Raw genomic sequence first — 57,671 nt, forward strand, 5'->3', positions numbered from 1 at the left:
TGGTCGGAAGGCGATCTCGCGGCGTTGATCGAGGGTCTGGACCGGCCGCCGTTCCTGCTGGTGCTGGACGGCGTGACCGACCCCCATAACCTGGGGGCCTGCCTGCGCACCGCCGATGCCGCCGGCGTTCACGCCGTGATTGTGCCGAAAGACAAATCGGCCTCGCTGACTCCGGTGGCCCGAAAAGTGGCCTGCGGGGCCGCGGAAACGGTGCCCCTGGTGCGAGTGACCAATCTGGCCCGCTGCCTGCGGGGGCTGCAGGAGCTGGGCGTCTGGCTGGTCGGTACGGCTGGCGAAGCGACCACGTCGCTGTATCAGGCCGACCTGAAAGGGCCACTGGCGCTGGTTATGGGGGCCGAGGGCAAGGGTATGCGGCGGCTGACCCGGGAGCATTGCGACCTGCTGGTGACCATTCCCATGCATGGCCACGTCGACAGTCTCAATGTGTCCGTGGCCACCGGCGTCTGCCTGTACGAGGCCGTCCGCCAGCGCCTTGGTTAGTACTTGCGCAACCGGCCCCGGCCGCCTAGAATACGTCACCCCTTTTTTAAGGGGTGGTTTTTTATTGCCTGAACCCGGGCGAAGAAACCGCGCTTTTGATCAAGCCTTTCTTTGTAAAGTCTTATTGAGAAAGCAGAACCGAAACCGGCAGCCCAGGCTGTCAACTCCTTGCTTCCATGCCTGCCCGTGCGGGAAGGAAGCTGCTTAAACCGTAGGGAGAACTCATGCGTCACTACGAAATCGTATTCATGGTCCACCCGGATCAGAGCGAGCAGGTGCCCGCGATGATCGAGCGTTATACCAGCCTCATCACCGAAGATGGCGGCAAGGTACATCGCCTGGAGGATTGGGGCCGTCGCCACCTGGCGTACCCGATCAACAAGATCCACAAGGCTCACTACGTCCTGATGAACATCGAGTGTTCCCAGGCCGTTCTCGACGAGCTGACCCACAACTTCCGGTTCAACGACGCCATCATTCGTGACCTGATCCTGCGTCGCGACGAGGCCGTGACCGAGATGTCTCCGATGAAGGCCGCCGAGTCCCGCGAGGAACGTCGTTCCGGTGGTGAGGATCGTCCGCGTCGTGCTGCTGAAACTGAGTCCGCTCAGAAGGCAGATGCCCAGGACGAAGAAGAGTAATTAACCGGAGTTGAGGAGTTACGCAATGGCTCGTTTTTTCAGACGTCGCAAGTTCTGCCGCTTCACGGCGGAAGGTGTCAAAGAGATCGATTACAAGGATCTGGATACCCTGAAAGGCTACATCACTGAAACCGGCAAAATCGTGCCCAGCCGCATCACCGGCACCAAAGCACGTTATCAGCGTCAGCTGGCTACCGCGATCAAGCGTGCCCGCTACCTGGCACTGCTGCCGTATACGGACAGCCACGACCACTAAGCACTAGACACAGGGTTTGGGACCATGCGTGCACTGGCACGGTACGTAATGCGCGGTCCCCTGCAGGCTGGCGGGGTTGCGGCAGTTACCACTGCGGTGCCTCTGCTGTTCTGGATAGGCGCGGCGGTTGTCGGCCTGGTGACACTCAGGCTTGGCATCCAGCAGGGGCTGAACATCGGCCTCTGGGCGTTGCTTCCAGCCTTGGGCTGGAGCTGGCTGGGGCAGGACCCCACCGCCTTGGCGGTGTTGCTCCAGACCATGCTGATGGCGGCTATCCTGAGAACCACGCTGTCCTGGGAGAGAGCCCTTCTCGGAGGGAGCTTTCTGGCAATCGTGACGGGCCTGATGCTGCCCGTGCTGTATCCCGGGTTGCTGGACGATCTGGTCCGGGCCGGGGTGAGCTTTTACGAACAATACAACGCCGATGTGGCCCGGGCGCTCGGGGATGACCTCGACACCATGATCCGGGACACCATGAACGCCAGCATGGCGGGCTCCTATCTGGCCACCGCGGTGGCCATGACCATGCTGGCCCGCGCCTGGCAGGCGGGGCTGTACAACCCGGGCGGTTTTCGTCGGGAGTTCCATGCCCTGCGGCTGTCGCCCACCGTGGCCGTGCTGTGCACGGTGACCATGGTGATCGGGCCGGTGCTGGGGCTGAACTCCATGCTGCTGGCCTGGGCGGCGGGCACGCCCCTGTTCCTGGCGAGCCTGGGATTGGTGCATGGCGTTGTTGGGCGTAAACAGCTGAGCAGCAACTGGCTGGTGATGTTCTATATCGCCCTGGTTGTGCTGGGTCCAACCCTGATGTTTTTGTTGGTGGTTCTGGCTTTTGTGGATAGCTGGCTGGATTTCCGGGGGCGAATCAAACCTGCCGGTCCGGCTGAATAAAGCACGAAGAGGTTAACGAGATGGAAGTTATTCTGCTCGAGAAAGTTGCAAACCTTGGCTCCCTGGGTGACAAGGTGAAGGTCAAGGCCGGCTATGGCCGGAACTATCTGCTTCCGTACGGCAAGGCTGTGCCGGCCACGGAAGAAAACCTGAAGGCGTTCGAAGAGCGTCGCGCCGAGCTGGAGAAAGCCGCTGCCGAGAAACTGGCCGCCGCTCAGGCTCGCGCCGAGGCCCTGGAGGGTGCGTCTTTCACCATCACCGCCAAGGCGGGTGAGGAAGGCAAGCTGTTCGGCTCCATCGGTGTTCGCGACATCGCCGAAGCCATTACCGCTGCCGGTACCGACGTCGAGAAAAGCGAAGTGCGTCTGCCGGAGGGTCCGATCCGCGCCATCGGCGAGTACGAGATCGACCTGCAGCTGCACTCCGACGTTGAAGTCGCCATCAAACTGGCGGTGGTCGCGGAGTAATCCGCCGCCGCCAGACTCAGGTGGCGCCGGCCCGTCCGGCGCCCCTGGCTTGAACGGGCCCGAGCCGTTGACGGTTTCGGGCCCGTTTCTTTCTGGTATTCTTAGCTCTTCATCCGCCTCTCTTCCATGAGCGAAACCTTGTCTATGGCCAAGCCGAATTTCAAATCCGCCAGTGCGGACCTCGAAACCAGCCGGATCAAGGTCCCTCCCCACTCGGTCGAGGCCGAGCAGGCCGTTCTCGGCGGTTTGATGCTGGATAACCGACGTTTTGACGAAATCTCGGAGATCATCTCCGCCGCCGATTTTTACCGCCAGGAGCATCGCCTGATCTTCGCCGCGGTGGAACGCCTGGCCAGCGAGAGTGAACCCCTGGATGTGGTGACGCTGGCCGAGTTTCTGGAGCGGACCGGAGACATCGAGGATGCGGGTGGTCTGTCCTATCTCGCTGAACTGGCCGAGAAGACGCCTGGCGCCGCCAACATCCGGGCCTATGCGGAAATCGTTCGTGAGCGCTCGATCCTGCGGCAGCTGGTGGAGGTGTCCGGCAAGATCGCCGATTCCGCCTTCAATCCCCAGGGGCGTACCAGCAACGAAATCCTGGACGAGGCCGAGCGCAGCGTTTTCCAGATCGCCGAGTCCCGTACCAAGGAGGGTTCCGGTCCCAAGAATATCAACCCGATCCTGGCCCAGACCCTGAGCCGGATCGAGGAACTGTTCGAGTCCGGCGAGCAGACCACGGGCCTGACCACCGGCTTCCGGGATCTGGACGAGAAAACCTCCGGGATGCAGCCGTCGGATCTGATCATTGTCGCCGGCCGTCCGTCCATGGGTAAGACCACCTTTGCCATGAACCTGGTGGAGAACGCGCTGATCAGCACCGGTACGCCGGTGCTGGTGTTCAGTATGGAAATGCCCGCCGACGCACTGGCAATGCGGATGATTTCCTCGCTCGGGCGTATCGACCAGACCAAGGTCCGTAGCGGCAAGCTGGAGGAAGATGACTGGCCCCGGCTGACCTCTGCGGTCAGTCTGCTCAAGGACAAGCCTCTGTATATCGACGACACCCCGGGGCTGAGCCCCACCGAAATGCGTTCCCGCGCCCGCCGGGTGGCTCGCGAGAACGGGGGCAAGCTGGGCCTGATTATGGTGGACTACCTGCAGTTGATGCGGGTGCCGGGCAACACCGAGGGCCGGACCGCGGAAATCTCCGAAATCTCCCGTTCCCTCAAGGGCATCGCCAAGGAGTTGAACTGCCCGGTGGTGGCGCTGTCCCAGCTCAACCGGAGCCTCGAGCAGCGTCCCAACAAACGGCCGGTGAACTCTGACCTGCGGGAATCCGGCGCGATCGAGCAGGACGCCGACGTGATCATGTTCGTGTACCGGGACGAGGTGTATAACGAGGATACCCCGGACAAGGGCATTGCCGAGATCATTATCGGCAAGCAGCGGAACGGTCCGATCGGCACGGTGCGCCTAGCGTTCATCGGCAAGTACACCAAGTTCGAGGACCTCGCCCACGGTGACTACAGCGACTACGGTGACGATTACTGATGCCTCGTACCACCATTGCCCGGGTTGACCTGGACGCCCTCCGCCACAACTACACACTGGCGTGCCAGCGTGCCGGCACTGCCCGGGCGATGGCGGTGGTGAAGGCGGACGGCTATGGCCATGGCATCCGAGAGGTGGCCCGGGCCCTGGCCGATCTGGCGCCCAAGTACGCCGTGGCCTGCCTGGAAGAAGCCCTGGCCATCCGGGATGCGGGCCTGAACCAGCCGGTGGTGTTGTTGCAGGGGGTGCATCAAGCCGGGGATCTGGCCGAATGCCAGGCGTTGACACTGGAGCCCGTGCTGCACAGCGACACGCAGCTGGCCTGGCTGACCGAGAGTCGTCACCGGCCCCGGTTCTGGCTGAAGGTGAACACCGGTATGAACCGACTGGGCTTTCGCCCCGGTGAGCTGGACGGCGTGATGGCCCGGCTGGCCGACGCCGGCGTTTTGCCTGGGCTGTTGGGGTTCGTCACCCATCTGGCCTGTGCCGACGATCCGGACAGCCCGATGACCGCCCGCCAGACGGACACCTTTGTGCGCGCGACCGCGCCTTGGCCTCGGCTGGCGCGCAGCCTTGGCAACTCCGCCGCGCATTTTCTTCCGGATCAGCCGTTGTTCGACTGGAGCCGCCCCGGCATCATGCTGTATGGGGGCTCGCCCCTGATCGACGCCACCGGCCCGGCGCTTGGTCTGAAACCGGTGATGACCCTGGAGGCGCCGCTGCTCAATACCCGGGTGGTCCGCGCGGGCGAGTCGGTTGGCTATGGGGCCGGCTGGGTGGCCAGTCAGGACGGCCGAATGGGGATGGTGGCGATCGGTTATGGTGACGGTTACCCCAGGCACGCCGGTACCGATACGCCAGCGGCCATTGGCGGGCGGCGGATTCGCCTGATCGGGCGGGTTTCCATGGACATGCTGGCGGTGGACCTGACCGGCGTGCCCGAGGCCAGGCCCGGTGACCGGGTGGAGCTCTGGGGGCCGACCGTCGGGGTTGATGAGGTTGCCGCCTGCGCCGGCACCATTGCCTACGAGCTGATGACCGGACTCACTGCGAGGGTCCCCCGGCAGTACCTGCGACGGGACGGCGGGGTGGATTAACCGGGCTCCGGCTCGTGGATGATTTCCTCGATGAAGTCCAGGATCGCGGCCAGGCTGCGGTCATCCAGTTTCTTCAGGACCTTGTGGACCACCATCTTGCTGCCCTTGAGCATGCTGCCGATGCCCATCCGGGCCATGCCCATGACCATGCTGCTGGCCCGCAGCCGGCGCAGGGGTTCCAGAAAGAAGAAATCCAGGCCCTGTTCGGTCAGCTCCACGATCAGGCCGTAGAGGGTATCGATGGCCTCCCGGTCGGCTTTCCCCCGTTCCCTGAGTTCGCCCACGGTATACAGGGCACGGGTGCGCAGTTCGTCCGGGATCGGTGCAACGATGTGGCTTTGTTGTTTCAGCATGTGATGTCCTGTTGTTGTATGCTCGGGGCGGGGTAGCAGGTATTTCTGACAGCAGCCTGCCGGGCCGGGTGATATTCTAGAAGCGCCGGCATGCAAACCATTGGCCTGACGGTATCCGGCCCGCCGTCATAAATGTAACAAGCTGGAGGCAGAGCTTTTTCGTGCACATACTGGTTGTCCATGACTACGGCCCCCTGGGGAAGGTGTTGCTGGAGCGCCTGCGGGAAACCCACCTGCTGGTCAGCGATCCCGCCAGCGCCGATCTCAGCGGCCTGGACCATTGGATTCCCGAGGATACGGACCTGATCGTCAACGCTCTCTGGCAGGCCGATCCGGAGCTGGCAGAAGGTGACCCGGACGGGACCAAAACGGCGGTGTTCTCTCTGCCGGTGGCCATGGCCGAGTATGCACGCGAGCACGGCATGGCGCTGTTCCAGCTGTCCTCCTGCTACGTTTTCGATGGCCGCAAGCAAAGCGGCTACATCACCTCCAACCCCGGCCAGCCGGTGAACGAACTGGGCAACTGGCAGTGGGAATGTGAACAGGCGCTGCGAGGCCTGCTGCCGCGGCACATCATTCTGCGGACCGGCTGGAGTCTGGGGCGCTTTATCCGCAAGGTGCACGAAAGCACCCGTGCCGGCGAGGTGCTGGCCCTGCCGGGGCGCTGGGTGGGACAGCCGGTGGCTGTTCGGGACCTGGCCCGGGTCATGACCGCGGTGATGCTGCAGCTGGACTGCGGCGCGGAGGTTTGGGGTACCTATCAATACGCCGGCGCGGAGGAGATCAGTTTGTACGAACTGGGGCTGGCGATTGCCGGCCTGCCCGGGATTCCGGAAGGAATGCGGGTGGTGGACCAAGTGCCGGCATGGGCCAATCTGGAGCCGATGAACACCACCATGATCTGCACCAAGATCCGGAACACCTTTGGCATCAAGCCGCTGCCATGGCGCTCCTGGCTGGTGGAGGAGCTGGATATGCTGAAGCAGGCGGAAGGGGAGGAGGCGGCGGTCCTGGTGCGCTGACCCGCCGGTCAGCAGCCCTGTCGGGAAAACTCCCGGGTCACGGCCTGCAGGGCTTCGACGTCCAGCAGTTCCACCTCGCGACCTCGGGCACGGATCAGGCCCTGGTTCTGGAAGCGGGTGAACACCCGGCTGACGGTTTCGACCGCCAGTCCGAGGAAGTTGGCGATGTCGTTGCGGGCCATTGGCAGGCTGAAATTGGTCGGTGACAGCCGGCGCCGTTGGAAGCGGCTGGACAGGGACAGCAGCAGGGCGGCGATGCGTTCCTCGGCGGTGTTCTTGCTCAGCAGCATGGCCAGCTGGTGGCTGTTCTGAATCTCCTGGCTCATCATGTGGTACATGTGGTGCTGGAGTTCCGGCAGCTTGCCGGTCAGCTCTTCCAGCTTGTCCACCGGAAACTCGCACACGCTGGTACGCTCCAGGGCCTTGGCGGTGCGGGCATAGGTCTTGCTGCCCATGCTATCCAGTCCCACCAGTTCGCCCGGCATGAAGAAGCCGGTCACCTGTTCCTCGCCGCCTTCGGTAATGATTGAGGTCTTGATGGAGCCGCTCTTGACTGCAAAGCAGGAACGGAAGGGCGTGCTCTGATCGAAGATGTGCTCGCCACGGTTGAAGATCCGCCCCTGCTGAACGATGTCCTCCAGACGGTCCAGGTCATTTTCCTCGATCGCCAGCGGCAGGCAGAGGTTGCTCAGGCTGCATTGGTGACAGGAGGCCTTCAGGGGGGAATGCTTGCGGAGGGGGATTGCTTGCGCCATGGCGATGAACCGTCCAACTTGATTCATATCAAAGCCGTATCTTAATACGTCTCGTCCTGTTTGCCAATGAGCAATTGCCGGCGGCCGCCCGAAAGGCAGGGCGCGGCGGCGGTCGCTCGCCGCGCCCATGGTTCAGAGTTTCTCGAACACCAGGGAGGCGTTGGTGCCGCCGAAGCCGAAGCTGTTGGACATGACGCAGTCCAGCTCGACCTCGCGGCTCTCGGGGCCGACCAGGGGCAGATCCTGCAGTGCCTCGTCGATGTTGACCAAGTTGGCCGTGCCCGCCACAAAACCGTGTTGCAGCATCAGCAACGAGTAGATGGCCTCGTGCACGCCGGCGGCACCGAGAGAGTGGCCGGACAGCGACTTGGTGGAGGAAATCAGGGGGATCTCGGCGCCAAAGGTGCTGCGAACCGCCTTCATCTCGGCCACGTCACCGACCGGTGTGCTGGTGCCATGGGCATTGATGTAGCCGACCGTGCCCCGGACGGTGGCCAGGGCCTGGCGCATGCAGCGCTGGGCACCCTCGCCGGAGGGCGCGACCATGTCGTAGCCGTCCGAAGTGGCGCCGTAGCCGGTGATCTCGGCGATGATGTTGGCGCCGCGCTTGCGGGCGTGCTCCAACTCCTCCAGCACCACCATGCCGCCGCCACCGGCGATCACGAAGCCGTCACGGTCGCTGTCGAAGGGCCGGGAGGCGGTTTCCGGGGCGTCGTTGTACTTGGTGGAGAGAGCGCCCATGGCATCGAACATCATGGTCAGGCTCCAGTCTTCCTCCTCGCCGCCGCCGGCGAATACGATGTCCTGCTTGCCGGACTGGATCTGCTCCATGGCGTGGCCGATGCAATGGGCGCTGGTGGCGCAGGCCGAGGACATGGAGTAGTTGACGCCGCGGATCTTGAATGCGGTGGCCAGGCAGGCGGACACGGTGCTGGTCATGATGCGCGGAACCATGTACGGACCGATGCGCTTGACGCCCCGTTCACGCATGGTGTCGGTGGCTTCGACCTGGCTGGAGCAGGAGGCGCCGCCGGAACCCGCGATCAAGCCGGTGCGGTCGTTGGAGACATCGGATTCGGTCAGCCCGGCCTGGGCGATGGCCTGCTCCATGGCCAGATAGGCGTACATCGCCGCCGGCCCCATGAAACGCCGGATCTTGCGATCGATCACGGAAGTGTCCACATCCGGGGTTCCGGACACTTGGCTGCGAAAGCCCTTGTCCCGATAGGTTTCGTTGAAGCGGATGCCGGACTTGCCCTGCTGCAGGCTGTCCAGGACTTCGTCGATGGAATTGCCGAGGCAGGACACGATGCCCATGCCCGTGACGACGACGCGTCTCATGTTGTCCTCCTTTGCTGGCCCGGGAAACCGGAGCCGGGTGTTGATACCAGGAGCGGACAGTGTAGGAGCTTTGCCGTCACGGTGGTATGTGACCTTGGTAAGGGGCCCGTGCCGCTAGGTGCCGGGGCGGGCCTGTTTACGGGCTGCCTGCTCGGCGGCCTTGCGGGCTTCCTCCTCCGCCGCTTCCCGTAGCTCCCGTTCCACCATCTCCGGGGTTTCCAGAGAGATGCGCCCCAGGGTGCCGGCCCGGAACTCGTTGAGCAGGACCTCGGACACCTTGTGCAGATCCGGCACCCCGCCCCGGCTGAAAAACCGGCGTTTTGCGGCGATGGCGTCCATCACGCCAAGGCCGGTGTCCGGTAGCGGATCCAGGCCGTAGCGGGCCCGCAGTCGGTCCGGGTAGGCCTGCAGCAGATACTCGGCCTCGAACAGGGCAACATCCTCGAAGTCCAGGACGGCGCTGCGGATGGCGCCGGTGACTGCGAGACGGTAGCCGCAGGCCTCCGGCGACAGTTTTGGCCAGAGAAATCCCGGGGTGTCGTACAGCAGGATGTTGTCCGGCAGTTTGATCGCCTGCTGGGCGCGGGTCACCGCCGGTTCGTTGCCGGTCTTGGCCACGGAGCGTCCGGCCAGGGTGTTGATCAGGGTGGACTTGCCGACGTTCGGGATGCCGAGAATCATCACCCTAAGGGCGCGTGTCCGTGGGTGCGGGCCGGCGGTCAATGTCTGGGCCAGTCTGAGGATGTCCAGCGCTTCCTGGCGCTGGTTGTGGCACAGTGTGATGGCGGTGACGCCCCGTTCCCGTTGCAGCCACGCCAGCCAGCGCTCGGTGATGGCGGGATCCGCCAGATCCCGTTTGTTCAGGACCTTGATCAGCGGTGTGTCGCCCCGCAGCCCCGGCACCAGGGGATTCTCGCTGCTGAACGGAATGCGGGCATCCAGGACCTCAATGATGAGATCCATCTGGGGCATGACGTTCTTGATCTCCTTGCGGGCCTTGTGCATGTGCCCCGGAAACCAGTTGATGGCCATTGTGCGTACTCCCGATGCGTCCAAATCCGCCATTATGCAGGGGAATGGATAAAGTTTCACATTTCCCGCAGGCCGCGCGCGGGGCGGTCTGGAGGCAAGCTGGGTGCGTTGCTGGCCGGCCATTGCGGATGTCCGGGATGAAATGCCGGCCCGGAATGTTTTAGGGTGTGGTCCGGAATCAAGCGTGAAACGACGGAGAGGTTCAATGAAGCGTACAAGTATTCTGGGCGCCGCGTTCGTGGCACTGGTGCTTTCGGTATCGGCTCTGGCCCAGCAGGCCACGCAACGGCAGCCGGACCAGGTGGACCAGTTGGCGGAAATGGTGGGACTGACGGAGGATCAGCAGAGCGAAATCCGTGCGATCCTGGATGACATGCAGGGCAAGATCGGGGAACTGCGCCAGGAAGCCCGCCAGATTCAGCTCCAGATGCAGGCGGAAATCAAGGCCGATTACGACGAGGACGCGATTCGCGAGAGCGCCGAAAAACTGGGGGATCTCACCGGTGAGATTGCCGCGCTCTCGACCCTCATGCAGGCTAAGGTCGACGGTGTGTTTACCCAGGAGCAGCGCGACGAGCTGGACAAGCGCATGCGCCAGATGCAACAGCAGATGCAGCAGCAGCGCCAGCCGGCCCAGTAAGGCGGCCACCCCGTCCCCCGGGGCCGGCCGAGAGCCGGCGGGGGATGGGTTATTCCACTGTTTTCACGGGAATGCGCATGGCGGACTGGCTGGCCGGCACTTCCGGCAGAGTCAGCCCCAGGTTGTTCCTGTCGAACACTTTGTCGGCCCGGTAGCTCGACCGCACCATCGGGCCGGACGGTACTTCCAGAAATCCTTTTTCCAACCCGATGTCCCGGAATCGCTTGAATTCGTCGGGGGTGACGTAACGTTCCACCGGCAGGTGATTCGGGGTGGGGCGCAGGTACTGACCCAGGGTGAGGATGTCCACGCCAATGGCGCGCAGGTCGTCCATGGTCTCCAGCACTTCCTCGTCGGTTTCGCCGAGGCCAAGCATCAGGCTGGTCTTGGTGAGGATATCCGGCCGGTAGCGTTTGGCGTGAGCCAGCACCTTCAGGGTTTTGTCGTAACCCGCGCGGGGGTCGCGTACCCGGCGGGTCAGGCGCCGTACCGTTTCCACGTTCTGGGCAAACACCTCGAGCCCGGAATCGACCACCGTTTCCACGTGTTCCAGCACGCCGTCGAAATCCGGGGTCAGGGCTTCCACCGTGACCTCCGGCGTGCGCCGCTTGATGGCCTGAACACAGGCTGCGTAGTGGCCGGCGCCACCGTCGGGCAGGTCGTCCCGGTCCACGGAGGTGAGCACGATGTAACGCAGGCCCATCAGCTGCACGGACTTGGCGGTGTTCTCGGGTTCTTCCGGGTCGAGCCAGCCCCTGGGGTTGCCGGTGTCCACCGCGCAGAACTTGCAGGCGCGGGTACAGACCGACCCCATCACCATGATGGTGGCGGTGCCGTTGGCCCAGCACTCACCGATGTTCGGGCAGTGGGATTCCTGGCAAACGGTGCTGAGACGGTGTTCGGACACGTTGCGGCGGACCGCCTCGTAGCGTTCGCCGCCCGGCATCCGGGCTCTCAGCCACTTGGGCTTGCGCTGCACCGGCGGCTGTTCCTGAACAACGGTCGAGGAACGCTTAACGCCGTCCTTGATGGCGGTGAATCCGTGCTCACTGCGGAACTTGGTGCCACTGGCGATGCGTGGCTTGGCGTTTTCGCTCATGAACCGGGAACTCTCATTTTGAGGCATGGAGGACCGTTAAGGTTAATGCGCGGTGGGCGCCGATACAAGGCAAGTAGGGGGTTTCACGGGGTGGCCGGGCACGACATTGGTCGTACCCGGCGACTGCATCAGGCCTGGGATTTATCCAGCGCCTGACGAATGTCGGCGATGATGTCGTCCACGTGCTCGATGCCGATGGACAGGCGCACCAGGTCTTCGCTCACCCCGGCGCTGCGCAGCTCCTCGGGATTGAGCTGGCGGTGGGTGGTGGTGGCCGGATGACAGGCCAGGGACTTGGCGTCGCCGATGTTCACCAGGCGGTAGATCATTTCCAGGGCGTCGATGAACTTGGCGCCGGCGTCCCGACCGCCCTGGATACCGAAGCTCAGGATGCCGGACGCCCGGCCGCCGCAGATCTTGTCGCAGGTGGCCTTGTACGGGCTGTCGGGCAGGGCCGCGTAGTTGACCCAGGTGACCACCGGATGCTGCCGCAGGAAGCGGGCGACAGCCTCGGCGTTCTGGCAATGGCGCTCCATTCGCAGAGCCAGGGTTTCCAGCCCCTGCATAATCAGGAAGGCGTTGAACGGTGACAGTGCCGATCCGGTATTGCGCAACGGTACTACCCGGCAGCGGCCGATGAACGCCGCCGGCCCCAGGGCCTCGGTGTAGACCACGCCGTGGTAGGACGGGTCCGGTTCGTTGAGCATCGGGAACTTGTCGGCGCTGGCTTTCCAATCGAACCGGCCGGAGTCCACGACGATACCTGCGACGGTGGTGCCGTGACCGCCGATGTACTTGGTCAGGGAGTGCACCACGATATCTGCGCCGTGTTCGAACGGTCGGCACAGGAAGGGCGTGGCGACGGTGTTGTCCACGATCAGCGGGATGCCATGCCGGTGGGCGATCTCGGCCCAGCGCTGTAGGTCTACGACATTGCCGGCCGGGTTGCCGATCGATTCGCAGAACAGTGCCCGGGTCTGGTCGTCGATGGCCTTTTCCAGGGCCTCGTAGTCGTCGTGGGGCACCATGCGACACTCGATGCCCTGGTTGGGCAGGGAGTGGGCGAACAGATTGTAGGTGCCGCCATACAGCTGGCTGGTGCTGACGATGTTGTGACCGACCCGGCAGATGGTTTGGATGGCGTAGGTGATCGCGGCCATGCCGGAGGCCACGGCCAGGGCGCCGATGCCCCCTTCCAGCGCGGCCATGCGCTCTTCGAGCACGGCGTTGGTCGGATTCATGATCCGGGTGTAGATGTTGCCCTGGACCTTCAGGTCGAACAGGTCCGCGCCATGCTGAGTGTCATCAAAGGTGTAGGAGGTGGTCTGGTAGATGGGGGTGGTGGCGGCCTTGGTGGTGGGGTCGCTCTTGAAGCCCGCGTGCAGCGCGAGGGTTTCCGGTTTCATGGCAGGATTCCTTGCAGTTGTGGGGTTGTTGTGGGTTATGGGCTCCGAGTATGCCACAGCGCGGGCCCGGGAACAGCGCCCGGCCGGCTAGACCAGGGCTCCGTACACCATGGCCCGTAATGCCTGGCGTAGAGGGTAGGCGGAGGACGGCATCAGCTGGGTCATGAAGATCAGCACCAAGGCTTCTTTCGGGTCCACCAGGAAGTGGGTGCTGGCCAGGCCGCCCCAGCCAAATTCCCCTTCGGAGCCGTTCACCTGGGACTGGGCGACATCCAGTTTGACCGAGAATCCAAGCCCGAAACCGGTGCCCTGATAGGGTGACTCGGCGAAACCGCCGGTGGCCAGCGCCGGCAGCATCCGGTTGCCGGGCAGGTGGTTGCGGCACATGAATTCCAGTGTCTTGCGACCGATGATTCGGTTGCCGGCGTAGGCGCCGCCCTGGCACAGGGCCTGGGCGAAGCGGTGGTAGTCGTCGATGGTGGAAACCAGGCCGCCGCCTCCGGACAGGAAGTTCGGGGTGCGCAGATAGCGCGACCGCTCCGGGTCGTCTTGCAGTTTCATGGCGTCGCCAGGCTGGTGCAGGTAGCAGGCGGCAAAGCGGGATTTCTGGTCCTCCCGGACCTGGAAGCCGGTGTCGTCCATGCCCAGGGGGGCAAAGATGTACCGGCGGAAGTACTCATCCAGGGGCATGTCCGAGAGCTGCTGGATCAGGTAGCCCAGCACGTCGGTGGACACCGAGTAGTTCCAGGCGGTGCCGGGCGAGAACTCCAGCGGCAGCTCCGCCAACCGTGTCACCAGCTTGTCGAGGGTCAGGATGGCACTGCCGTCCAGTTTCAGTCTGCGGTAGGCCGCATCCACCGGGGTGCGTTCCATGAAACCGTAGGTCAGGCCGGAGGTGTGCGTGAGCAGGTCCCGGATGGTCATGGGCGTGGCGGCCGGTTCGGTCTCGAAGTTGGGGTACTCGCCACCCTTGTAGACCCGAAGCGAGCGCCAGGACGGAATGTACCGGTGCACCGGGTCGTCCAGCAGGAAGCGTCCCTGCTCGTACAGCTGCATCATGGCCACGGACGTGACGGGCTTGGTCATGGAGTAAATGCGAAACACCGTGTCCCGGCGCATCGGCCGGGCCCGCTCCACGTCCATCAGGCCTTGGGCCCGGACCCACACCACCTGGCCGTGACGGGCAACCAGGGTGAGGGTGCCGGGCAGCTTGCCCGGGCGCAGATAGTTGTCTTCCAGGTGCTGGCGGATGCGTTCAAGGCGTGCCAGAGATACGCCGGCGACAACGTCGGATGAGGCCATGACAGAGTTCCTCGCCGTAGTCAAAGCTCGGAGGGTAATGCATTCCTGGCCCGGCGAGAAGGGCACCCGGGTATTCATCCGTTGTCACATGAATGCGTATACTAGGGCCTGTACCCCGACTCACCGGCCCCTGATCGATCCGACATGACCGTAACCTTGCCACTGCGACGCCCGTTGCTGGGATGCCTCATGCTATTGCTGGCCGCGGCGGGCCACGGCCAGGCGCGAACACTGACCATTCTGGCGCCGGACCTGCCGGGAGCGGTCGCCGAGGGCGGTGTCGGCCGCGACGCGGAGAGCGTTCGCTCGGCCCTCCGGTTGTGTGGCTATGAGGCCCAGTTCATTGTTCAGCCGTTTGGCCGCCATATCCTGACGTATCAGTCGTCCGACACCGCCGACGCGGTGATGACGGTGCCTCTGGGGCAGGACCTGCCCGGTTACTCCACCTCGGCGTACATCTGGTACCAGAACGGTGCCGTGTACGACGTCAACCGCCTGGATCGGGTGGATGGCATCGAAAGCCTGTTCGGGCACGACGTGGTGACCTTCAAGAACGGTATTTCCATTCTCGAACTGGAAGATCTGCAGTCCCGCTTCGGGTCGCTGTTCGAGGTGACCAACCAGAAAATTCACTCCCACCTCCTGTTGCTGGGGCGGGTCGATGCCGTTCTTGCCGATGGCCTGATCGTTGCCAACGTCAATCGCCAGCTCCTGGAGTCCGCCGATCTGGTGGTGCGCTACGTGGGCCATCCCCGGTTTGAGTTCTCCCCCATTTTCCAGCCGACGCCCTACAAAATGGTGTTCCGCCAGCAGTCGCTGGCCAAAGCCTTCGACCGCTGTTTCGACGAGGCCTATTCCGTGGGGTTGATCGAGGAAATCAATGAGCGCTACATCCGTCCGTTCCAGGACCTGCTGGGGCATCGCTACCTGGGGTTCTGAGCGGGCAGGGCGGCCGAGATCCAGCGGGTGCCCGGTTGTCTTCTGACCCTTTGGGGCGCATACGTGTAGAACCAGGATCCGTTGCCCTGCATGTAGCAGAAGCTGCATAAGGTTGTCCCCTGTGGTGGATCTGTGGGGCTCGTACAGCGGGAATGGCGACACCAGGGGAGGGGAAAATGAACAAGGGGGCCAGAATGAAAAGGGTAAGCGGATTAAATGGTTGATCTTACCTTTGCATGAGAGTGAGACAGACCGGCATCTCATCGGATTATCTGGTTGATGCTTCACCTACTGCTGGTGCATGTTTCCTTCGCTAATTCCAGCAAGAACCCCACACGCCTCAACTTCCCGGTCATCGTTGCAACTCGCTCTCAGTGAAACGAGTTGTTTCTCAAGCGCTTGCAGAGCGGTTATCTGCGACCGCACATGAGAGATGTGATCATCGAGCAAGGCGTTGACGGCGGTACAAGGCTGATGAGGGTCGTCCTGATAGCTCTGTAGTTCGTGAATCTCAGCCAGTGACAGGCCCAGGATTCTGCAGCGACGGATGAAGGCCAGCCCCTCACCATGCTTCTCGGTATAGACACGGTAACCGTTGTCCTGCCGATCAGGCGGCGGCAACAAGCCCTGCTGTTCATAGAAGCGGATCGTCTGTGTTTCGACCCCTACCAACTGCGCCAACTGACCAATGCGCATCAGCCTCCTCCCCAACGGATTCTTTACTCTATTGACCTTATAGTAGCTTTATAGTTTTAAATGGTACCACAACATTGTTCAAGTGGAGTCGTATCATGAGCAAATCCTGTGGTGGCGCCTGTGGCGGTGATGCAACGTCCGCAGCGGATACCGATATACAGGCCTCCTCCGAGGCGCCAGGGAGATGGGTCAGTGTTTATGCCGTGCCGAAGATGGACTGTCCATCAGAAGAACGAATGATTCGCCTAGCCCTGAACGGCTTTGAGGAGATTCGGGCGCTGTCCTTCGACTTGTCGAACCGCCGGCTGAAGGTCGTGCATGACGGCGAGGTCGAGCCCGTCACCTCGAAACTGAAGACCTTGGGGCTAGGCGCCTCGCTTCAGGAAACCGTCGCTGCAAATCCGGAGACCATCAAGGCCGCCGAGTTTTCGGCAGCTTCTGCTAAGCAAGAATCCGGGACCCTGCGCTGGTTGCTCGGCATCAATGCACTTCTGTTCGTGGTGGAAATGACTGCCGGTCTGATCGCCCAGTCCACCGGCCTGATTGGAGAATCCCTGGACAATTTTGCCGATGCGGCGGTGTACGGGCTTGCCCTTTATGCGGTTGGACATAGCGTGAAAATGCAGGTACGTGCCGCGCATCTTGCTGGTGTACTACAACTGATCTTGGCTGTGGGCGTGCTCGTAGAGGTGGTGAGACGCTTTGTATTCGGTAGTGAGCCTGAATCGCTGGTGATGATGGCTATCGCATTCGTCGCATTGATTGCCAATACCAGTTGTCTGCTGCTCATATCCAAACATCGGGAAGGCGGGGCGCACATGAAGGCAAGCTGGATATTCTCGGCCAACGACGTGGTGATCAACCTGGGGGTCATCACCGCCGGCGCCCTGGTCGCGTGGACCGGTTCCAATTATCCGGATCTGATTATCGGCACCATCGCGGGGGGCATTGTACTTAACGGTGCCAGACGCATTTTGGCGTTGAAGGGTTAAATAATGCTCATTATTGGCAAAAAGCTCTCGCCGTATGCCCTATTGTCCATATCGGGCCTGCTGGCAGCGTCTGATCAGGCTGTAAAGTGGCTGGTGCAGCAATCAATGGCCTATGGCGAGTATGTTTCGGTGACCCCGTTCTTTAACTGGGTGCACCTATGGAACACCGGTGCCGCATTCAGTCTTTTTGCGAATGGTGGAGGCTGGCAGCGCTACTTTTTTATCGGAATCGCGGTAGTGGTCTCGATTTTTCTGATCAAGCTGATCCTTGAAAATCGTCATAAAGGAGAAGCCATCGCTTACAGTCTTATCCTCGGTGGCGCCATGGGCAACCTGATTGACCGGGTCTTTCGCGGCTATGTTGTGGATTCCTTTGATTTCTATTGGCGAGACTGGCATTGGCCGGCCTTCAACCTGGCTGATATTGCAATTGTCCTCGGTGCCTTACTTTTCGTTTCCAGCAGCTTGTTGGGTAAAAAAGCAAACACCAATGCCGAGCCGGATGGATCTGACTGACACCTACGCCTATACAACACCATGACCGAACTTCCCGACAACATCCTTCACCTGCCGCAATACCAAGTACTGGGCTGCAAATCAACCGACGACGAAATGCACTTCCAGGTGGACGTGCCCGATCCCATCGCCTGCGAGGAATGCGGCGTGCAGGGTGAGTTCGTACGGTTCGGCAAGCGTGACGTTCCCTATCGTGATCTGCCCATCCACGGCAAGCGGGTCACTCTCTGGGTGGTCCGCCGCCGATACACCTGCCGGGCCTGCAAGACAACATTCAGGCCCCAGCTACCGGAGATGGTGGACGGATTCCGTATGACACTGCGGCTGCATGAGTACGTGGAGAAGGAATCCTTCAACCACCCCTACACCTTTGTGGCGGCACAGACCGGCCTGGACGAGAAGACGGTGCGCGACATCTTCAACGCCCGCGCCGAGTTCCTGGGGCGCTGGCACCGCTTCGAGACGCCCCGCATCCTGGGCATTGACGAGCTATACCTGAACAAGCGCTACCGCTGCATTCTGACCAACATTGAGGAGCGAACCCTGCTCGACCTGCTGGCCACCCGCCGCCAGGACGTGGTGACCAACTACCTGATGAAGCTGAAAGACCGGCAGAAGGTCGAGATCGTCAGCATGGACATGTGGAACCCCTACCGGGCAGCGGTCAAGGCTGTGCTGCCCCAGGCCCGTATCGTGGTCGATAAGTTCCATGTGGTGCGCATGGCCAACGATGCCCTAGAGAGAGTGCGCAAGGGCCTCAGAAAGGAGCTGAAACCGTCCCAGAGCCGGACTCTCAAGGGAGACCGGAAAATCCTGCTGAAACGCGCTCACGAAGTCTCAGACCGGGAGCGCCTCATCATGGAGACCTGGACAGGCGCGTTCCCGCAACTGCTGGCCGCCTACGAGCACAAGGAGCGCTTCTACGGCATCTGGGACGCCACCACACGGCTCCAGGCAGAAGCCGCCCTGGACGAGTGGATAGCCACCATCCCGAAGGGCCAAAAGGAAGTCTGGAGCGATCTGGTCAGGGCAGTGGGAAACTGGCGCGAAGAGACCATGACCTACTTCGAGACGGACATGCCCGTCACCAACGCTTACACGGAGTCCATCAACCGACTGGCCAAGGACAAGAACCGTGAAGGGCGCGGTTACTCCTTCGAGGTGATGCGGGCACGAATGCTCTACACCACGAAGCACAAGAAGAAGGCACCGACTGCGAAGGTCTCTCCTTTCTACAAGAAAACCATCGGTTACGGACTGCCGGACTTCGCAGAGGAACTCAACTACGGAGTCGATCTGTCAACCATCTGAGGGTGGTATCAGATTGATGGGGTGAAGGTGCCCCATCAACCATTAAATCCGTATACCCAATGAAAAAAGGGCTACGACCGAAATCGTAACCCTCTGAATTCTGGTAGCAAGGGGCGGAGTCGAACCGCCGACCCCAGCATTATGAGTGCTGTGCTCTAACCAACTGAGCTACCTTGCCGTGTCGCCTGAGAGGCATAGCGCTCTCAACGAGGCGCGTATTCTGTGTATTTTGATTGGGGTTGTCAACCCCTCTTTTCACTCCCCGTTGCCGCGTTCCGTCTTCGGCCTGCACGCTGCTTTCGGCGACATGTTGTAATAATTTCTCAATTGATAATAATTATCATTAATTCGATCAATCCAAGGGTCGGCTGGAGGGGCGTCGTCACCCGGACTCCCTGTCTGAGCGGCCCGTAACCCACGCAAGGATAGTGGACAATGGGTTCCTGCCAACAACATGTCGCATACCAGATGGCGCGTCCGGTCAGGCTCCGGGCGCCGGATACACCGGATCTTCAGACGCAGCGGCGTCGCCTGCTGGAGGCCTATTGCCGTCACCAGCGCCCCCTCGTGGATTCCGCCCAGGCGTTGATGGGGTGCCGTTCACGGGCGGAGGATGTGGTTCAGGATGCGTTTCTCAAGTTATGGGAGCACGGCACGGGCCGGGGCGTCCGGGACGAGGGCAAGTTCTTGTTCCGGGTGGTCCGCAACCTGGCCATTGACCGGCTGCGGCGCCTGGCCCTTGAACGACGCCACGGGGGCTGCGATACCCTGGTGGAGCAGGAACCGGCGCCGGCGTCGTCATCGCCGGAGCAGCGGGTGCTGGTCTCGGACACTCTGCAGCACGTGATGGCGGCAGTGTCCGAGTTGCCCGGGCGTATGCAGCGGGCCCTGGAACTGCACCGCATCGAGGGGCAGACCCAACGGGGCGTGGCACGCCAGCTGGGCGTTTCGCCGACGCTGGTCAACTTCATGCTGCGCGACGCGCTGGCACACTGCCAAGCCAAACTCAATTCTGGCCAGGCGGCCTGATGTTCGGGCAAGGACAAACCGTATGCGACTGATCCGTTTGATTTTTAGTCATAATCCCGGCGCCCTGTCGCTGGCCCTGGCGGTCAGCCTGGTCAGCGCGCTGCTGAGCGTGGGGGTGATCGCCTTCATCAACCAGCGAATGGTCTCGGCGGCCGAGCTGGCCGACGGCGTGCTTTGGCCGTTCGTCGGCTTGCTGGTTCTGCTGCTGGTGCTCGCCTCCTGGGCGCAGGTGGCGCTGACCGCGCTGGGGCACCGGTTTGTCTACAGCCTGCGCCGGAAGCTGGTCAAGCGGGTTCTGGATACCGGCATCGAGCGCCTGGAGGCGATCGGTGGGGCGAATATCCTGGCCAGCCTGTCCAGCGATATTCGCAACATCACCCTGGCTTTCGTGAACCTGCCGCAGCTGATCTATGGCCTCGGGCTCAGCGTGGCCGCTTTCGCCTACCTGGCGCTGCTGTCGCTGCCCCTGTTCGCCATGACTCTGGCCTGGATGGGGGTGACCGTCGGCGTGGGCTGGCTGCTGGTCAACCGGCTGAGCTTCCATCTGCACCTGTTGCGGGAGTCGGAGGACCGCATCTACCAGGAATACGAGGCGGCCATCGAAGGGCGCAAGGAGCTGACGCTGAACCGTGACCGGGCGCGGCGCTACTACGACGAGGCGTTCGACCAGAGCGCGGAAACCTATCGCCATCATGTCACCCTGGCGGATCGTTACCACAGCATTGCCAGCAACTGGGCCAACATCATGGTGCTCGGCACCATCGGGCTGGTGTTTTACCTGGCCAATGGCTTGGGCTGGGCCGGCGCGGCAGTCGCCTCCACCTATGCCCTGACCATTCTGTTTCTGCGTACGCCCCTGGTGTCCGCCGTTGCGTCCCTGCCGGCGCTGATGTCGGCCCGGGTGTCGCTGGACAAGCTCGATCGCCTGGCTCTGGCGGACTACCGCCCCGGTTTCGAGCAGCCCGCCGGCAACCCCAACGGCGCTTGGCGGACCCTGACGCTGGATTCGGTGAGCTACCGCTACCCCGGTCAGGATGACGAGGAGCGGGGCTTCGACGTGGGACCGGTGCAGTTGACCCTGACGCGTGGCGAGGTGGTGTTTCTGGTGGGCGGCAACGGCAGTGGCAAGTCCACCCTGGCGCGCCTGCTCTCCGGGCTGTATCTGCCTCAGTCCGGCCGGATACTGCTGGATGGTGAACCGGTCGAAGGGGAGGGGTGGGCCCGGTACCGGCGCCTGTTCGCCTCGGTGTTCACCGATTTTTACCTGTTCGATCAGTTGCTCGCCGAGGACGGGGTCGACGCTCCCCGGGAAGCGGTGGACGCCTGGCTGGCGCGGCTGCACATGCTGGAGAAGGTCCGGATTGAACAGGGCCGGATACGCGACACCCGGCTGTCCCAGGGGCAGCGCAAGCGGCTCGCTCTGTTGCTGGCGTTGCTGGAGCAGCGGGACATCCTGTTGCTGGACGAGTGGGCGGCGGATCAGGATCCGCTGTTCCGGCGCCTGTTCTATCGGGAGCTGCTGCCGTTGCTGAAGGCCGGGGGCAAGACCGTGTTCGCCATCACCCACGATGACCACTACTTCGATCAGGCCGATCGCCTGCTCAAGATGGACGGCGGCCAGCTGACCGAACTGACCGGCGAGGAGCGGCAGCAGGCCAGCCGCGATGCCCTTCGGGTGGTCAGCCAGGCCCCCTAGCCCGGCGACCGCCCCGTTTCCCTCCGAATGGCCAGAAACCGTTAAACGGCGAGCCCGGCCAATCGTCTAGAAATGAGAATCATTTGCTCTGTTTGCCCGGTGCCCGCCACCGGTCGCGGGGCTGACGTTCTCACACATACGACGATTACGGGAGAAAGGTGATGCAGCACATCCATGACTATCTTGGTGTCGGGTTCGGCCCGTCGAACCTGGCCCTGGCGATCGCCACCCGGGAATTTTCCCAGGGGGGGCGGTCGGCCAACGTCTGTTTCCTCGAGCGCAAGCCCGCCTTCAACTGGCACGAGGGGATGCTGATCGACGGCTCCACCATGCAGATTTCCTTCCTGAAAGATCTGGCCACCCTGCGTAATCCGCAAAGCCGCTTTACTTTTATCAACTATCTCAAGGAGCAGGGGCGGCTGGAGGATTTCATCAACATCCAGACCTTTTTCCCGACCCGGGAGGAGTACAACGACTACCTGGGCTGGGCCGCCGCCCAGTTTGAGGATCAGGTGCACTACGGCCAGGAAGTGCAGGCGGTCGAGCCCTGGCTGGAGAACGGACGGCTGCTGGGCGTGGAGGTGATTTCCCGCAGCCAAAACGGTGAATCGCAGCGTCGCCGTGCCCGTCATCTGGTCTTGGGGCTGGGGGGCGCGCCGCAGGTGCCCGACGCGTTCGAAGGCGTGCGGGACCCGCGGGTTCTGCATTCGTCACAGTACCGTGGCCGCATTGAGCCGCTGCTGGCCGGGGCTGGGCGTCGGGTGCGGGTGGCCGTGGTGGGGGGCGGTCAGAGTGCGGCGGAGATCTTCGAGGACCTGACCCAGCGCTTTCCCCACGCCGATGTGGCCATGATCCTGCGGGGCACGGCTCTCAAACCGTCCGACGACAGCCCCTTCGTCAATGAAATCTTCAACCCGTCCTTCATTGACCGGATCTTCCAGCAGAGCGATGCCCGGCGGCATGAGCTGCTCACCGAATTCCGCAACACCAACTACGCGGTGGTGGACCTGGAGCTGATCGAGCGGATCTACCAGACCTTCTACCTGCAGAAGCTGCGCCGGGAGCCGCGTCACCAGATGCTGGCGCACCGGGAAATCGCGGCCGTGGCGGCCGACGAGGGGGGGCTTCGGCTCACCGTGCGCGACCTGGTGGCCGGCAACCAGAGCGAGCTGGGATTCGATGTGGTGGTGCTTGCCACCGGTTACCGGCGTGATCAACACCGGCAGCTGCTGGGTGGGCTGGACGCACACCTGGACGGGCTCGAGCCGGACCGCAACTACCGGCTCCGCCTGCGCAACAGCGATGCCTGCGTATACCTGCAGGGGTGCTGCGAGGCCAGCCACGGCCTGAGCGACACACTGTTGTCGGTACTGGCGATCCGTTCCCAGGAAATCGTCGAGTCCATCTTTCTGGGCCGATCCGCCGGGACCCGGAGCCAGGGTGAGCGCGAGTCGCAACTGACCACTGCGCTGTAACGACCTTCAACCGCATTCCCAAACCTGACGGAGGCGCCGGTGCCGGCGCCGATCGTGCATTGACCCTTGCTGGCAGGTGACACCATGAGTTTTGAAACGCAATCCTTCCGGAATTTCGCCGATGTCTTGTCCTTCCACGCCGGGGAACGCCCCGACGCCGAAGCGATCCGGCACCTCGTGCGGGACGACGCCCCCCCCGAGATTACCCGCTACGGTGACCTGGACCGTCGGGCCAGGGCCCTGGCGGCCTATCTGCAGTCGGAGCTCGGCGCCGTGGTGGGGGAGCGGTGCGTGCTCATGCTGCCCAGCGGGGCGGACTTCGCGGCGGCCTTTTTTGGCTGCTTCTACGCCGGCATGATCGCGGTGCCGGCGTTCCCTCCGGACAGTCACCGCCAGGCTTACCTGGAGCGTCTGGCCGGGATCATTCGGGACGCCCGGCCCAGGGCTGTGCTCGGGCTGACGGCGGACCTGGACCGCTGCCAGTCGCAGCTGCAACCCGGCTTGGCCGACGACTGCCGGCTGATCCGGGTGGATCAGGTGCCCGACGACTGCGCCGACGCCCTGCGGCCGCACCGGATCGACGACGATGACCTGGCGTTTCTCCAGTACACCTCCGGCTCAACCTCCGCGCCCAAGGGCGTGATGGTTTCCCATGCCAACCTGATGGCCAACGAGCGGGCCATGGCCCGGGGCTTTGGCGCCGGCGACGACGATGTCTGGGTCAGCTGGTTGCCCCTGTTCCACGACATGGGCCTGATGGCCGGTCTGTTGCTGCCGATCCTGCACGGGCACAGCGTCAACCTGATGACGCCCAAATTCTTCCTGGCCCGACCGGTACGCTGGCTTGAAGCGATCAGCCGCAACCGGGGTACCTTCTCCGGTGGTCCGGACTTTGCCTACCGGCTGTGCGCGGAGCGGGTGCGGGACGAGGACATTGCCCGGCTGGATCTGTCCCACTGGCGGCTGGCCTTTACCGGCTCCGAGCCGATCCGGCCGGAGACCCTGCGGCGCTTCTCTGAGCGATTCGCGCCCGCCGGCTTCCGGGACCAGGCGCTGGCGCCCAGCTACGGCCTGGCCGAAGCCACCCTGTTTGTCTCGTCCCATGCCTTCAACGGTGAGCGCCGGGAGCGCCGCTTCGACACCGCCCAGATGGCAGCGGGTCCGGCCCGCGAGGCCGTTCGCGAGACCACGCTGGTGGGGTGCGGCTGGACCGATGACGACCACGCCCTCCGTCTGGTGGACCCGGAAACCGGGGGCGAACTCGGGGAGGGCGAGGTTGGCGAGATCTGGGTCGCCGGCCCCAGCGTCGCCCAGGGCTACTGGCGCAACCCGGAGGCCACCGCCGCCACCTTCGTGGAAGCCGATGGCCGGCGCTGGCTGCGTACCGGTGACCTGGGCATCGCCCAGGGCCGGGATCTGTACATTGCCGGCCGGCAGAAGGACATGATCATCCTCAATGGCCAAAACCTTTACCCCCAGGATATCGAGGGCATTCTGGAGCGCGAGGTGGAACTGCTGCGTCAGGGGCGGGTTGCCGCCTTCCCGGTGCAGGACGACGCCGGAGCCGAGGGCATTGGTCTGGCGCTCGAGATCGGCCGGGGCGTCCGTAAGCTGGTGCAGCCGCGGATGATCTGCGACACCCTGGTCGAAACCCTCACCGACGCTCTGCAGGTGGCGCCGCAGCTGATCCTGCTGCTGGAGCCCGGCCGCCTGCCGCGTACCACCAGTGGCAAACTGCAGCGTTCGGCCTGCCGGGTGGGCTGGGAGCGCGGCCAGCTGGCGGTGTTCGCGGCTTGGCGTCAGGGCCGGATGCTGGAGGGTGCCGGTGCCGGCGAGAGCGCCGCTCGGCCCCCGTTGGTGCCGGAAGTCGTGGCCGCCTGGCGGGACATCCTGAACCGGCCGTCGCTGGCGCCGGAGGACCATTTCTTCGCCCTTGGCGGCGATTCGGTCGGCCTGATGCAGGTGGTGGCCCGGCTCAACCGGGAGCTGGGCGTGGACCTGGACCCGGGGGCTCTGTTCGAGCGGCCGAGGCTGTCCGACTTTTCCGCCTGGGTGGCGGAGCAGCGCGCCCGGGGCACAGGCCCGGGCCTGTCCCGGCGGCCCGTGGACGCGCCCATGGTTGCCTCCCACGCCCAGCAGCGACTGTGGTTCCTGGACCGCCTGGAGGGCGGCTCCACGGCCTACCACCTGTCCGGCGAGTGGCAACTGCAGGGGCGACTGGACGACGATGCGCTGCAACGCAGCCTGGATGCCCTGGCGGAGCGCCACGACAGCCTGAGGACCGTGTTCACGGAGGACGAGACTCACCAGGTCGTGCCGCGGGTTCTGCCGGCCCGGCCGGTGCCTCTGCACCGACATGATCTCTCGGCCAGCGATGCGCCGGAATCGGCGCTGGCGGAACTGAACCGGGGCTGGGTGGCCGAACCCATGAACCTGGAGCACGGCCCGTTGTGGCAGGCACACCTGGTACGCCTGGCCGAGGATGACCACCGACTGGTGCTGGTGATTCATCACATCATCGCCGACGGCTGGTCCGCCCAGGTGCTGGTGCGGGATTTCGCGGAATACTACGCCGCCTTCAGTGACAACCGGGAACCGGTGTTGCCGGCGCTGCCGGTGCAGTACGCCGATTACGCGCACTGGCACCGGACCCGGCTGGCCGAGGGGGAACAGGCTCGACAGTTGGCCTGGTGGACCGAGCAGCTGGGGCAGGAGCACCCGGTGCTGACCTTGCCCGCCGACCGGCCCCGGCCGCCGGCCCAGAGCCACCGGGGGGCGCGGGTCCGGTTCCGCTTCCCGGAGACGCTCAGCCGGCGCCTGCGCGAGCTGGCCCGGGCCGAGGGGGTGTCCCTGTTCACCCTGATGCTGGCGTTGTACAAGACCCAGCTGTACCGCTACTCCGGCCAGCGCGACCTGCGCGTGGGGGTGCCCGTCGCTGGCCGGGGCCGACCGGAAACCGAGGATCTGGTGGGGCTGTTCGTCAACACCCTGGTCATGCGCAGTCAGCCCGGGGCCGACCAGCCGTTCCGGACTTTCCTGGCCGGGGTGAGCGCCATGGTGCAGGGCGCCCAGGCCCACGCCGACCTGCCGTTCGAGCAGCTGGTCGAGGCCCTGCAGCCGGAACGTGACCTGCGCTACAACCCCCTGTGCCAGGTCAAATTCACCCAGCAGCTGCCGTTGCCCGAGGGCGTCGAGTTGCCCGGCCTGACCCTGACCATGCGGCAACGGGACGACGACACCGCCCACTTCGACCTGGGGCTGGACATCACCGACCGCGCCGAGGGAATCGATGGCGTGCTGACCTACGCCTGCGACCTGTTCGACGCGCCCAGGATCACCCGCTTCGCCGAAGAGCTGGTCAATCTGGCGGAGCAGGTGGTGGCGGACCCGGACCGGGCGCTGGGAGCGCTGGAGCTGCGGGCGGTGCCGTCGGTGCTGGCCGGGGATGCGGTGACGTTCGAACACCAGGACCTGGTATCGCTGTGGCACAGTCATCTGCGGTACAGCCATGACCGCCAGGCCCTGCAATACGAGGACGAAGCCTACGGCTACCGGTGGCTGGAGCAAGAGTCCAACCGGCTGGCCCGGGCCTTGCGCCAGAACGGCGTGACGGCCGAGACGCCGGTCGGGCTCTGCCTGGAGCGGTCGCCGGCGTTCGTGGTGGCGGTGCTGGCGGTGCTCAAGGCCGGTGGTGCCTTCGTCCCCCTCGACCCGAAGTGGCCGGCGCAGCGTCAGGTCTATGTGTTGCGGGACAGCGGCGCCCGGGTTCTGCTGTCGGAGGCCCCGGTGCCCGGCTTCCAGGGGCACTGGCTGGATGTCGCGGCCGGCGCCGACTGGCGCCAGGGGGCCGGCGAACCGCTGGCGGTCCGGATCCGGGCGGAGCAGGCGGCTTACCTGATCTACACCTCCGGTACCTCCGGCACCCCGAAGGGGGTGGTGATCAGCCACGGCGCCATCGCCAACTACGTGCAGGGGGTGATGCGGGCCCTGAACCTGCCGGCTTCGGCCAGCCTGGCCATGGTCTCCACCGTCGCCGCCGACCTGGGTCACACCGCCTTGTTCGGCGCCCTGTGCACCGGTCGCACTCTGCACCTGCTCAGTGCCGACCGGGTAATGGATGCAGAGGCCTTTGCCCAATACATGGCCCGTCACCGGGTGGACGTGCTGAAAATCGTGCCAACCCACCTGGCCGGCCTGCTGCAGGCCGACAATCCGGGCCGGGTGCTGCCACGCACCGCCCTGGTGCTGGGCGGGGAGGCCCTGCCGTCGCGACTGGTGCGGCAGGTCCGTGAACTCAATCCCGACTGCCGGGTGTACAACCACTACGGACCGTCCGAGTCCACCGTGGGCGTACTGATGACCGAAACCCGGGGCGAGGAGGCGGACGAGGTGGTGCCACTGGGCACGCCCCTGGCCAATGTCCAGGCGCGGATCGTGAGCGAGGAGCGACTGCTGTTGCCCCAGGGCGCCGAGGGCGAACTGGTGCTGGCGGGCGCCGGCTTGGCGCGCGGCTATCTGGGGCAGCCCGAGGCCACGGCCCGGGTCTTCTTCGCCGACCCGGACGCGCCGGGTCAGCGGCTGTATGCCACCGGTGACCGGGCCTGCCTGCGGGCCGATGGCCGGCTGGCGTTCCTCGGCCGCCAGGACGACCAGGTCAAGATCCGGGGCTATCGCGTGTCCCTGGGTGAGATTGCCCAGCAGGTGCGCGCCTTCCCCGGGGTGGTCGATGCCCATGTCCACGTGGACGACGACGGGCAGCTGGTGGCCTATCCCGTGGCCCCGTCGCTGGATCCGGAGGCCCTGCGGGCCGCCCTGGGACAGCAGCTGCCGGATTACATGGTACCGGCCCACATCGTGCCGCTGACGGAATTCCCCCTGACGGCCAACGGCAAGCTGGATCGTGCCGCACTGCCCCGGCCGGAGCGGGCGGCGGTAAGCTACGAGGCGCCCGAAACCGAGGTGGAGCGTGCTCTGGCAGCGCTCTGGACGGCGCTGCTGCCGGTGGAGCGGGTCGGTCGCCACGACAATTTCTTCAGTCTGGGCGGAGACTCCATCATCAGTCTCCAGGTGATCGCCCGTGCCCGCAAGCAGGGCATTCGCCTGACCCCCAAACAGCTGTTCGAGAACCAGACCATCGCCGAGCTAGCCCGGGTGGCCGAGGTCGGGGCCGGAGCGGCCGCCCCGGCGGCACCGGCGCATCCCGGCAGCGCATTCCCCCTGACCCCGATCCAGCGCCGGTTCGCGGCGAACCCCGGCAGCCAGCCCCATCACTGGAACCAGGCCCTGCGCCTGCGGGTGCCGGCACCGGCACCGCTGGATGTCCAGGCCCTGCGCCAAGCCCTGGCGGCGGTGGTCCGCACCCATTCGGCGCTGCGTTTCCGGTTCGACCTGGAGGCGGGCACCCAAACCCCGACCGACCGGGTGCCGGACGACTTGCTGTGGTCGGTTGAGGTGGCGGACGAGACCGCGCTGCTGGCGGCGTTCGACGACGCGCACCGAAGCCTGAACCTGAATCACGGACCGGTGTTGCGGGCGGTGCTGGCCACGCGGCCGGACGGTGCTCAGGTGCTGTTGATCACCGCCCACCATCTGGTCGTGGACGGAGTCTCCTGGCGCATACTTCTGGACGACCTGCACACCGCCTACCAGCAGCTGCGCGCGGGCCGGCCGGTTCGCCTGGCCGCTGAGAGTGCCGGCCTGCAGGACTGGGCGAACCATCTGCATCAGCGATCGGCGGACCGCTGCCTGGCGCAGGAACTGCCGTACTGGCAGGCACAGCGCCCGGAGGATGCCGAACTGCCCTGCGAGCGGCCGGAGGGCGGTACCCGCATCGCGGACGCCGGCTATCTGGACCAGAGTCTGGATCCGGACACCACCCGAGCGCTGTTGCAGGCGGTGCCCGCGGCCTGCCGCGCCCGTATCAACGACATCCTGCTGGCGGCCCTGGCCGACGCCCTGGCCGGTTGGACCGGTCGGGCCCGCAACCTGATCATGCTGGAAAGCCACGGCCGGCACGCGCGGGAGGGGGCCCCGGACGTAAGCCGGACCCTGGGCTGGCTGACCGCGATCCACCCGGTCACCCTGGAAGCCGGCGACGACCTGCTGGATACCCTGGCGCGCACCAAGTCGCGGTTGCGCGCGGTGCCGGGCGACGGCCTGGGCTACGGCCTGCTCAAGGAGCTTCGGCAGGCGCCGCTGCCGACCCTGACCGGCCGGGGACTGACGTTCAACTACCTGGGCCAGCTGGACGGCGCCGGAGACGCTGGTTTTGCGCTGGACGACGGTCCGCTGGGCGCGCCGCGCCATGGGGACGGGCCCATGGCCAATGCCCTAGTGCTGGACGGGCTGGTGCGCGGAGGTCGCCTGCATCTGCGCTGGAGCTACAGCCAGGCCCGTTTCGACCGTGCCCGGATCGAGGCCCTGGCGGCGGCGTACCGGCAGTCCCTGGAGGCGCTGGTGGCCATCCCGCGTCGGCAGGCCAGCCGGCTGACCCCCGCTGACGTGCCCCTGGCGAGCCTGGATCAGGCCCAGCTGGATGCCCTGGAACAACCGGAAAACATCGAGGACATCCTGCCGCTGGCGCCAATGCAGGAGGGCATCCTGCTGCACAGCCTGCTGCAGCCCGGCACCGGCATCTATCTCATGCAGGACCAATACGAGGTCCGCGGCGAGATGGAGTTTGAGGCATTCCGCTCGGCCTGGCAGGCGGTGGTCCGGCGCCACCCGATGCTGCGCACCGCCTTCCTCGGCCTGGACGGCGGTAACCCGCACCAGGTGGTTTACCGGGAGGTGCCATGCCCGGCCCAGTGGCTGGACCTGAGCCTGCTTGAGCGCGCCGAGGCGGAGGCGGAGCTGGAAGCGCTGCTGGCCCGGGAGCGGGAGGAAGGGTTCGATTTCACCCGGCCGCCCCTGCTGCGGCTGCGGCTGGTGCGTTTGGGCGACCGGGACTACCGCATCGTGCAGAGTCACCACCACGTACTGATCGATGCCTGGTGCCGTGGCCTGATGCTGGCGGAGTTCTTCGACCACTATCGCAATCTGCTGGCGGGGCGGACGCCCCGGCTGACGCCGGCTCGCCCCTATGCTGACTTCATCGCCTGGCTGCAACGCCAGGACGTCGACGGCGCACGGCGCTTCTGGCGCGATAACCTGAGCGGTTTCACCGAGGTTACCCCCCTTCCGTATCCGCGCGGCGGGCAGGGCGGGGATGCCGTCATCGAGGATGTCAGTGTTGCCCTGACGCCGGAAGAATCGGCGCGCCTGGCGGCCCAGGCCCGGGCTCACCGGCTGACCGTCAACACCTTCATGCAGGCGGCCTGGGCGCTGGTGCTGATGCGCCACAGCGGCCAGGACGATGTGCTGTTCGGGGTGACCGTGGCGGGCCGTCCCACCGAGCTGGAGGGCATCGAGGAAACCCTGGGGCTGTTCATCAACACCCTGCCGCTGCGTATCCGTCTGGCCGGCCACGGCGGCCGCGCCCTGGAACTGCTGCAGACGCTGCAATCGGCGAACGCGGCCATGCGCCAGCACGAGCACCTGTCACTGGCGGAGATTCAGCAACTGGCGGATACCCCCCGTGGCGAAGCCCTGTTCGACAGCCTGTTCGTGTTCGAGAACGTGCCCATGGGGGCGGAGGTCCTGCAGGCCGCTGAACAATATGGAATCCGGCCGCTGGCCAACCGCACCCATACCAACTACCCGCTGACCGTGGTGATCCTGCCGGGCGAACACTACCAGCTCCAGTTCAGCTTTGACCGAAGCCGGTTCCGCCCGGACGACATGGCCACGCTGTTGCAGCAGTTCCGTTGGGTGCTGGCCCAGCTGGCGGAGGATCCCGGCCAGCCCCTGGACCGGGTCCGCCTGCTGACCGAGGCCGAGCGCGGGCAGCTGCTTGCCCTGGGCCGGGGCGAGCCGGTGCCGGAGTGGCTGGAGCTGAGCTGGCTGGCGCGTTTCGAGGCTTGGGCTCTGGCGGACCCCGAGCGCACCGTGGCGATCTGCCAGGGCGAGCGCCTGAGTTACGGCGAGCTGAACCTCAAGGCCAACCGCATCGGGCACGGCCTGATCGACGCCGGGGTCGGGCCGGATCAGGTGGTGGCCCTCTACTCACCCCGCAACCTGGCGTTGCTGACCCTCATGGTCGCCACTTTCAAGGCCGGTGCCGCCTACCTGGCGCTGGACGAGCGGCATCCGCCAGCGCGCAGTGGCCGTATGCTGGCCAGCTGCGCTGCACCGGTGCTGGTGACCCCGGAGGACTGCCTGCCGCAGGTGGAGGCCATTCTGGCGGAAACCGGGGCGCGGCCGCGGGTGCTCACCCTGGAATCCCTGCTGGCGCGGGGCCGCGACCACAACCCGGCCCGCTACCCGGCGCTGGATCAGCGGGCGTACGTCATCTACACCTCCGGTTCCACCGGCGAGCCCAAGGGCGTCATGGTGAGCCACCGGGGCATGCTCAACAACCAGTTGTCCAAGGTGCCCTATCTGGCACTGGGCGAGGGCGACGTCATCGCCCAGACCGCCGCCACCGGTTTTGACATTTCGGTCTGGCAGTTCCTCACCGCGCCGCTGTTCGGCGGCCGGGTGGAAATCATCCCGGATGACATCACCCACGACCCGCAGCGGCTGGCGGCCACCGTGGCGGAGACCGGTGTGACCGTACTGGAAACCGTACCGGCGGTGATCGACGGCATCCTGTCGGCGGACCCCGTGGCGCTGCCGCACCTGCGCTGGATGTTGCCCACCGGCGAGGCGCTGGGGCGCGAGCTGGCCCAGCGCTGGTTCGAGCGCTATCCGCGCATCCCGCTGGTGAACGCTTACGGCCCCGCCGAGTGTTCCGACGACGTGGCCCTGCACACCCTGCGAAGCCAGGCGGACACCGCCACCGGCATCCCCATCGGCCGGTCCACCGACAACAACCGTGTGTACGTTCTCGACGCCCACCTGGAGCCGGTGCCCAGGGGCGTGGTGGGCGAGCTGTACGTTGGCGGCACCGGCGTGGGCCGGGGCTACGCCGGCCGGCCCGGCCTGACCGCCGAGCGCTTCCTGCCGGATCCGTTCGGCACACCGGGCGAGCGCCTTTACCGCACCGGCGACCTGGCGCGCTGGACCGATGCCGGGGTGCTGGAATACGTCGGCCGGGCCGATTTCCAGGTGAAGATCCGCGGTCAGCGGATCGAGCTGGGTGAAATCGAGTCCTGCCTGCTTGCCTGCGACGGCGTGCGCCAGGCCGTGGTCACGGCCCTGGACACCCCCCAGGGCACGCAACTGGTGGCCTACGTGGTGCCCCGGGAGCAGGCCCACCTGGCGGGCGAAGGGTTACGCGAGCGGCTTGCCGCCGAACTGCCGGCCGCCATGGTGCCCAGCCACTGGGTGGTGCTCGACCGCCTGCCGTTGAATGCCAACGGCAAGCTGGACCGCAAGGCGCTGCCCCGGCCGGCACTGGACGACCGCCCCTATGAGGCGCCGTCCGGCCCGCTGGAGGTGCGGCTCGCCGAGCTTTGGCAGGAGCTGCTGCAGGTGCCGCGCGTCGGCCGCCACGATCACTTTTTCGAACTGGGTGGGCACTCGCTGCTGGCGACCCGCCTGCTGTCCCGCATCCGTGACGCCCTGGGCGTGACCGTACCTCTGGCCCAGGCTTTCGAGGCCACCACCGTGGCGGCCATGGCCGAGGTGGTGGAGCGCCTGCAACGCCAGAGTCTGGACGACGGACGACTGGACAGCCTGGATGCCTTGATGACCGAACTGGAGGAGATCGAATAATGTCGGACAACGCCATGGCGCTGTCGCGCCGCTTCCTGGGCCTGAGCGTCGATAAGCGGCGGCTGTTCCTGGGCCAGTTGCAACGCCAGGGGCTGGATCTGTCGGCGCTGCCGATTCCTTCCGACGTGGCGGGAGCCGTTAGCCCCGCTTCCTACGCCCAGCAGCGGCTCTGGTTCATCGAACAGCTGGAGCCGGGCAACCCCGCCTACCATCTGCCCGGCGTCCTGCGACTGCGGGGGCCGCTGGACCGGTCGGCCTTGCAACAGGCATTCGATACCCTGGCCCGGCGTCACCACAGTCTGCGTACCCGGTTCCAGGCGGACGAGGGGGGCGACCCGGTGCAGGTGGTTGAGCCCGGGATCGAAGTGAACATCGAATCCCTGAGCGCGCGGACCGATGCCGAGTTCGAGGCCCAGGTCCGGGAGCTCGCACGGCGCCCCTTTGATCTGACCGAAGCACCGCTGTGGCGGGTGGCCCTGGTCCGGATGGGCGAGCAGGACCACCGGCTGGTGTTGTGCCTGCACCACCTCATCGCCGACGGCTGGTCGATCCAGGTGTTGCTGTCCGAGTTCGCCCAGGGCTACCGGGCCGCTGTGGCCGGCCAGGCGCCGGAGCTGCCGCCGTTGCCGCTGCAGTATCCGGACGTGGCGCTGTGGCAGCGGCGGGCGTTGGAAGCCGGTGCCGGCGAGGCGGACCTGGCCTACTGGCAGGAGCGGCTGGCGGACGAGCCGCCGGTGCTGGAGCTGCCCGCCGATCACCCCCGGCCGGCCCGTCAGTCCTTCCGGGGCGGCCGCCATCATTTCGTCCTGAACGATACCCTGGTGCAGGGGCTGAATGCCCTGGCCCGGGCCCAGGGCACCACTTTCTTCACCGTCATGCTGGCGGCCTACAAGGTGCTGCTGCACCGGCTCAGTGGCCAGACCGACCTGAGCGTTGGGGTACCGGTGGCCGGACGGGAACGGCCGGAGCTGGAAGGGCTGATCGGATTCTTCGTCAACACCTTGGTACTGCGCAGCGAGCTGGCGGCCGACGATCGTTTCGAGTCGGTGCTCGCCCGTGAACGGACCCTGGCCAGGGAAGCCCAGGCGCATCAGGCGGTGCCCTTTGAGCAGCTGCTGGACCACCTGCGGCCGGATCGAAGCCTCAGCCACAACCCGTTGTTCCAGGTGCTGTACAACCACCAGCAGCGGGACACTGAAAGCCTGGAACTGGCGCCGGGCCTGCGGGCCGAGTTGCTGTCCCTGGATACCGGCGCCGCTCAGTTCGACCTGGCCCTGCACACCTGGACCCTGGCGAACGGCCAGGTGGGCGGCAACTGGAACTACGCCCTCGACCTGTTCGAGGCGGAGACGGTGGCCCGCCTGCACCGGGGATTCGAGCAGCTGCTGCGCCAGATAGTGGCCGAGCCGGAGCGGGCCATCGGCGACTACGACCTGTGCACGCCGGAAGACCGTCAGCGGCTGCGGAGCTGGAACGCCACCGCTGTGGACTACGGGACGCCGGAGCCGGTGCACCGGCAGTTCGAGCGGCAGGCCGCGGCACACCCGGAGCGGGAGGCGCTGGTGTTTGGCGAGCAGCGCCTGAGCTATGGCGAGCTGGACCGGGCGGCGAACCGCCTGGCCCATGCCCTGATCGAACAGGGCGTGGGCCCGGACCAGCTGGTGGGCGTGGCGGCGCAGCGGTCGGTGGCCCTGGTGGTGGCGCTGTACGCCATCCACAAGGCCGGGGCGGCCTACGTCCCGATCGACCCGGAGCATCCGCCGGCGCGCCAGCGCCAGGTCCTGACCGACGCCGGCGTGCGCTTGGTGCTGAGCCACGACCCGGTGCAGTCGCAGCTGCCGGCGGTGGCGGGCGTGACCGTGTACAACCTGGACCGGTGGGACCTGTCGTCGCAGCCGGAGACGGCGCCGGCGGTGCGCATCCACCCGCAGCAGCGGGCCTACGTCATCTACACCTCCGGCTCCACCGGCCGGCCCAAGGGCGTGGCCAACAGCCACGCGGCGCTGTACAACCGCCTGCAGTGGATGCAGGCGGCGTACGGTTTGAGCGCGGACGACGCGGTGTTGCAGAAGACCCCGTACAGCTTCGACGTATCGGTGTGGGAGTTCTTCTGGCCCCTGATGACCGGGGCGCGGCTGGTCCTGGCGGCGCCCGGCGAACACCGGGACCCGGCGGCCCTGATGGCGCGGATCGAGCGGGAGGGGATCACCACCGTGCACTTCGTGCCGTCCATGCTGTCGGCCTTCCTGCACCAGGACGACCTGTCCGGGTGTGCCAGCCTGCGCCGGATCGTGTGCAGTGGCGAGGCCCTGCCCAGGGAACTGCAGGACCAGACCCTGCGGCGGCTGCCGCAGGTGGAACTGAACAACCTGTATGGCCCCACCGAGGCCGCCATCGACGTAAGTCACTGGCGGTGCCAGCCGGATGGACGCGCCAGCGTGCCGATCGGCCGGCCCATCGGCAACCTGCAGATCCACATCCTGGACGAGCGCCTGAACCCGCAGCCCATCGGCGTGGCGGGCGAACTGTACATTGGCGGGGCCGGTTTGGCGCAGGGGTACCATGGCCGACCGGAGCTGACGGCGGAGCGGTTCGTGCCGAACCCGTTCCGGCCCGGAGAGCGGCTGTACCGCAGCGGTGACTTGGCGCGCTGGTGCGCCGACGGCAGCGTGGAGTACCTGGGACGCCTGGACCATCAGATCAAGCTTCGGGGCCTGCGGATCGAACTGGGGGAAATCGAATCGGTACTGCGGGAGGCGGCGGGCGTGACCGACGCCGTGGTGGTGGCCCGGGACGGGCGCCTGGTGGGGTACGTGCAGAGTCCGGCCCAGACCGTGTCGCCGGAGGCCTTGCGGGCGGGCCTGAAAGAACGGTTGCCGGAGTACATGGTGCCGTCGCAGCTGATGGTCCTGGCGCAGTTCCCGCTGTCGGCCAATGGCAAGCTGGACCGCAAGGCGTTGCCGGAGCCGGAGCGGGAGACGGTGGCGTACGAGGCGCCGGTGGGGGAGACCGAACAGGCCCTGGCGTTGCTGTGGCAGGAGTTGCTGGGGGTGGCGCGGGTTGGCCGACAGGACAATTTCTTTGCGCTCGGGGGCGATTCGATCCAGAGCCTGCGGGTGGTGGCCCGGGCCAAGCGCCTGGGCATCGGACTGACCCCGAGACAGGTGTTTGAGCACCAGACCATCGCCGACCTGGCCCGGGTGGCGTCCCAGGCCGACACTCGCTCTCACCACGTGGTGGTGGAACAGCGTTTCCCGCTCACGCCGATCCAGCACTGGTTCTTCGAACAGGCCATGCCGCAGCCGGATCATTGGAATCAGGCACTGCTGCTCAGGCCCCGGCAGCCCCTGGACGGCGATGCCCTGGCCCGGGCCCTGGTGGCGGTGTATCGGCACCACGATGCCCTGCGGCTCCGGTTTGTCCGGGAGCAGGGGCAATGGCATCAGTACTACGCGGCCGCGGCGGATGGGCATGACCTGCTCTGGCGCCGGGACACGGACGCAGCGGAACTGACGGCAGCATGCGATCAGGCCCAGGCCAGCCTGGACCTGGCTCGGGGGCCCTTGCTCCGGGCGCTGCACGCGCGCCTGACGGACGGCTCCGAACGGTTGCTGCTGGTGGTGCATCACTTGGCGATCGACGGCGTGTCCTGGCGCATTCTGCTGGATGACCTGATGCAGGCCTATCGCCAGGCGGTTCAGGGCGAAACGATCGACCTCGGCCCGAAGGGCCTGCCGTTCCAGGCCTGGGCGGAACAGTTACCGACCGCTTGGGACGCGGACCTGCTCGCGGCCGAGGCCGACACTTGGTCGTCACTGCCGGCGCCAGTGCCCTTGCCCGGCGTACGCCCGGAGGGTGCCAACACGGTGGCTCACCTGGCCCGGGTCAACTGGACGTTGCCCAAGGCCCTGACCCGGGAGCTGCTGACCGACGCCCCCAGAGCCTGGCGCACCCAGATCAGCGATCTGCTGCTGACCGCACTGGGCGAAGCCCTGCATCGCTGGACCGGTCAGCCGGAGCACGTCGTGGCCCTGGAAGGCCACGGCCGCGAGCCCCTGACGGCGTCGCAGGACCTGAGCCGGACCCTGGGCTGGTTCACCAGCCTGTATCCGGTGCGCCTGATCGGCGGTGGCGATCTGCTGACCAACCTCAAGACAACCAAGGAAAGCCTGCGCCGGATTCCCAGGGGCGGCCTGGGTTATGGCGTGCTGAAGTACCTCAAGGGGCGTGATGACCTGCCCGGACTCGACGGTGCCGTACTGTTCAACTACCTCGGCCAGGTGGACGGCGACGGTGCCACCGAACTGGAGCCGGCCCCGGAAGCACCCGGCGCCATGAGGGCGCCGGACGCACCCCTGGGGTTTGAACTGTCCCTGGATGGCCAGGTCCGCGAGGGCGTCCTGTCATTCAGCTGCAGTTACAGTCGCGCGCGCTACGACGAAACGGCCATCGCTCGGCTGATGGCCCACCTGCGCGAGGCTCTGGAGGCGGTCGTGGCCACCTGCCGGGAAAGCGCGGGCGTGACGCCGTCGGACTTCCCCCTGGTTTCGCTCGATCCGGCGACCCTGGAGGCCCTGCCGGTCTCTCCCGACGCCATCGAGGACGTCTTGCCGCTGACACCGATGCAGCAGGGGCTGTTGTTCCACAGTGCGCTGGAGCGGACCTCCGCTGCCTACGTCAATCAGGTGTCGGTGACCCTGGACGACCTGCCGTTGGCCGAATTCAAGGCGGCCTGGCAGGCGGCGGTGGCGCGCCATCCGGTACTCCGTGCCGCCTTCCTGTCATTGCCCGGTGCCCCGGCCCCGGTACAGTTGATCCGGCGCGACCTGACCTTGCCGATCCGGGAACTGGACTGGCGGAGACAGGCCCCGATGACCCTGGACGCCCTGTGCCAGCAGGAGCGGGAGCAGCCTTTTGACCTGGCGAGCCCGCCCCTGATGAGGCTGACGCTGGTGCGGCTGGGCAAGTACCGCTGGCAGATGGTCTGGACCCTGCACCACATTCTGCTGGATGGCTGGAGCAGCGCCGCGCTGCTGGCCGAGGTGCTGACCGAAACCCAGGGCGGACATCCGACCCGGCCGGCCCCCTACCGGGACTACTTCCAGTGGCTGGCCAACCGTGATGCCGCCGCCAGTGAACGGTTCTGGCGCGACCAGCTGAAGGATCTGTCCGAACCGACCCGGTTGGCGCCACTGTTGGCCGGTCCCGACACCGTACCGACGCAAAACGCTGGCCTGGCGACCGTGACCCTGGCACCGGACCCGGCGCCGCTGCAGACGTTCGCGCGGCAGCGTCAGGTCACGCTCAATACCCTGGTACAGGCCGCCTGGACCCTGATTCTGCAACGCTATACCGGCTCGCGTCAGGTGACGTTCGGAGCCACGGTGTCCGGCCGGCCGGCGGCCGTGACGGGGATGGAGCATCAGCTCGGACTGTTCATCAATACGCTGCCGGTGCGCCAGGCACCGGCACCGGAACAGCGGCTGGGGGACTGGTTGCAACAACTGCAGGCCCACAACCTGGCGCTGCGCGAGAATGAACACACGCCCTTGTATCAGATCCAGCAATACGCGGGCCTGTCCGGCCGGGAACTGTTCGACACCCTGCTGGTGTTCGAGAACTTCCCGGTGGACGAGGCGCTGCGCAACGGGGAAGCGACGCCCCGGGTTGGAAACCTGAAGATCAGTGAGCAGACCCACTACCCCCTGAGCCTGGCGGTCGAGAACGGCCCCCGGGGGCTGCGGCTGCATTTGCATTACCGCAACGACCAGGTATCCCCGGCTCGGGCCGAGGCGTTGGCCGGCCATCTTCAGGCTCTGCTGGCCGCCCTGGTGGATGGCGATAATCCGTGCCTGTCGGACCTGCCCCTGCTGACGGAGGCGGAGCGCCGGACATGGGCGGCCTGGAACCGCCCGCCGCAGCCGCTGCCGGACGACCGGCCGGTGCCCGAACGGATCGCCGAGCAGGCCCGGCAGCGGCCGGAGGCGGTGGCGGTGGTGCACGGAGCGGAGCGCATCAGCTTCGGCGAGTTCGAGGCCCGGGCCAACCGTTTGGCGCACTGGCTGAGAGCCCGGGGCGTGGGCGCCGAACACCGGGTGGGTGTGGCGCTGGAGCGGGGCATACCGATGCTGGTGGCGCTGTACGCCGTTCACAAGGCGGGCGCGGCCTACCTGCCCCTGGACCCGGACTACCCGGGAGAACGCCTGCGCTACATGCTCGAAGACGCTGGCGCGCGGCTGCTGCTGAGCCACGGCCCGGCCCTGGCCCGCCTGCCGTCGGTGCCGGGGGTCGAGACGGTGGACTTGGAATCGCTGTCCCTGGCCGCCCAGCCGGCGACGGCGCCGGCGGTGCGCCTGCACCCGGAGCAGCTGGCCTACCTGATCTACACCTCCGGCTCCACCGGCCGTCCCAAGGGCGTGGCGGTGCCCCACGGTCCGCTGGCGATGCACTGCCAGGCCATTGGTGCCCGCTACGGCCTGACCCCGGAGGACCGGGAGCTGCACTTCCTGTCCATCAGCTTCGACGGTGCCCACGAGCGCTGGCTGACCGCCCTGAGCCACGGCACCCGCCTGGTCCTGCGGGACCAGGCGCTGTGGAGCGTCCAGGAGACCTACGACTGCCTGATGCGCGAGGGCATCACCGTGGCGGCCTTCCCGCCGAGCTACCTGCGTCAGCTGGCCGAATGGGCGGAACTGAAAGGCCAACCGCCGGGGGTTCGCACCTACTGCTTCGCGGGTGAAGCGTTCAGCCGTCAGATGCTCCGGCACGCCATCGAGCACCTGCGACCGGAGTGGATCATCAACGGTTACGGCCCGACCGAAACCGTGGTCACCCCGACCCTGTGGCGGGTGCCGGCGGAGACGGCGGACTTCGACAGCGCCTACGCGCCGATCGGCGACTTGGTGGGCGCCCGCCAGGGCTACGTTCTGGACCCGGACCTGAACCTGCTGCCGCCGGGCGTGGCGGGCGAGCTGTACCTGGGCGGCGCCTTGGCGCGGGGTTACCTGGACCGTCCGGGGGCCACGGCGGAACGGTTCGTGCCGAACCCGTTCCGTCCCGGAGAGCGGCTGTACCGCACCGGCGACCGGGTACGCCTGAACCGCGAGGGCCAGCTGGAGTATCTGGGTCGGATGGACCAGCAGGTGAAACTGCGGGGCTTCCGGATCGAGATTGGTGAAGTGGAAGCGGCGCTGAAGTCATGTTCAGGGGTCAAGGACGCCCTGGCGGCGGTGAAGGAGACCGGGGCGGGTCCGCGTCTGGTGGGGTACGTGTCTGGAGACGGTCTGGAGGAACGGTCCCTGAAGGCGTGGCTGCGAGAGCGGCTGCCGGAGTACATGGTGCCGTCGCACCTGATGGTACTGGAGCGGCTGCCGCAGCTGCCCAACGGCAAGCTGGACCGCAACGCCCTGCCGGAGCCGGCCGCTGCCCCGCGGACGCGGGAGGCGCCCCGGGGCGACCGGGAGTGCCTGCTGGCCGAACAGTGGCAGGCGGTGCTCGGTGTCGAGCAGATCAGCCGGGAGGACAGCTTCTTCGAGCTGGGCGGCGACTCGATTCAGTCGCTGGGCCTGATCACCCGGCTGCGCCAGGCCGGCTGGCGCCTGACGCCGAAGGCGGTGTTCCTGAACCCGCAGCTGTCGGCGATGGCCGCCGTCCTGGAACCGCTGGAAGAGGCGGCTGCCGTCACCGCCACGGTGGCCCGTGGCGAGCTGCCGCCGACGCCGATCCAGGCCCATTTCTTCGGACAACCGATGCGTGATCCCTCGCACTGGAACCAGACGCTGCTGTTCCGGATCCGGCGGCCGCTGGCGAGCCGCCCCCTGCGGGCGGCGGTCCAGGCATTGATCGACCGGCACGACGCCCTGAGGCTCGGCTTCCGGCGGCAGCCGGACGGCTGGTGCGCGTTTTACCGGGAGCGGGAGTCCGCCGACCGGCTGCTTCGGGTGGTGAACTTGGAGCGTCGGGAGGACCTTGAGGACACCTGCGCCGCCGCCCAGCGGGGCTTCGACCTGGCCGAGGGGCCGCTTGCCGCGGTGGTTCCGGTGAACCTGCCGGATGGCGGCCAGCGCCTGCTGCTGAGTGCGCACCACCTGATCGTCGATGGGGTGTCCTGGCGCATCCTGCTGGAGGACTTGGCCCGGGCCTATTCGCAGGCGGAAGCGGGCCAGGTGCCGGAGCTCGGGAGCCCCGGTGCCCGCTATCAAGACTGGGCCCTGCACCTGCACAAGGCCATCCGGTCCGGCCATTGGCACGCCGAACTGGATCACTGGGCGGCGCTGGCCGAGGGCCTGGAAGCCTGGCCGGTGGATAACCCGGACGGCCGCAATGCCACCATCGACGCCAGTCACTGCCAGTGGCAACTGTCGGCGGAGCGGACCCGCCGGCTGCTGCGGGAGACCCTGGCGGCCCGCTCCGCCGGGATTGACGACCTGTTGCTGGCGGCCCTGGCCGAGGGACTGCACCGCTGGGCCGGCCTGACTCAGCCGCTGGTGGCGGTGGAAGGTCACGGCCGCGAGCCGGTGGATGAAACCCTGGATGTCAGCCGGACCCTAGGCTGGTTTACCAGCCTCTACCCGCTGCGGCTGAGGGCCACCGGGGATCCCGAAACCACCTTCGATGCCGTTCGCCAGATTCGCTCCGGGGTTCCGGGTAAGGGGCTGGGGTACGGTGCCCTGCGCTACCTGGCCGAGCCGGAAGTACGGGCACGTCTGGCCCGGGTGCCGGAACCGCTGCTGGCGTTCAACTACCTCGGTCAGTTCGACGAGGCCCTGGCTGGGGATCGGTTCGAACTGGCCGAGGAGTCCCCGGGCGAGCCGGTCAACCCCTGGACGCCGCTGGCACGGGAGTTTGAGATCAACGGCCAGATCCATCAGGGGCGCCTGACGCTGAGCTGCCGCTACAGCAGCCAGCGTTACCGCCGGCGTACGGTCCAGCGCCTGCTGGACGCGGTCGGCCGCGCGCTCGATGCCCTGATCGACGCCACTCCGGCCCGTGTCGAACCGGTTTCCGGGACACGGTCGGTGGCGCCTGCCGGCGAGCCCGATCCGCTGGTGCGACTGGCCCGGGGGCCGGCGTCCGGACCGGTGCTGTTCTGTCCGCATCCGGTCAGCGGCACCGTGGTGGGCTACTACCCCCTGGCCCGTCGCCTGTCCGGGCACTGGCAGGTCTGGGGAATGCAGAACCGGCAGATCGTGGATTCACGCTGGCGCGACCGTTCTCTTGCGGCCATGGCCCGGGATTACGTCCGGGCCCTGCTGAAGCAGCAGCCCCAGGGACCCTACCACCTGCTGGGCTGGTCCATGGGCGGTGCCCTGGCACTGGAAATGGCAACGTTGCTGGAGCGGCTCGGTCGCACCGTGGCCTTTGTCGGGCTGGCCGACGGCTATGTGCCGGGCGCCGGTCAGCCCCGGGCTGGGGAGGGCCCGGGGCCCGCGCCCGAGGGCGTTGGGGAAGACCAGTGGCAGCAGCTGCTGGCGCTGGAGCAGCACCTGCGGCAGCTGGCCCGGGAGCACCATCCGCCCCGGCCGCTGAAGGCGCCGGTTCATGCCTGGTGGGCGAGCCGCTCCCCCGAGAGTAATGACAACGCGGAGGCGTTGCTGGCGCAGGCCATCGGCGGTCCGCTGGCGTCCTCGACCTGGCTGGATACGGACCATCTGGGCATCGTGCGCGAGGCCCGGTTCCTGGACCAGGTTGCCGCCTGCCTGGAGCGTCTGGCGCCGCCGGTCCCCGAGCCTTCATGCGAATGAGAAGATATATCATTTACATTAAAATTGATTTTCTTTAATATGAAGGCCCTTTTTTGGGGCACCGCGGGTGCCCGATGCCGGATTTTTGGACAACACACGGGACTCACTCATGAAACAAAAGGATATGCGCCATCGGACCTTCCGCGTCAGTCTCCTGGCGGCGCTGGTCGCCACCGCCTCCACCGGGGCGGTGGCCCAGGGTATGGACGACGAGGCGACGAAGCTGGATGAAATCGTGGTAACCGCCGACAAGGGGAATCCCCAGGGCCCGGACGAGGGCTACAAGGCGGAACGCAGTCTCACCGCCACCAAAACGGACACCCCGTTGTCGGAAACCCCCCGCTCGGTGTCGGTGGTTACCCGGGAACAGATCCGGGATCAGGGCGCTCAGACCCTGAATGACATTCTGGAGTACGTGCCCGGCATCTCCTCGGCGGGCTACCCGGCCGGGGATGCACTGGCCGGTGACATTTTCTATATCCGTGGCATGAACCAGCGCGACTACGGTTATGGCACCTACCGTGACGGCCTGCGGGTTCAGCCCAACGCCTACAGCACCTCGGCCGAGCCGTTCGGCCTGGAACGGGTGGAGGTGTTCAAGGGGCCGACGTCCGTGCTGTACGGCGAGAACGTGCCGGGCGGCCTGGTGAATCTGGTCAGCAAGCGGCCGACGGCGGAAGCCCAGGGGGAGGTGAACCTCAGCTATGGCAGTCACGACCGCAAGCAGGTTTCCGCCGACCTGTCCGGGGCGCTGGTCGACGATGGCCGGGTCCGGGGACGCCTGGTGTTCCTCAAGCGCTCGTCCGGAACCCAAACCGACAGTGTGCCGGACGATCGCTTCTACATTGCGCCGTCCCTGGCCATCGACCTGACTGACAAGGACACCCTGACGATCCTTACCCAGTACCAGAAGGACAACACCGAGATTCAGCTGGGACTGCCGGCGGCCGGTACCCTGCTGGAGCACCCGAACGGCGAGCTGGATACCGACACCAATCTGGGGCATCCGGACTGGGACGGGTTTGACCGGGAGTTCTGGACCCTGGGCTACGAATATGAGCACCGCTTCAACGACGACTGGGCGTTTCGCCAGAACGCGCGTTACGTCCGGTCGTTGGTGGATCGCCAGGAAACCTGGTGGTCGTTCCCGCCGGCCATGGGCGGACTGGCGGGCGATGGCTATGACGACTACGTCGTCGCCTACGGCCGCGACCGGGACAATGAGTCCCGGGTCTACGCCATCGATAACCAGTTGGTGGGGCACCTGAACACGGGCCGGGTCGAGCATACCGTCCTGGTGGGCGCCGGCTTTGACCGGGCGTCATTTGACCAGATCCAGTATGTTGGCAATACCGGGGCGGGCGAGTATCAGCTGATCAATATTTTCGATCCGCAATACCTCAGCGAGCCCGCGACCAGCCTCAAGGCTTCGGATGACGAAATCAAGCAGAACCTGGCCGGGGTCTATGCTCAGTGGCAAGGGAAGGCCGGTGGCCTGATTGCCCTGCTGGGCGGCCGCCACGACTGGGCCAGGAGTGAGTACGACGACCGGATCGGCAGCAACGACATGAAACGGACGGACCGTGAGTTCACTTGGCAGACCGGTCTGATGTACCAGTTCGCCAACGGCCTGTCGCCTTATCTCAGCTACGCCACCACCTTCGTGCCGGTGCAGCAGCTTGGCGACAGCTTCGAACCGATCACCGGCGATCAGTTCGAAGTGGGGGTCAAGTACGAGCCGGTGGGCCTGGACACCTCGATCACCGTGTCCGCCTTTGACCTGACCAAGGAAGACGACGTGGTGTATGACAACACCGCCGGCAACTATCGCCAGGTCGGTAAGACCGAGTCCCGGGGGGTGGAGCTGGAGGTCCGCAGTGATCTCAGCGAGAACCTCAGCATGACGGCGGCCTATGCCTACACCGATGCCAAGGTGACCGAGGACGCGGGCTCGCGCCTGGAGGACGAGCAGGTGACCGGCGTGCCCCGGCACCAGGCCTCGGTCTGGGCGAACTACCGGTTCCTGGACGGCGCCCTGCATGGGCTGGAGGCCGGTCTGGGCGTCCGCTACCTGGGCAGCCGTTATGCCTATCCGCCGGACTCCCTTGCCTACGGTACCCTCGAGACCGACGGCGAGACCTTGCTGGATGCGGCCCTGGGCTACGACCTGAGCCACAACTGGAGTGCCCGGGTCAACGTCAAGAACCTGCTGGACGAAGAGTACATCGCCGAGTGCAACAACGCCGGCCGTTGCTACTACGGTTCCGGCCGGACGGTGATCGGCACCGTCTCCTACCGTTGGTAATCGCGTAGCGTCAACCCGGTTGCGTCGGGGGCGGTTCGCCGCCCCCCTTTTTCGGGTTTTGAGAAAATCAGGCCCCGGCACGCCGGGGCCTTGCTGTTTTCGGGAGGGACGTCGGACATGGAGCGGACTCTGGAGGTGGCGCGGGGAGCACATCGCCCGGAGCTCCGGGCGACCTGGCTGGGGCTGCTGTTGCTGCTGGCTCTGGCGGCCTGGCAGGGCCTGCTGCGCGACCCGGCGCTGGACTGGCGGGCCCTGACCGCCCCCTGGCAGGCGCACCCCGACCTGAACGGACTGCTGCTGTGGGACGCCCAGCTGCCGCGCCTGGTGGCCGGCGTGGTGGTGGGACTCTGCCTGGGCTTGGCCGGGGCCCTGATGCAACTGATCACCCGTAATCCACTGGTGTCTCCGGACCTGCTCGGCATCACCGCCGGTGCTCAGCTGGGGGTGATTCTGTCGTTGCTGTTGCCGGCAACCCTGGGCCTGCCGGTGATTTTCTTCGGCGGTGTGACGGCGGCCCTGCTGACCTTTGCCCTGGCCGGCGGAGGCCGCACCACACCTCTGCGTCTGGTGCTGGCCGGCGTGGCCATGGCCCAGGCGTTCTACGCCCTGATCACCCTGTTCCTGACACTGAACCAGCAGGCGGCCATGGTGGTATCGCTGTGGGACACCGGCTCCCTGAACCAGATGGGGTGGGCGGGTTTGAAACCGGCGGTCTGGCTGGTTCCGCCCCTGCTGTTGCTGGTGTTCCTGATGCACCGTCCGCTCAACATGACCCTGCTGGGCGATACCCAGATGCGGATGCTCGGGGTATCGCCACGTCGGCTCAAGGTGGTGGTGATCCTGATCGGCACACTGCTGACGGCGCTGGCGATCCACCTGGCCGGGCCCCTGGGGTTCATCGGCCTGGTGGCTCCCAATCTCGTGCGCTACGGGCTGGGCGTGCGCTGGCCGTCCCGGCTGCTGCCACTGGCAGCGCTCTGGGGCGCGGTCCTGACCCTGGCGGCGGATGTTCTGGTGGCGTCGCTGCCGCACTGGCTGGAGCTGCCGTTGGGGACGCTGTCCGCGATGCTCGGTGCCCTGGCGGTGCTGTGGCTGTTGCGCCTGAGCCGGGGCCGGAGCCTGCCGGGCCCGGCGGACGGGGGCGTGCCGGAGCCGGTCGGCCGGCGCCTGCCGCTGCGGCCGACGGTCCTGTTATTGGCCCTGGCTCTGGTCTGGGCCCTGTGGTCGGGTGTCTTGGGCGGGGACCTCCCCATTTCCCTGGCGGCGCTGGTGCGGGGGGACGGCTGGGCCTGGACTCTGCTTGACCTGCGTCTGCCACGCCTGCTGGTGGATGCCTTCGGTGGCATCCTGTTTGCCCTGAGCGGCCTGATTCTACAGGCCGTCACCCGCAATCCGCTGGCCAGTCCCAGCGTGCTGGGGGTGAGCCAGATGGCGGCGCTTGCGGTCCTGGCAGGCCTGGTGATGGCTCCCGATCTGCCGGTACCCTGGCGCCTGCCCATTGCCTGGGCCGGGGCGGTCCTGGGCTTGGGCCTGATCCTCGGGCTCAATCTGCGCCATGGCCTGGAGCCCTTGCGCCTGATCCTGACCGGCTTTGCCCTGACCGGCCTGGCCATGGCCCTGACCAGCCTGCTGATTGCCTACTACAGCCAGAACGTGACACTGGCGCTGGTGTGGATGTCGGGCAGCAGCTATGCCAGTACCTGGACCGAGGTCTGGAGCCTGCTGCCCTGGGTCGGTCTGGGGCTGCTGCTGGCCTGGCTTGGCCGGCGCTGGCTGGATCTGCTGGCCCTGGGCGACGGCGTGGCCGACAGCCTGGGCCTGGCGGCTGCCCGCAAGCGTCTGTGGCTGCTGATTCTGGCGAGCCTGATGATCGCGGCCGCCGTCAGTGTGCTCGGGCCGGTGGCCTTCGTCGGCCTGCTGGTGCCGCACGCGGTGAGGCTGATGGGGTTTCGCGGGTACCGCGACCGGTTGCGGGTGACCCCTTGGCTGGGTGCCTTGCTGCTGGTGTCGGCGGACCTGCTGGGGCAGCGCCTGCTGGCACCTCTCGACGTGCCCCTGGGCATTATGACGGCGGCCCTCGGTGCGCCGCTGTTTCTGCTGCTGTTGACCCGGACCTATCTGCGCAAGGGGTGAGGTGACGCTATGACGCGTGGTTGGTGGCTGTTTCCGATGCTGTGTCTGACCGGCTGGCTGCAGGCCGCCGAGCCGGTGGTGGCGTACCGCTCGGTCACGTTGCCTGAGTCGCCCCGGCGGGTGGTCAGTCTGGACGACCTGTCCACGGAGTTGCTGGTCTCGCTGGCCATTGAGCCGGTCGGGGTGGGCAATCTGGAGGGGTACCGGCGCTGGGTCGGGCTGGGGCGCGAGCACCTGACGCGCAGTCAGTCCCTGGGGTCGGCCCAGCAGCCCAACCTGGAACGCTTAGTGGCCCTGAAGCCGGACCTGATCGTTGGCGTGTCCAGCCTGCACGCTCCGCTGTTCGAGCGCCTGGATGCCATCGCGCCGACCCTGCTGTACCGGGTCTCGCTGGCGCCCTCAACTCAGGACGCGGTGAGCGCTGGCGAGCGGATGCTGACACATCTGGCCGGGTTGACGGGGCGGCAGCGGCAGGCCGGGCGGGTTCTGGCGGCACTGCGCCACGCCCTGGCTGACGCCCGGGCCGTGGCCGAACAACAGGGGATCGCCCGGGAACCCCTGGCGGTGCTGTATCCGCTGGTTCATCAGGGGCTGTTCATCGTGTCCAACGAGCAGACTCTGGTGGTCAGTCTGGCCAATCGCCTAGCCGGGCGAAACCCTTGGCCGCTGACGGAAGCCCATGCCCTGCATCGGCGCATCGAGCTGCGGGACCTGGCCCGGAAGCCGGACCTGAACCTGCTGTTCATCGGGGGCTTCGACCAAGCACCGTTCTTTGACAGCCCGCTGTGGCGGGCCCTGCCGGTGGCGCGTCGGCATCGGTACGGGTTCCTGACAAGCCCCTACTGGTCCTACGGAGGGCCCTGGTCGGCCACGGTCATCGTCCGGCAGATGGCGGACGCCCTGCGGGCGATGGGGCCACGCCAAGGCGGCTGAGATTCCTTAAATTTTCGCCGGGCCCATCCGTCTTTACCGTTGACAGGCGCCGGCCCCGGGGCCGGCATGGCAACCACTCCCATGGTCAGGCGAGGTACAACCATGAGCTTTGACAGCGACAAGACGGTATTCCAGGTGGTCATCAACGATGAGGAACAGTATTCCATCTGGCCGGACTACAAGGCGATTCCCGAAGGCTGGAAGGCGGTGGGCGTGAAGGGGGACAAGGCCACCTGCCTGGCGCACATCGAAGAGGTCTGGACCGACATGCGGCCCAAGAGTCTGCGCGACGCCCTGGCCGAGGCATGAGTCCCATGACGACGGTCAGCGAGCGGCAGGACACGGCCTTGGCGATCGAGGAGGGCTTCCCGGTCCGGGTCTCTCCGGCGGCAGCGCCCCTGTCGCTGGCGCGGGCCGGCGACAGTCTCCGGGCGCTGGTCGCGCGGCGCCTGGAGCAGGACGGTGCCCTCCTGTTCTCCGGCTTCACCGACCCGGGCGTGGCGGGCTTCCAGGCCTTTGCCGCGTCTTTCGGCCACCCGCTGCTGAGTTATGAGTTTGGTTCTACCCCCCGTAGCCGGGTGGCCGGCGAGGTGTACACCTCCACCGAGTATCCCGCCCATCGTTCGATTCCCCTGCACAACGAACAGGCCTACACCACCGAATGGCCGATGCGCATCTGGTTCTACTGCGCCCAGGCGGCGGCCGTGGGTGGAGAGACGCCGATCGCCGACAGCCGGCGGATTTATCAGCGGATCGACCCGGCCCTGAGGCGCCGTTTCGCGGAACGGGGCCTGCGGTACGTGCGCAACTACGGCAACGGCCTGGACGTGGACTGGCCCCAGGTCTTCAACACCGACGATCCGCGCCAGGTCGAGGCGTTCTGCCGCAGCAAGGGCATCGATCTGCACTGGAAAGACGATGGCGGACTGCGCACCAGTCAGCGCTGCCAAGCGGTAGCCCGGCACCCCCGGACCGGGGACTGGGTGTGGTTCAACCAAGCCCACCTGTTCCACGTCTCCGCCCTGGAGCCGGATATGCAGGAGGTGCTGCTGGAAACCGTGGGCGAAGACAACCTGCCCCGCAATGTCTATTACGGTGACGGTACCCCCCTGGAAAGCTCCGCGCTGGAGGACATCCGGGGCGTGCTCGACGAATGCCGGATCTGCTTCCCGTGGCGGACCGGGGACGTACTGATGCTCGACAACATGCTCTGTGCCCACGCCCGGGAGCCGTTCCAGGGCCCCAGAAAAGTCGTGGTCGCCATGGCCGAGGGGCATGGCTGCCGGCTCGGGGACCTGCCGGGCGAGGACACCCGAAACCCCTGAAGGAGGGCTCATGTCTGACACCCTGAACGTTGATTGCCTGCCCCTGCCCGATGGCGGGGTGTTGCGGGTCAGCCGCGCCGGCGAGCGCCTGACACTGGCGCTGGACGGGCAGCCCCGGATGCAGCTGAGGCTGTCTCCGGCGCAGCCGGGGCTGGCGGTTTCGGTGCTGGAATACGACGACATCGACGAGGCGCTCTGGGCGGCTGGCTACTGGCTGTTCGCCCGCCACCCGGAGTGTCAGCGTCTGCTCTGGTCCGGTCTGGAAGCCGCGCCGGAGTCGCGGGCGACGGGGCTGGTGGTGCCGTCATCCGAGGGGCTGGAGAGCTGGCGCAGCCAGTTCTGGCAACAGCCCCGGCCCTGGCTTCGGGGCCAGACCAGTGCCGGTTACCCGCAGCGCCCGGTGATGGCCAATGGCGTGCGTTTCCCGCAACGGCCACCGAAACCGGAGGGGGAGGTCTACCGTCGCTACGATGTCCGCTTGGGGGGCTGGATTTCCCTGCGAACCCTGGACATCGAACAGGATCTTGAGCGCTACCACCGCTGGCAGAACAGTCCCCGGGTCGCTGCCTTCTGGGAAGAGGAGGGCAGCCTTGAGCAGCATCGTGAGCACTTGCAGGCCCTGGCCGGTGATCCCCATTGCCTGCAGCTGATTGGCTGCTTCGACGACGACCCGTTTGGCTTCTTCGACGTGTACTGGGCCCGGGAAGACCGGATCGGCCCCTACTACGATGCCGGTCCTTACGATCGGGGAATCCACATGCTGGTGGGCGAGGAACGCTACCGTGGGCCGCACCGGGTGGCGAGCTGGCTGCCGGCGCTGGTGCACTACCTGTTCCTGGACGATCCCCGGACCCAGACCCTGGTGTCTGAACCGCGCTGGGACAACGAGCGCATGATCTCGCACCTGCAGCGGGTCGGCTTTCATCGGCAGAAGGATTTCGACTTTCCCCACAAGCGGGCGTCGCTGATGGCCCTGACCCGAGAGTGCTTTTTCGACCGGTGTCCCTTGTGCTGATTCCGGCGGGAGGTGAAGCATGGCGGATGCCTCGGCTCTGATTCCGGAGTTGGCGGCCCTGTTCACGGGGGATTTCGCTCATTATCGGGAGGTGCTGGTTGCCGCCACGGATCCGCGTCCGGCGTTCCCGGCCCGTGAACTGGTCCACCCCGAGGGGCTGACGTGGCTGCTGCGACGGTACGCCCCGGATCGGCCCGATGCCGACCTGCGGGCCCTGGTGTCGCAGTGGTCCCGCAGCTATTTCCTGCGCCTGACGGTGCCCACGCTGACCGCCAATCTGCTGCTGGACCGGGAGCTGCCGGTGGCCCTGGACACCCTGGAGATCGTGCTGGACCCGGAGGGACTGCCGGCGGCGTTCAAGATTCCTGACGCCGGTGTGCGCTGGCGGACACCGCCCGATGGCCCGTTTCAGCGTTTCCGGGTGCTGCTGGACGATAACTTCGCCCCGTTTATCGAGGCCATGAACCGTCAGGTGAAGGTGTCCCGCACGGTGTTGTGGAGCAACGCGGCCAATTACATCGAGTGGCTGGTTTCGGCCATGGCGGGGCGGTCGGTCCCGGAACGGAGACTGGCGGATGGCCGCGCCCTGATCGCCGCCGAGCAGCGGCCGGATGGCCGTCGTAACCCATTGCATGAGCCGGTGCGGTACGTGGCCCGGGAGGGCATGCCGTCACCGTTCCGGCAGCGTCGCCAGTGCTGCATCCGCTACCTGTTGCCCGGGTTGGGGCTGTGCGAGAACTGTCCGCACATTGATGACCCTCCCAGGGGCGTGACCAGGGCGCTCGCCGAGAACGCCTAGACGTGCACCGACGCGGATTGGACCGGGACCGCCACCAGGGTGAGCAGCCGGTCCTGCTCGGGCGCCACCCACGCCTCCAGCTCCCGGCCGTACCTCCAGTCCTCGGACAGGTCGGTGAGCAGACGGAGCCGGGCACCGCCGTCCGGCTGCCACTCCAAGACCTCGGCGTGCTCGAAGTAGAAGCGGGTGAGGGTCAGTGGATAGAGGGCCTTGAACAGGCTTTCCTTGAGGGAGAATACCCGGGTCAGGGTCGGGCCCGGATGGGCGTCCAGGTCCCGGGCGAAACGGCGCTGTTCGCCATCGGTCAAGATCTGGGGCACCAGTGTCCGGGCCCGAGGCGCCGGAATCACCGGCTCCAGGTCCAGGCCCACGCCGGCATAGTCCGAACGCCGGCCCACCACCGCCGCCGCGCGCCCCTCGCCGTGGCTGATGGAGCCCACGCAGCCGTCAGGCCAGCAGGGTGCCCGGTCCTCGCCACAGCCCGGTACTCGAGCCTGCCCGGTGACCCGTTGCAGCGCCGTCCGGGCGCACAGCCGGCCAGCCAGGTACTCGCTCTGCCGCTTGGCCACCGCCCGTCGCACCGAGGGCGGCGGCTCGATGCCGCAGTCCCGAAACTGGGCCTCGGTCACCACCACCGGTGTGAAGTTCAGGGCGACGAAGGTCAGACCCGGCAGTCGCCGGGCCCAGGGCCAGTATTCCTCCGGTGCGCCGCAGCAGACGGGCAGGGACGACATGCCAGGGGCTCAGACGTTGAAGCGGAAGTGGATGACGTCACCGTCCTGGACGATGTAGTCCTTGCCTTCCAGGCGCCACTTGCCGGCATCCTTGGCACCCTGCTCGCCATTGTACTGGACGAAATCGTCGTAACTGATCACCTCGGCACGGATGAAGCCGCGCTCGAAGTCGGTATGAATGACCCCCGCCGCCTGGGGCGCGGTGGCACCGATCTTGACGGTCCAGGCCCGCACTTCCTTGACGCCGGCGGTGAAGTAGGTCTGCAGGCCCAGCAGCGTGTAACCGGCGCGGATTACCCGGTCCAGGCCGGGCTCTTCCATGCCCATCTCCTCCAGGAACATGGTTTTTTCGTCGTCGTCCAGCTCCGAGATTTCGGCCTCGAGCTTGTTGCAGATGGGGACCACCACGGCATTTTCGGCGGCGGCGATTTCCCGGACCTTGTCCAGGTGCGGGTTGTTCTCAAAGCCGTCCTCGTTGACGTTGGCGATGTACATGGTGGGCTTGACCGTCAGCAGGCACAGCTCCCGGATCAGTGCCATCTGGTCCTTGTCCAGATTCATGCTGCGCACCGGCCGGCCCTCGTTCAACACCGGCAGCAGCTGTTCGAACATAGCCAGCTGGGCTTTGGCTTCCTTGTCGCCGCTCTTGGCGACCCGCTGTACCCGCTTGATCGCCTTCTCGACGGTTTCCAGGTCAGCCAGGGCCAGCTCGGTGTTGATCACCTCGATATCGGCCGCCGGGTCTACCTTGTTGGCGACGTGGATGACGTTGCCGTCTTCGAAGCAGCGCACCACGTGGGCAATGGCGTCGGTCTGGCGGATGTTGGCCAGGAACTGGTTGCCCAGGCCTTCACCCTTGGAAGCACCGGCCACCAGCCCGGCAATGTCCACGAATTCCATGGTGGTGGGGACCACGCGCTCGGGTTTGACGATATTGGCCAGGGTGTTCAGGCGGGGGTCCGGCATGGGCACCACGCCCGCGTTCGGTTCGATGGTGCAGAAAGGGAAGTTTTCCGCGCCGATACCGGCTTTGGTCAGTGCATTGAACAGGGTGGATTTGCCGACGTTGGGAAGGCCGACAATGCCGCAGTTGAATCCCATGGAGTGCCTCTGCTGGTGCTGAAAAAGTTGGCCGGATTATACCGGGGTACGGGTATGGGTGCGAGTGGGGCGCCTGGGACTCAGGCCGTTGCCCGGAAGCTGTGCAGCCGGTTCATGGCCGCGCCCAGCTTGCCGGTGGCCGCCTCCGGCAGAACCCGCATGACCTCGCCGAACACGGCGTCGAGCTGTTCGCTTTCCTGCTTGCCGAGCCGGCCCAGGACATAGCCGGTCACTTTGCGGCTGTCGCCGGGATGGCCGATGCCCAGGCGCAGGCGCTGGAAGTCGTTGCTGCCGAGATGAGCGATGGTGTCGCGCAGGCCGTTGTGGCCGCCGTGGCCGCCGCCTTTCTTGAATTTGGCGGTGCCGGCTGGCAGGTCCAGTTCGTCGTGGGCGACCAGGATCTGCTGTGGGGGAATCCGGAAAAAGTCCGCCAGGGCCTTGATCGCCAGCCCGCTGCGGTTCATGAAGGTGGTGGGATTCAGAAGGTGCAGGTCCAGGCCCTGCCAGTGGATGCGGGCATAGAGCCCATGGTACTTGCGTTCGGGGCGGAGCGTCTGGCCCGCGTCGCGGGCCAGCGCTTCGACGAACAGGGCGCCGGCGTTGTGGCGGGTATGTTCGTAGTCGGCGCCCGGGTTGCCCAGGCCGACCACCATAACAATATCCTGTGCCATCTGCCGTCGCCCCCGGCGGGATTACGCCTCGCCGCCTTCCTCGCCTTCGCCTTCAGCTTCGTCAGCCTTGGCACCCTTCGGCTTGTGAATGGCGAGTACCGGCAGGTCGTGTTCCGGACCCTGCTGCAGGGCCGCGATGCGAACGCCCTTGGGCAGTTTCAGGTCGCTCAGGTGAACCACCTGGTCCATGGCCACGTCGGTCAGATCAACCTCGATGTACTCGGGCAGATCCTGCGGCAGACAGATGATCTCGACTTCGGTCATCTGGTGGGAAACCACGCCACCTTGAAGCTTGACAGCCGGCGCGCTTTCCTCGTTCAGGAAGTGCAGCGGCACGTTGACGTGGATCTCGTGGTCCTTGTCGACACGCTGGAAGTCGGCGTGGGTCAGGATCGGCTTGTACGGGTGACGCTGCAGATCCTTCAGGATCACGCTTTCCTTCTTGCCTTCCAGATCGATGGTCAGGATGTGGGAGAAGAAGGCTTCGTTTTCCAGAGCCTTTTTCAGCTCGTTGTGCCAGATGGCAACCGGAGTCGCGTCCTGACCGCCACCGTAAATGATGGCCGGGATTTTCCGCTCCTCGCGACGCAGGCGGCGGCTCGCACCTTTCCCCTTGTCGTCACGAGGAAATGCTTGGATCACAAATTCCTGAGACATGCTCTTTACCTCATATGTCATCCGAACGGCCCGCGACCAGGCTTGGCCCGGATGAAGTTCCAGAAAAGCCGGAGTTGGCCTCCGGCTGACGAAAAGGGTCGGGAGCCCAAAGGCTCCCGACCCGAAAACTGCCGTATCTCGTGAAAGGTCCGAGGCGCGCGGCGCTCAGACGTTCTCGAACATGGCGCTGATGGATTCTTCGTTGCTCACCCGGCGGATGGACTCCGCGAGCAGGCCGGCCATGCTGAGGGGGCGGATTTTATCACAATTCTTCGCCTTGTCACCCAGCGGAATGGTGTCGCAGACCACCAGTTCATCCAGCTCGGAGGCGTTGATGTTCTCGATGGCCGGGCCCGACAACACGGGGTGGGTGATGTAGGCGACGACCCGGGAGGCGCCGTGTTCCTTCAAGGCATTGGCGGCCTTGCACAGGGTGCCGGCGGTGTCGACGATGTCGTCCACCAGGATGCAGGTTTTGTCCTTGACGTCACCGATGATGTGCATGACCTGAGAGACGTTGGCCTTGGGCCGCCGCTTGTCGATGATTGCCAGGTCGGCGTCGTCCAGCCGCTTCGCCACGGCCCGGGCACGCACCACGCCGCCCACGTCCGGGGAGACCACGATGAAGTTCTCGAAGCGCTGCTTCTCGATGTCTTCGAGCATGATCGGGGTGGCGTAAATATTGTCCACCGGAATGTCGAAGAAGCCCTGGATCTGGTCCGCGTGCAGGTCGACGGTCAGCACTCGGTCCACGCCGATGCTGGAGATCATGTCGGCGACGACCTTGGCGCTGATGGCGACCCGGGTGGAGCGCACACGACGGTCCTGACGGGCATAGCCGTAATAGGGGATAACGGCGGTGATGCGTGTGGCGGAAGCGCGGCGCAGGGCGTCGGCCATCACGATCAGTTCCATCAGGTTGTCGTTGGTGGGGTAGCAGGTGGGCTGGATGATGAAAACATCGTGGCCCCGCACATTTTCGTTGATCTCGACGGTGGTTTCGCCATCGCTGAACCGGCCGACGGTGGCCTGGCCCATGGGAATGTGGAGTTTCTTGGCGATGGCGTGTGCCAGCTCTGGGTGGGCATTGCCGGCGAAAATCATCAGTTTGGACACGACAGCATCCTTCTCAGTATCGGCGTTTGATTCAGACGAAGCGGGAGAAAGGTGGCTGGGGTGGTAGGATTCGAACCTACGCATGACGGGATCAAAACCCGTTGCCTTACCACTTGGCGACACCCCAGTATCGTGCTTTTTTGGCATCATTCCAGCTCTGTCAGCTTTTTGTGAAGAGGTGACAGGTTCACCCCTTTAGCTACGAACCCCGTGATGCCGGAGGGTTTGCTTTCCCAGATGATCCGGGCTGCGGATTCTGTCGGGAAACGTCCAAAAATGCAAGCCCCGGTTCCGGTTAATCTTGCAGGTCCGAATTGTGAAAGCCATTCCAGGCTTTGGTTAACCTCCGGATACAGTTTGCGAACTACATCCTCACAGTCGTTTCGGTACCTCGAGGCGTCTCCCTCAAAAGCGGGCGCTATTTTGATTTTTGGGGTGTCCCTTGTCAACCCCTCTTCGGAAAAAATCTTTCCGGTGTTGATGTGGCAGTCTGGCTTCAGCACCACGAACCAGTCTTCCGGCGGGTGGGCCGGGGTCAGCCGCTCGCCGACGCCCTCGCCGAAGGCGGCCTGACCGTGGACGAACACCGGCACGTCCGCGCCCAGGCCGAGGCCGATCCCGGCCAGGGTGTCGAGGTCCAGGCCCAGATGCCACAGGTGATTGAGTGCCAGTAGGGTGGTGGCGGCATCGGAGCTGCCGCCGCCAAGGCCGCCGCCCATGGGCAGGCGCTTGTCGATGGCGATGGTGACCCCCGGCAGACGGCGGCCGGCCCGGGTTTCGAGGGCCCGGGCGGCGCGCAGGATCAGGTTGTCGTCGTCCGGCACCCCGGGCATGGGTGTGGCCAGGCGTACGCCGGCATGTCCCGGCGTCAGGGTGAAGGTCAGCTCGTCGCCGTAGTCCAGGAACTGAAACAGGGTCTGCAGTTCATGGTAGCCGTCCGGGCGTCGACCGACGATGTGCAGAAACAGGTTCAGCTTGGCCGGGGCGGGCAGGGTGAGGGTCACGGGGTCGCCTCCAGGGCTTGCCAGTCAGCCACCACCAGGCGTACCCGTTTGTCCTCTTTCAGGGCGGTGATGCGGGCCGGCAGCGGCGGCAGTCCGGGGACGAACGCTTGCCAGCGGTCGTAGCGGATCTCCCAGCCCGACTGGCGCAGGAGGGTCAGCTGGCCGCGGTCATCGAACAGCAGCTGGAAGTCACCCTCCGGAGCTGGCAGGCCGCGAATCCACCAAGTCAGGCTGGTCAGCGGCAGCTGCCAGCCGGTGGCGGCCGCCACCAGGGCTTCCGGGTCGCCGGACTGGTAGCGGTCGCCGTTGGGCAGGGTCAGCTCGATGAAACCGGGGGTACCCTCAAGCGAGGTGCTGCCCACGCCCAGGAACGAGGACGACAACGCCAGACGGTAATGCTCGCCTTCCTGGCGCCACTGGTTGATCAGGGCGGTGCCACTGTCGCTGGGCTGGCGCACCGCCAGCTTGCCTGACAGCTGCCAGTGGTCGAACCCGCCCAGGGTCCGGGCCCGGCGTGACCAGTCCGCCGGGGGCTGGTCGGTCATGCCCTCGGGCAGCGGCGCCAGGGCGATGGATGTACAGGCCTGCAGCAGGGTCGCCAGCAGGGGGAGCAGCAACCAGCGGAACCACCGGGTCATGGCGTGCGTCCGCTCCCAGTCAGGCGCTGGATGGTTTGCCGCAGAATTTCATGGTCCGGGTCCTGCTCCAGGCCCTGCTGCCAGATGATCTGGGCCTGCTCTTCCTCGCCGGCCATCCACAGGGCTTCACCGTAGTGGGCGGCCACCTCCGGATCAGGGAAGGCCTCCCAGGCCTGCTTCAAGTAGCGGAGGGCGGGCATGAGCTGGCCTTCCCGGAACAGGACCCAGCCCATGCTGTCGAGGATCGCCGGGTTGTCCGGGTCCAGCTGCAGGGCCCGTTCGATGTAGTCGCGGGCTTCGTTCAGACGGTCGGTGCGGGTGGTGAGAATGTAGCCCAGGGCGTTCAGGGCCACCGCGTTGTTCGGTTCGGCCTGGACAATCCGGGTCAGGTCCTGCTCGGCTTCCGCCGGCTGGCCGAGGGCGTCCTGCAGCATGGCCCGGGCGTAACGGATCTGGGTGTTGTCCGGGTACTGTTCCAGGGCTTGATTGGCGGATGCCAGCGCCTGCTGCCGCTGGCCTTCGTCCAGCAACAGGTTGACCTCCAGCAGCCAGTAAGTCTCGGCCTGGGCCGGGTGGCTGTCCCTCAGTGACTGGATGCGGGCAAGCGCGTCCTGGAGCTGGCCACGGGCGGCCATCAGCGCGCTGGCCCGGGACAGTGCCGGGAAGTAATAGCTGCCCTGTTCCACCGCCTGGTAATGGTCGATTGCCGTGTCGACATCACCGGCCTCGTCGG

The 57,671-nt window shown here is 66.0% G+C and carries 41 protein-coding genes and 2 tRNA genes (2 of these 43 cut by a window edge); 25 read left to right on the forward strand and 18 right to left on the reverse strand.

All coding sequences use genetic code 11. From position 1 onward, the window contains the following. The 7 genes from rlmB to alr all read left to right on the forward strand — a co-directional run. Positions 1–501: the 3' portion of a 23S rRNA (guanosine(2251)-2'-O)-methyltransferase RlmB gene (rlmB, locus tag BTO32_RS13695; protein WP_076725210.1), read on the forward strand. 237 nt of this gene lie to the left of the window's left edge; 501 of the gene's 738 nt are visible here — the last part of the coding sequence; its start codon lies beyond the left edge, outside the window; its stop codon occupies positions 499–501. A gap of 224 nt (positions 502–725) precedes the next feature. After that, on the forward strand, positions 726–1,142 hold the full coding sequence (rpsF, locus tag BTO32_RS13700; protein WP_076725211.1) for a 30S ribosomal protein S6: 417 nt from the start codon (positions 726–728) through the stop codon (positions 1,140–1,142). Positions 1,143–1,167: 25 nt separating this feature from the next. Continuing rightward, on the forward strand, positions 1,168–1,398 hold the full coding sequence (rpsR, locus tag BTO32_RS13705; protein ID WP_008937282.1) for a 30S ribosomal protein S18: 231 nt from the start codon (positions 1,168–1,170) through the stop codon (positions 1,396–1,398). Positions 1,399–1,422: 24 nt separating this feature from the next. Next, entirely contained in the window at positions 1,423–2,289 is an 867-nt protein-coding gene (locus tag BTO32_RS13710; RefSeq protein ID WP_076725212.1) for a hypothetical protein, read from the forward strand. 20 nt (positions 2,290–2,309) lie between these two features. Continuing rightward, positions 2,310–2,756 carry a 50S ribosomal protein L9 gene (gene rplI / locus BTO32_RS13715; protein ID WP_076725213.1) on the forward strand — a complete coding sequence of 149 codons (447 nt, stop codon included), beginning with the start codon at positions 2,310–2,312 and terminating at the stop codon, positions 2,754–2,756. 144 nt (positions 2,757–2,900) lie between these two features. After that, positions 2,901–4,307 (forward strand): replicative DNA helicase, encoded by a 1,407-nt coding sequence (dnaB, locus tag BTO32_RS13720; RefSeq protein WP_076725214.1) that lies wholly within the window; start codon positions 2,901–2,903, stop codon positions 4,305–4,307. Continuing rightward, on the forward strand, positions 4,307–5,404 hold the full coding sequence (alr, locus tag BTO32_RS13725) for an alanine racemase (RefSeq protein ID WP_076725215.1): 1,098 nt from the start codon (positions 4,307–4,309) through the stop codon (positions 5,402–5,404). The genes dnaB and alr overlap by 1 nt, the downstream gene beginning before the upstream one ends. On the opposite strand, the gene BTO32_RS13730 is transcribed toward alr, so the two are convergent. Then, positions 5,401–5,757: a hypothetical protein gene (locus BTO32_RS13730; protein ID WP_076725216.1), complete on the reverse strand. Its 357-nt coding sequence runs from the start codon at positions 5,755–5,757 to the stop codon at positions 5,401–5,403. The genes alr and BTO32_RS13730 overlap by 4 nt on opposite strands. A 161-nt stretch (positions 5,758–5,918) precedes the next feature. On the opposite strand from BTO32_RS13730, the gene BTO32_RS13735 reads away from it, so the two are divergent. Continuing rightward, positions 5,919–6,779, forward strand: a complete 861-nt coding sequence (locus tag BTO32_RS13735; protein ID WP_076725217.1) for a sugar nucleotide-binding protein — start codon at positions 5,919–5,921, stop codon at positions 6,777–6,779. Positions 6,780–6,787: 8 nt separating this feature from the next. On the opposite strand, the gene fnr is transcribed toward BTO32_RS13735, so the two are convergent. From fnr to ylqF, 3 genes are all read right to left on the reverse strand, one after another. Continuing rightward, on the reverse strand, positions 6,788–7,534 hold the full coding sequence (gene fnr, locus BTO32_RS13740; RefSeq protein ID WP_076725401.1) for a fumarate/nitrate reduction transcriptional regulator Fnr: 747 nt from the start codon (positions 7,532–7,534) through the stop codon (positions 6,788–6,790). 132 nt (positions 7,535–7,666) lie between these two features. Next, entirely contained in the window at positions 7,667–8,875 is a 1,209-nt protein-coding gene (fabB, locus tag BTO32_RS13745; RefSeq protein WP_076725218.1) for a beta-ketoacyl-ACP synthase I, read from the reverse strand. 114 nt (positions 8,876–8,989) lie between these two features. Next, positions 8,990–9,907, reverse strand: a complete 918-nt coding sequence (ylqF, locus tag BTO32_RS13750) for a ribosome biogenesis GTPase YlqF (RefSeq protein ID WP_076725219.1) — start codon at positions 9,905–9,907, stop codon at positions 8,990–8,992. Positions 9,908–10,112: 205 nt separating this feature from the next. On the opposite strand from ylqF, the gene BTO32_RS13755 reads away from it, so the two are divergent. Continuing rightward, on the forward strand, positions 10,113–10,547 hold the full coding sequence (locus BTO32_RS13755) for a Spy/CpxP family protein refolding chaperone (RefSeq protein WP_076725220.1): 435 nt from the start codon (positions 10,113–10,115) through the stop codon (positions 10,545–10,547). A gap of 49 nt (positions 10,548–10,596) precedes the next feature. On the opposite strand, the gene lipA is transcribed toward BTO32_RS13755, so the two are convergent. The 3 genes from lipA to BTO32_RS13770 all read right to left on the reverse strand — a co-directional run bounded on the left by lipA (position 10,597) and on the right by BTO32_RS13770 (position 14,354). Further along, positions 10,597–11,646, reverse strand: coding sequence for a lipoyl synthase (gene lipA, locus BTO32_RS13760; RefSeq protein WP_076725221.1), 1,050 nt, complete (start codon positions 11,644–11,646; stop codon positions 10,597–10,599). 128 nt (positions 11,647–11,774) lie between these two features. Beyond that, positions 11,775–13,052, reverse strand: coding sequence for an O-acetylhomoserine aminocarboxypropyltransferase/cysteine synthase family protein (locus tag BTO32_RS13765; RefSeq protein ID WP_076725222.1), 1,278 nt, complete (start codon positions 13,050–13,052; stop codon positions 11,775–11,777). 87 nt (positions 13,053–13,139) lie between these two features. Then, a complete protein-coding gene (locus BTO32_RS13770) occupies positions 13,140–14,354 on the reverse strand; it encodes a serine hydrolase domain-containing protein (protein WP_076725223.1) in 1,215 nt (404 codons plus the stop codon). A 189-nt stretch (positions 14,355–14,543) separates the two neighbouring features. On the opposite strand from BTO32_RS13770, the gene BTO32_RS13775 reads away from it, so the two are divergent. Further along, positions 14,544–15,293, forward strand: coding sequence for a type 2 periplasmic-binding domain-containing protein (locus BTO32_RS13775; protein WP_245820342.1), 750 nt, complete (start codon positions 14,544–14,546; stop codon positions 15,291–15,293). Positions 15,294–15,581: 288 nt separating this feature from the next. On the opposite strand, the gene cadR is transcribed toward BTO32_RS13775, so the two are convergent. Next, complete coding sequence (gene cadR, locus BTO32_RS13780; protein WP_004364961.1) at positions 15,582–15,989, reverse strand: Cd(II)/Pb(II)-responsive transcriptional regulator; 408 nt, start codon at positions 15,987–15,989, stop codon at positions 15,582–15,584. A gap of 95 nt (positions 15,990–16,084) precedes the next feature. Here cadR and BTO32_RS13785 point away from each other — a divergent pair, with 95 nt between their 5' ends. From BTO32_RS13785 to BTO32_RS13795, 3 genes are read left to right on the forward strand one after another with little or no spacing between them, the layout of a single operon-like run. Continuing rightward, positions 16,085–16,981, forward strand: a complete 897-nt coding sequence (locus BTO32_RS13785) for a cation efflux transmembrane domain-containing protein (protein WP_004574643.1) — start codon at positions 16,085–16,087, stop codon at positions 16,979–16,981. 3 nt (positions 16,982–16,984) lie between these two features. Continuing rightward, a complete protein-coding gene (gene lspA, locus BTO32_RS13790) occupies positions 16,985–17,497 on the forward strand; it encodes a signal peptidase II (protein WP_004863699.1) in 513 nt (170 codons plus the stop codon). A 21-nt stretch (positions 17,498–17,518) separates the two neighbouring features. Then, a complete protein-coding gene (locus BTO32_RS13795; RefSeq protein WP_004574636.1) occupies positions 17,519–18,808 on the forward strand; it encodes an ISL3-like element ISPpu12 family transposase in 1,290 nt (429 codons plus the stop codon). Between the two features lie 101 nt (positions 18,809–18,909). On the opposite strand, the gene BTO32_RS13805 is transcribed toward BTO32_RS13795, so the two are convergent. Beyond that, positions 18,910–18,986 (reverse strand) — tRNA-Met (locus tag BTO32_RS13805). Positions 18,987–19,243: 257 nt separating this feature from the next. Here BTO32_RS13805 and BTO32_RS13810 point away from each other — a divergent pair. The 12 genes from BTO32_RS13810 (at position 19,244) to fhuF (ending at position 51,017) form a co-directional block, all read left to right on the forward strand. Then, complete coding sequence (locus BTO32_RS13810) at positions 19,244–19,837, forward strand: sigma-70 family RNA polymerase sigma factor (RefSeq protein ID WP_084206857.1); 594 nt, start codon at positions 19,244–19,246, stop codon at positions 19,835–19,837. A gap of 22 nt (positions 19,838–19,859) precedes the next feature. Then, complete coding sequence (locus BTO32_RS13815; RefSeq protein WP_076725224.1) at positions 19,860–21,533, forward strand: multidrug ABC transporter permease/ATP-binding protein; 1,674 nt, start codon at positions 19,860–19,862, stop codon at positions 21,531–21,533. A 161-nt stretch (positions 21,534–21,694) separates the two neighbouring features. After that, a complete protein-coding gene (locus BTO32_RS13820; RefSeq protein ID WP_076725225.1) occupies positions 21,695–23,008 on the forward strand; it encodes a lysine N(6)-hydroxylase/L-ornithine N(5)-oxygenase family protein in 1,314 nt (437 codons plus the stop codon). 84 nt (positions 23,009–23,092) lie between these two features. After that, on the forward strand, positions 23,093–32,764 hold the full coding sequence (locus BTO32_RS13825; protein ID WP_076725226.1) for a non-ribosomal peptide synthetase: 9,672 nt from the start codon (positions 23,093–23,095) through the stop codon (positions 32,762–32,764). Continuing rightward, a complete protein-coding gene (locus tag BTO32_RS18230) occupies positions 32,764–42,507 on the forward strand; it encodes a non-ribosomal peptide synthetase (protein WP_076725227.1) in 9,744 nt (3,247 codons plus the stop codon). The genes BTO32_RS13825 and BTO32_RS18230 overlap by 1 nt, the downstream gene beginning before the upstream one ends. 109 nt (positions 42,508–42,616) lie before the next feature. Then, positions 42,617–44,812, forward strand: a complete 2,196-nt coding sequence (locus tag BTO32_RS13835) for a TonB-dependent siderophore receptor (RefSeq protein WP_076725228.1) — start codon at positions 42,617–42,619, stop codon at positions 44,810–44,812. A gap of 117 nt (positions 44,813–44,929) precedes the next feature. Then, complete coding sequence (locus tag BTO32_RS13840) at positions 44,930–46,945, forward strand: iron ABC transporter permease (protein ID WP_076725229.1); 2,016 nt, start codon at positions 44,930–44,932, stop codon at positions 46,943–46,945. Positions 46,946–46,954: 9 nt separating this feature from the next. After that, positions 46,955–47,878, forward strand: coding sequence for an iron-siderophore ABC transporter substrate-binding protein (locus BTO32_RS13845; protein ID WP_076725230.1), 924 nt, complete (start codon positions 46,955–46,957; stop codon positions 47,876–47,878). A 102-nt stretch (positions 47,879–47,980) separates the two neighbouring features. Next, on the forward strand, positions 47,981–48,187 hold the full coding sequence (locus BTO32_RS13850; RefSeq protein WP_076725231.1) for an MbtH family protein: 207 nt from the start codon (positions 47,981–47,983) through the stop codon (positions 48,185–48,187). Positions 48,188–48,192: 5 nt separating this feature from the next. Beyond that, positions 48,193–49,203, forward strand: coding sequence for a TauD/TfdA family dioxygenase (locus tag BTO32_RS13855; protein ID WP_076725232.1), 1,011 nt, complete (start codon positions 48,193–48,195; stop codon positions 49,201–49,203). Between the two features lie 10 nt (positions 49,204–49,213). Further along, the gene (locus BTO32_RS13860; RefSeq protein WP_076725233.1) at positions 49,214–50,218 is read left to right on the forward strand and encodes a GNAT family N-acetyltransferase; all 1,005 of its coding nucleotides are present in this window, start codon (positions 49,214–49,216) and stop codon (positions 50,216–50,218) included. A 19-nt stretch (positions 50,219–50,237) separates the two neighbouring features. Continuing rightward, on the forward strand, positions 50,238–51,017 hold the full coding sequence (gene fhuF, locus BTO32_RS13865; protein WP_245820343.1) for a siderophore-iron reductase FhuF: 780 nt from the start codon (positions 50,238–50,240) through the stop codon (positions 51,015–51,017). Here fhuF and BTO32_RS13870 read toward each other — a convergent pair. The 9 genes from BTO32_RS13870 to BTO32_RS13910 form a co-directional block, all read right to left on the reverse strand. After that, positions 51,014–51,751 carry a 4'-phosphopantetheinyl transferase family protein gene (locus tag BTO32_RS13870; protein WP_076725234.1) on the reverse strand — a complete coding sequence of 246 codons (738 nt, stop codon included), beginning with the start codon at positions 51,749–51,751 and terminating at the stop codon, positions 51,014–51,016. The genes fhuF and BTO32_RS13870 overlap by 4 nt on opposite strands. 9 nt (positions 51,752–51,760) lie before the next feature. Beyond that, positions 51,761–52,852, reverse strand: a complete 1,092-nt coding sequence (ychF, locus tag BTO32_RS13875) for a redox-regulated ATPase YchF (RefSeq protein WP_076725235.1) — start codon at positions 52,850–52,852, stop codon at positions 51,761–51,763. 80 nt (positions 52,853–52,932) lie between these two features. Next, positions 52,933–53,523: an aminoacyl-tRNA hydrolase gene (pth, locus tag BTO32_RS13880; RefSeq protein WP_076725236.1), complete on the reverse strand. Its 591-nt coding sequence runs from the start codon at positions 53,521–53,523 to the stop codon at positions 52,933–52,935. Positions 53,524–53,544: 21 nt separating this feature from the next. Next, complete coding sequence (locus tag BTO32_RS13885; RefSeq protein WP_076725237.1) at positions 53,545–54,180, reverse strand: 50S ribosomal protein L25/general stress protein Ctc; 636 nt, start codon at positions 54,178–54,180, stop codon at positions 53,545–53,547. A 165-nt stretch (positions 54,181–54,345) separates the two neighbouring features. Further along, on the reverse strand, positions 54,346–55,296 hold the full coding sequence (locus tag BTO32_RS13890; RefSeq protein WP_076725238.1) for a ribose-phosphate diphosphokinase: 951 nt from the start codon (positions 55,294–55,296) through the stop codon (positions 54,346–54,348). Positions 55,297–55,348: 52 nt separating this feature from the next. After that, a tRNA-Gln gene (locus tag BTO32_RS13895) sits at positions 55,349–55,423 on the reverse strand. A gap of 19 nt (positions 55,424–55,442) precedes the next feature. Then, positions 55,443–56,300: a 4-(cytidine 5'-diphospho)-2-C-methyl-D-erythritol kinase gene (ispE, locus tag BTO32_RS13900; protein WP_076725239.1), complete on the reverse strand. Its 858-nt coding sequence runs from the start codon at positions 56,298–56,300 to the stop codon at positions 55,443–55,445. Next, entirely contained in the window at positions 56,297–56,938 is a 642-nt protein-coding gene (lolB, locus tag BTO32_RS13905; RefSeq protein WP_076725240.1) for a lipoprotein insertase outer membrane protein LolB, read from the reverse strand. The genes ispE and lolB overlap by 4 nt, the downstream gene beginning before the upstream one ends. Further along, positions 56,935–57,671: the final stretch of a tetratricopeptide repeat protein gene (locus BTO32_RS13910; protein WP_076725241.1), read on the reverse strand. Its footprint extends 1,018 nt past the window's final position; 737 of the gene's 1,755 nt are visible here — the last part of the coding sequence; its start codon lies off the right edge, out of view; its stop codon occupies positions 56,935–56,937. Before BTO32_RS13910 ends, lolB begins: the two co-directional genes overlap by 4 nt.

The sequence above is a fragment of the Marinobacter lutaoensis genome, from assembly GCF_001981305.1.
Classification (GTDB): Bacteria; Pseudomonadota; Gammaproteobacteria; order Pseudomonadales; family Oleiphilaceae; genus Marinobacter; species Marinobacter lutaoensis.

What these genes read in the sequence shown, in the direction of transcription:
- BTO32_RS13775 (WP_245820342.1), top strand. Translation starts at nt 14,544, where the DNA reads ATGCTATTGCTGGCCGCGGCGGGCCACGGCCAGGCGCGAACACTGACC.
- BTO32_RS13795 (WP_004574636.1), top strand. Translation starts at nt 17,519, where the DNA reads ATGACCGAACTTCCCGACAACATCCTTCACCTGCCGCAATACCAAGTA.
- BTO32_RS13870 (WP_076725234.1), bottom strand. Translation starts at nt 51,751, where the DNA reads ATGTCGTCCCTGCCCGTCTGCTGCGGCGCACCGGAGGAATACTGGCCC.
- BTO32_RS13860 (WP_076725233.1), top strand. Translation starts at nt 49,214, where the DNA reads ATGTCTGACACCCTGAACGTTGATTGCCTGCCCCTGCCCGATGGCGGG.
- BTO32_RS13710 (WP_076725212.1), top strand. Translation starts at nt 1,423, where the DNA reads ATGCGTGCACTGGCACGGTACGTAATGCGCGGTCCCCTGCAGGCTGGC.
- BTO32_RS13815 (WP_076725224.1), top strand. Translation starts at nt 19,860, where the DNA reads ATGCGACTGATCCGTTTGATTTTTAGTCATAATCCCGGCGCCCTGTCG.
- BTO32_RS13885 (WP_076725237.1), bottom strand. Translation starts at nt 54,180, where the DNA reads ATGTCTCAGGAATTTGTGATCCAAGCATTTCCTCGTGACGACAAGGGG.
- rpsF (WP_076725211.1), top strand. Translation starts at nt 726, where the DNA reads ATGCGTCACTACGAAATCGTATTCATGGTCCACCCGGATCAGAGCGAG.
- BTO32_RS13820 (WP_076725225.1), top strand. Translation starts at nt 21,695, where the DNA reads ATGCAGCACATCCATGACTATCTTGGTGTCGGGTTCGGCCCGTCGAAC.
- BTO32_RS13765 (WP_076725222.1), bottom strand. Translation starts at nt 13,052, where the DNA reads ATGAAACCGGAAACCCTCGCGCTGCACGCGGGCTTCAAGAGCGACCCC.
- BTO32_RS13840 (WP_076725229.1), top strand. Translation starts at nt 44,930, where the DNA reads ATGGAGCGGACTCTGGAGGTGGCGCGGGGAGCACATCGCCCGGAGCTC.
- lolB (WP_076725240.1), bottom strand. Translation starts at nt 56,938, where the DNA reads ATGACCCGGTGGTTCCGCTGGTTGCTGCTCCCCCTGCTGGCGACCCTG.
- dnaB (WP_076725214.1), top strand. Translation starts at nt 2,901, where the DNA reads ATGGCCAAGCCGAATTTCAAATCCGCCAGTGCGGACCTCGAAACCAGC.
- BTO32_RS13850 (WP_076725231.1), top strand. Translation starts at nt 47,981, where the DNA reads ATGAGCTTTGACAGCGACAAGACGGTATTCCAGGTGGTCATCAACGAT.
- cadR (WP_004364961.1), bottom strand. Translation starts at nt 15,989, where the DNA reads ATGCGCATTGGTCAGTTGGCGCAGTTGGTAGGGGTCGAAACACAGACG.
- lipA (WP_076725221.1), bottom strand. Translation starts at nt 11,646, where the DNA reads ATGAGCGAAAACGCCAAGCCACGCATCGCCAGTGGCACCAAGTTCCGC.
- ychF (WP_076725235.1), bottom strand. Translation starts at nt 52,852, where the DNA reads ATGGGATTCAACTGCGGCATTGTCGGCCTTCCCAACGTCGGCAAATCC.
- lspA (WP_004863699.1), top strand. Translation starts at nt 16,985, where the DNA reads ATGCTCATTATTGGCAAAAAGCTCTCGCCGTATGCCCTATTGTCCATA.
- BTO32_RS13845 (WP_076725230.1), top strand. Translation starts at nt 46,955, where the DNA reads ATGACGCGTGGTTGGTGGCTGTTTCCGATGCTGTGTCTGACCGGCTGG.
- rplI (WP_076725213.1), top strand. Translation starts at nt 2,310, where the DNA reads ATGGAAGTTATTCTGCTCGAGAAAGTTGCAAACCTTGGCTCCCTGGGT.
- BTO32_RS13785 (WP_004574643.1), top strand. Translation starts at nt 16,085, where the DNA reads ATGAGCAAATCCTGTGGTGGCGCCTGTGGCGGTGATGCAACGTCCGCA.
- alr (WP_076725215.1), top strand. Translation starts at nt 4,307, where the DNA reads ATGCCTCGTACCACCATTGCCCGGGTTGACCTGGACGCCCTCCGCCAC.
- pth (WP_076725236.1), bottom strand. Translation starts at nt 53,523, where the DNA reads ATGGCACAGGATATTGTTATGGTGGTCGGCCTGGGCAACCCGGGCGCC.
- BTO32_RS13730 (WP_076725216.1), bottom strand. Translation starts at nt 5,757, where the DNA reads ATGCTGAAACAACAAAGCCACATCGTTGCACCGATCCCGGACGAACTG.
- ylqF (WP_076725219.1), bottom strand. Translation starts at nt 9,907, where the DNA reads ATGGCCATCAACTGGTTTCCGGGGCACATGCACAAGGCCCGCAAGGAG.
- fnr (WP_076725401.1), bottom strand. Translation starts at nt 7,534, where the DNA reads ATGGCGCAAGCAATCCCCCTCCGCAAGCATTCCCCCCTGAAGGCCTCC.
- BTO32_RS13825 (WP_076725226.1), top strand. Translation starts at nt 23,093, where the DNA reads ATGAGTTTTGAAACGCAATCCTTCCGGAATTTCGCCGATGTCTTGTCC.
- BTO32_RS13835 (WP_076725228.1), top strand. Translation starts at nt 42,617, where the DNA reads ATGAAACAAAAGGATATGCGCCATCGGACCTTCCGCGTCAGTCTCCTG.
- BTO32_RS18230 (WP_076725227.1), top strand. Translation starts at nt 32,764, where the DNA reads ATGTCGGACAACGCCATGGCGCTGTCGCGCCGCTTCCTGGGCCTGAGC.
- BTO32_RS13855 (WP_076725232.1), top strand. Translation starts at nt 48,193, where the DNA reads ATGACGACGGTCAGCGAGCGGCAGGACACGGCCTTGGCGATCGAGGAG.
- rpsR (WP_008937282.1), top strand. Translation starts at nt 1,168, where the DNA reads ATGGCTCGTTTTTTCAGACGTCGCAAGTTCTGCCGCTTCACGGCGGAA.
- fabB (WP_076725218.1), bottom strand. Translation starts at nt 8,875, where the DNA reads ATGAGACGCGTCGTCGTCACGGGCATGGGCATCGTGTCCTGCCTCGGC.
- BTO32_RS13755 (WP_076725220.1), top strand. Translation starts at nt 10,113, where the DNA reads ATGAAGCGTACAAGTATTCTGGGCGCCGCGTTCGTGGCACTGGTGCTT.
- fhuF (WP_245820343.1), top strand. Translation starts at nt 50,238, where the DNA reads ATGGCGGATGCCTCGGCTCTGATTCCGGAGTTGGCGGCCCTGTTCACG.
- BTO32_RS13810 (WP_084206857.1), top strand. Translation starts at nt 19,244, where the DNA reads ATGGGTTCCTGCCAACAACATGTCGCATACCAGATGGCGCGTCCGGTC.
- BTO32_RS13770 (WP_076725223.1), bottom strand. Translation starts at nt 14,354, where the DNA reads ATGGCCTCATCCGACGTTGTCGCCGGCGTATCTCTGGCACGCCTTGAA.